The organism is Pseudomonas sp. CFII64, from assembly GCF_000416235.1.
GTDB lineage: Bacteria > Pseudomonadota > Gammaproteobacteria > Pseudomonadales > Pseudomonadaceae > Aquipseudomonas.
In genome coordinates, this window is sequence record NZ_ATLO01000010.1 from 113810 (window position 1) to 169917 (window position 56108).

A 56108-nucleotide genomic window follows, 5' to 3' on the forward strand; every position below is an offset into this window, starting at 1 on the left:
GTTGACCGCAATATCGTAAATATCCGTGATCTGTCCATGCAATCTACCAACGGCGCCAATCAGATCAGTGCGTCGAGCCACGAGCTGTCGCGTCTGGCCGTAGAGTTGAACGCGGTGGTGGCGCGCTTCAAGGTCTGAAGCGATATTCGCCTGTCGAGGTGTAACGGCGGCTGTCCATGTGCTGACAGCTTGCCGCTGGGCATGAGGGCCGGGCATGATTCGCCACGGCCGATCATCCCGGCCATCGAACTATCGACAGAGGCGAAACAGCTTCCATGGACAATAAAAATCACACCTTCAGCAGCTGGCTGCGCGCGCCGGCACACCATGAATGGCTGGCTCGCGAAGGCAATCGCCTGCTGAGTTTCGCCAAGGCTTCGCGCCTGCCCCAAGGGTTCGGCAATCTGGACGCACGCGGCGTACTGCCTGCTGACGCCCGTGCCGAAACCATGAATACCGCCCGCATGACCCACAGTTTCGCCATGGCCCACGTGCGCGGCATACCCGGTTGCGCAGCATTGGTGGATCACGGCATTGCGGCGCTCGCGGGACCGCTGCGCGATGCAGAACATGGCGGCTGGTTCAGCGGGCCGCTTGATGACGGTCTCAAGGCTGACAAACAGGCCTACTTGCACGCCTTTGTGGCGTTGGCGGCCAGCTCCGCTGTGGTGGCGGGGCGAGCAGGCGCGCAAGAACTGTTGTCGGATGCGATCCAGATTATCCAGAGCCGGTTCTGGAATGAAGAAGAAGGTGCCATGCGCGAATCCTTCGCGCGGGACTGGAGCGCCGAAGAGCACTATCGCGGCGCCAACAGCAATATGCACAGCGTCGAAGCCTTTCTGGCCCTGGCCGATGTGACCGGCGACGCGCAGTGGCTGGATCGTGCGCTGCGTATCGTCGAACGGGTGATTCACGGCCACGCCGCCGCCAATGACTTCCAAGTGGTCGAGCACTTCAGCCAGCGCTGGGAGGCGTTGCCCGACTATAACCAGGACAATCCCGCCGACGGCTTTCGCCCGTTCGGCACCACGCCGGGCCATGCGTTCGAATGGGCGCGCCTGGTGTTGCATCTGGAAGCGGCACGGCAACGGGCGCATCTGCCCACGCCGGGCTGGTTGCTGAAAGATGCGCAGCAGCTGTTCGCCAGCGCCTGCCGTAATGCCTGGGCGGTCGATGGCTTGCCGGGGATCGTCTACACCCTGGACTGGCAGAACCGCCCGGTGGTGCGCCATCGTCTGCATTGGGTACATTGCGAGGCCGCCGCCGCTGCAGCAGCCTTATTACAGCGCACCGACGAAAAGCAGTATGAAGACTGGTATCGCCGGTTCTGGGAGTTCAACGAAACCCTGTTCATTGACTACGAGCAGGGCAGCTGGCACCACGAACTCAACCCGCTAAACCAGCCCAGCGCTGAGATCTGGGCTGGCAAACCCGATCTGTATCACGCTTATCAGGCGACGGTCCTGCCGGTGCTGCCGTTGGCGCCGAGTTTGACGACGGGGTTGGCGGCGATGGGGTAGTTTGCCAAACAGGGTTGTTGATCGAGTACATATCCGTTGCTGCGGTAACGGCGGCTTAGGGTTCCGCCCTGACGGCGGGTTACTTGGATAAGCGCCAAGTAACCAAGCGCTTTCGCCCCTGACGTCCGGTGGTTCGCCTGGGCTCACCATACCCTCGCTCCGGTCTTGCTCCGTGGGCCCGCCGCCATCGGCCATCCCTGGCCAAGGGCGGCTAACCCGGCATCCATGCCGGGTTGCCCACTGCGCAAAACCTGCGCTCGGCCTTCCGACGGGGCAGGGCAAGATCAAAAGCCAAAGCCGCTTGAACCTGTGGGAGCGAGCTTGCTCGCGAAAAATGTATGGACACCGGGTATATCCAGCCAGCACGCGTTATCGTTGACGTCCTTCGCGAGCAAGCTCGCTCCCACAACGGGAATGCGTACATATCCATTGCTGCGGTAACGGCGGCTTAGGGTTCCGCCCTGACGGCGGGTTACTTGGATAAGCGCCAAGTAACCAAGCGCTCTCGCCCCTGACGTCCGGTGGTTCGCCTGGGCTCACCATACCCTCGCTCCGGTCTTGCTCCGTGGGCCCGCCGCCATCGGCCATCCCTGGCCAAGGGCGGCTAACCCGGCATCCATGCCGGGTTGCCCACTGCGCAAAACCTGCGCTCGGCCTTCCGACGGGGCAGGTCAAGATCAAAAACCAAAGCCAAAGCCAGATCAACAGCCAGAACAGGTTTTAACCTGTGGGAGCGCGTCCAGTAGCCAATCCCGGCCCCGTTGGAGGCTTGCCCGCGAAGAGCGATGACGCGGTAGTGCTGGATCACCGAGGCGTCTGATTCGCCAACAACTCCGAACGCCGCCCGCGTGCTGCTGCCGGGGATTGTGTTCGATCAATCTCCCATATCCAGCTCAACCCAGGTCGGCGCATGGTCGCTGGCGTGGGGCAGGTCGCGGGGCCAGCGGTCTACGCCGGCATTGGTCAGGCGTGCACTGGTTTCGGCGTTGAGTAACAGGTGGTCGATGCGCAGCCCCGAATTGGTCTTCCAGTGATTGCGAAAATAGTCCCAGAACGTATAAATCCGCTCCTCGGGAAACTGCACGCGCAGGGCGTCGGTCCAGCCTTGGTCGAGCAGGCGCTGAAAGCACTCGCGGCTTTCCGGCTGCAGCAGTGCGTCCTTGAGCCACGAGCGGGTGTTGTAGATATCCTCATCGGTCGGCACCACGTTGTAGTCACCGGCCAGCACCACCGGATGGCCACTGGCGTACAAGGACTCGGCATGGGCGATCAGCTTTTTGAACCAGGCCAGCTTGTAGTCGAACTTCGGTCCCGGTTGCGGGTTACCGTTGGGCAGATATAGACACCCTACGATTACGCCGTGGGCGGCTGCCTCCAGGTAGCGGCTGTGACTGTCTTTTTCATTGCCCGGCAGGCCACGGCGAATTTCCAGGGGTTCCATGCCCTTGGCGAGGATCGCTACGCCGTTCCAGGAGGTTTGCCCGTGCCAGATTGCGCCGTACCCGGCATCGCGAATATCGCCGATGGGGAACGCCAGGTCGGTCGCCTTGAGTTCCTGCAGGCAGACGATATCGGGCGCTTCACGGTCCAGCCATTCCAGCAGGATCGGCAGACGGGCGCGAATGCCGTTGATGTTGAAGGTAGCGATTTTAAGCGGATCCACGGGGGCGTTCCTCTCATGTGCAACAGCCGATAGCTATTTGAGAGGCCCGTGGACAAGAGATTCAATGGGTTTTCAATGGACTTGCGCGCTTTTTGGCGTGGTCAGGCGAATGATCTGCCGAGCGAAGAACGCGCCGGTGAGGATCACGCCGATCAAGCGCAGGGTTTGCATGGCCAGTACGAAACCCACATCGGAATGGGTATCGATGGCGATGATTGCCATGGCATCCAGCCCGCCGGGACTGGTGGCCAGATAGACCGAGAGGAAGTCCTTGTCGAGCAGCGCTGCGATCAGCCAGGCGGAGAGGGCGCACAGCACGATCAGCAGCAGCGAGCCGGCGATCATTGCCGGCAGGCGGCGCCAGACATAGCTGATCGTTGGCCGGTCGAAACGCAAGCCGACATAGCTGCCGATAGCGCCATAAGCCAGGGCGAGCATCCACGACGGCAGGGTGATTTGCAGCAACCCGCTCAACTGCAGCGCACCGCCGATCAACAGCGGCCCCATCAAGGCCCCGGCCGGCATGCGTTTGGCGACAAAGATCCCGAAGACGATCACGCCCAGACTCAGGGCGAAATTCAGCAGGTTCAAGCCTTCCACCGCGATATCTCTGGCATGGGCCTGAGTACCGCCGCCTTCTACACCAATCAGGCGGCTGACCAGCGCGCCGATGGTGACCACGCAGACCACACGCACATATTGCATGGTCGCGACCACACGCGAGTCAGCGCCGTAATCCTCGGACATGGCGACCATTGCCGACGCCGCACCCGGCGAAGTGCCCCAGGCGGCGGTGCTGCCGGCGATGCCCGCGTAGCGAACCAGCGCCAGACCCACCACAGCGCTGAGCAGCACGACGAGCACGGTTGCGAATAGCATCACGTACCAGGACTGCACGACAGTCACCAATACGGCCATGCTCATTGAGTGCGCAACCAACGCACCCACCGTGCCCTGACCCAGCTGAAAGGCAATTTTGGGCATGCGAATGGTGGCCCCGGAAACGCCGAAACCAATGGCGACCAGCATCGGACCGAGAAACAGCGCAGCGGGGATTTGCCAGTACATCAACAGTTGCCCGACCGCTCCGGCGATCAGGATCAAGCCGAACCATTGCAGCGTTGGAGGAAGGGTGTGAAGGGCAAAGTGTGGGGCGCGCAGCAAGGGAGAACTCCCGTAACGGTAGATGCTCATCGAGGCATCCAGTGCCGACAAGTATCGACACTGCAATCGATCAAGTCTATTTTCTAATAGTCATGAATTGATAACTTTGGTTGATGAATTATGGATCTTCGCGATCTCACCTATTTCGAAACGATTGCCGAGCTGGGCCACTTGGGTCGCGCTGCACAGAAGCTCAACCGGAGCCAGCCCGCGCTGACCAAAAGCATTCAGCGTCTGGAGGAATCGTTCGGCACCAAGTTGTTCCAGCGCGACGGCCGACGCATCAAGTTGACGCCGGTCGGTGAACTCTTGCAGGCACGAGGCAAGGTCCTGCAGCAGAGCATCGCCCAGACCCAACGCGAGGTGCGGGATTTTGCCAGCGGTGCGGTGGGTAACATTCGTCTGGGCTGCGCGGCGACCATGGCCGAATACCTGCTGCCGAAGCTGACCTCGGCATTGCTGCAACGGGCGCCGGACATCACCCTGAAAATGGTCATCGGCCAGGACGATCTGTTGCGCGAGTCGCTGCGTTCCGGCCAGCTGGACATGATCATCTGCTCGCTGATCACCGATGACGAACAGTGCGAGAGCCATGCAATCCTCAAGGACGAGGCGGTGGTCATCGCCAGCGAGGATCATCCGATTTTCAAGACCCGTTACACCATGGCGGACCTGGCGAGCTATCGCTGGGTACTGCCGCCGGTGGGGGTTTCCTCACGTAAATGGCTGGACGAAGCGTTTTTAAGGCAAGGTTTGCCGTTGCCGGTGGTGCAGATCGAAGCCAACTCCATTCCGCTGTTGCCCGGCTTGATCGAGCGTACCAGCCTGCTGAGCTTCACCGCCCGGGAAACCCTGGAGTTCGGCAACAATATGCAACGTTTGCGCGAAGTGGCGCTTGAGCACACGACGATGAAGCGCACCATCGGCTGCACGGTGCGCAAAGGTGGCTATTTGTCGCCTGCGGCCCAGGCCATGGTGCAGATGTTGCGCGACAGCAGCGGGGAATTTTTGAGCTGGACGTGATCCGGGTAGCTCCATTTCTGCGCGCACTGAGTTAGCCTGTGGCTTATACGGGGGTGAACGGCACCCTCGATCGAGGAAAACGATCAGGAGCAGGAAACGATGCAGAGCCACCTACATTCGCTGAGCCGTCAGGCATTGATGCCGCTTTTCGCCAGCGGCGACCACCATTTTGGCGGTGATCAGTCGCCCCTCAATGACGCTGATGCCGACGAAGATACTGATCCGGAAGGTTATCTGGATCTGGATGTGCTGGGGCTGGACGAATTCAGCGACTCGGACAAGCTGGACCCGATCTTTGGCAGCGATGTAGGTTCTTCATCGCTCAATTGACGCCAGATGCAGCGACAACGCCTCGACGCCCAGCTCCACGGTTGAGCTGGCTCCGGCCCAGGTACACGCCATCATCAGGTTGCGCGGCAGACCGAAATCTTCCACCACATAGCCTTGTGCATCGCAGCCGTTGTGATCATGGGGTACGAGTTCGCGCAACGACGCCACCGGCTCGAAATACGCCCACACCGGCTTGTTCAGCGCGACCGCCATGCCCACTTCGAAGGCCGTGCCTGAATCCGGCTCGAAGCCGCGAAATACATTGAGATTGGCCAGCACCGCCGAGCAGCGCTGGATCATGGCGATATTCATCGAGCAGATCATGCTGGCCGTTTCCTCAGGCGACAGCTGCGGGGCAACTTCATTGTCGAATGGGTACAGGCCTTCCAGGCCGTGGGCGCTACACAGCGCCTTGAGGTAGTTGCCGTATTCGATGGCGTCCTGACGGAACACGTCAAAGCCTGCCAGATAAATCTGCGGGGCAGTGCGGATGTGCATGGCGTTCTCCAATGAGCCGGTCGCATCGGGGGATTCTATACCCTGGGCGGGGGATGACTCACGGTGATCCGGACGTTGGATCGCCACCATTTATCAGGACGCAGCTGACCAGGCTGAAATCTGTACGGATAACCAGTATCCTTGGGCGATCTTTCCCACGCGTGAACCCGGCCGTGCCTACGTTAGAACTGGAAAACCCTTTCTACTACCTCGATAACTTTCGTCAGGTTCTGGCCTGGATCGTCCAGCGCTATGACGATTTGCTCGATGAGCAGGAACGGCATTTCATCACCACCTTCGACGCGTTGCCGCAACCCGCGCAAGGGTTGCTGGTGCGCATGGTCATGCGCAAGGGCATGTTGTTTCGGGCCAGCAAGCTCAGCTACGACGAGATCGGCGATACCCAACTGGCGGTCATGCCGTTATTGCACACCGGTTGGATCGATCCTCGACCCGCATTGAGCCTCGAACAACTCTTCGCTTTGCTGCGCAAGGCGGAGCTGGGCCAGTGTTTCAAGCATCACGGGGTAAAGGGCGTCGAACGCAAAGCCGAGCTGCTCGCCCGGTTGCAGCCATTGCATGAGTCGGCGCTGGCGTTGGACGAATGGTTTGCCGAGATCGACGACAAGGTTTTCCAGCTGACCGTCATGCCCATCTGCGACCGATTGCGGCTGTTGTACTTCGGCAATCTGTATCAGGAATGGTCCGAGTTCGTGCTGGCTGATCTGGGCATCTATCGCTATGAGACAGTCGAATTTTCCCCGCAGTCCCGAGGCATTGCCGAGCGTGCGGATATCGACACCTGTCTGGCTCTGCATTTGTGTCGTCAGGACCTGGACCAGGCTGCTGATCTGCACGGACTGGCGCTCGCGGCCATCGCGATCACCACCTCGAATCCATGGTTGAGCGTGCGTCGCGGCAAGTTGCTGTTTCAGATCGGACAGCAGGCCGAGCGAGCCCAGGATTGGCCGCTGGCCTTGCGCGTCTATGAGCAAAGCCAGTATCCCGGAGCGCGCTCCCGGCGAATTCGCGTGCTGGAGCGCAGCGCCGAGTATGCACAGGCAATGGCTCTGGTGGAGCAGGCGCAGGCCGCTCCGGAAAACGAGGCGGAAAAACAGCATCTGCTGCGTGTCTTGCCGCGCCTGCAACGCAAGCTTGGCCTGGCCGGCAAGCAACGGCGCGTGGTGCGCGATGTACAACGGCTGGACCTGTGCGTTGCGCCGCGCCCGGATCTGCGCGTCGAGCAATTGATTCAGCTGCATCTGGCCGAGGAGGGCAGCCAGGTGCATTACGTGGAAAATACCCTGATCAATTCACTGTTCGGCCTGCTGTGCTGGCCGGCGATTTTTGCGCCGTTGCCGGGGGCGTTCTTTCATCCGTTCCACAGCGGACCTGCGGATTTGCACAGCCCGGATTTTTATCAGCGTCGCGCCGCATTGTTCGAGGAATGTCTGGCACAGCTGGATTGCGATGCATGGCAGGCCACCATCCGTGCGCATTATCTGAGCAAGTTCGGCCTGCAATCGCCGTTCGTATTCTGGGGCGCGCTGACACCGGAACTGCTGGAACAGGCCTTGCTGTGCTTGCCGGTGGAGCATTTGCGCCACTGGTTTCGCCGACTGCTGCTGGACATCAAGGCCAATCGCACCGGCATGCCCGACCTGATCCAGTTTTTCCCGGAGCAGCGCCGCTACCGCATGATCGAAGTCAAAGGCCCCGGCGACCGCTTGCAGGACAACCAACTGCGCTGGCTGGATTTCTGCGCCGAGCATGGCATGCCGGTGGTGGTGTGTTATGTGCAGTGGGAGGTCGCGCGCGAGTGTGACGCCAGGTTAGCTGCGTGTGCATCCTCCCATTTGTAGGACCGGCTTTAGCCGGGAGGGCGTGCTCCCGGCTAAAGCCGGTCCTACGGTTTTTTATCAAAGAATCGAAATCGGATAATCGACAATCACCCGGAATTCATTCTGGTCGCCCTCGGCCTGATCGGCGTTGCCACGATGCCAGGCCTGACGCAGGCGTACTGAAAGGTCCTTGGCCGGCCCTTGCTGGACAACGTATTTGGCTTCCAGGTTGGTTTCGTGATGTTTGCCGTCTTCGCCATAACCGTATGCGCGATACGGGCTGTCCAGCGCCATCTTGGTGCCGTCGATATCCTTGCCGTTGGCGTAGCGCGCCATGAAACTCAGCCCCGGCACACCGTAGGCGCTCATTGCCAGGTCATAGCGCGCTTGCCAGGATTTCTCGCCGGGGCCGTTGAAGTCCGAGTATTGAATCGAGTTGGCGAGAAAGATGGAGTCCGCGCCCGAGCCTGGTCCGTTATCGCCGAAGCCTGCATAGTCGAACGGTTCATCGCCGTGTACTTGTTGATAGGCGAGCGTAATAGTGTGACCTGCCAGGAATGCATAGGCGCCCGACAGCGACCAGGTCGTGTTACTGATATCGCCAGCCTTGGCCTGGCCTTCGTCGTTAGTGCGATAGATATTGAAGTCGAAGAGCAATGATTGATCGTTGGCCAGCGCCAGTGTGTAGTTGGCATTGGCATAGTATTGACGCCAGATGTCTTCGAACTCCGATCCGTACAGCGAAACGGAGAGGGCATCAGTGATTGCATACTTGCCGCCGACATAATCAACGCTGTTGGCGGTGACCCCGGCGTAAGTCGCGAAAATCTCACCGTCAGAGTCAGTATGTTGCGGGCCGTTGGCGGCGGTGAAGTGGCCAGCCTCAAGATCCAGTCCGGTTATTTCGCTGCTTTGCAGAGCAAGTCCGGTGGCCGTCTGCGGGAACAACCGGGTGCCGCCCGCCGCGAACACCGGCGCAGTTGGCTGCATCTGGCCCCACTTGAGCAGGGTCTTGGAGAAACGCAGTTTGAGTGCGCCACCGGCACTGCTGAAGTTGCTTTCCGGGCTGCCATCGCTGTCTACCGGAATGTTGCCGGTGCCCGATCTTCCGGCGCCGCCATCGAGTTTCAGACCGAACCAGCCGTAGGCATCCACGCCAAAGCCGACCGTGCCTTGGGTAAACCCTGAAGAGAAATTACCCAATACGCCCTGCGACCAATCTCTTCGGTCGCCGATGCCATTTTTACCGTCGCGATTGAAGTAGTAGTTGCGCAACAGCACATTGGCCTTGGCGTCTTCCATGAAACCTTTGGCTTCGTTTTGATCGCTGACCAATGCTTCCGCCGCCGCTGATTGCATAGCCGCCGCCGTAATTGCCACTGCGATCAAACTGATAGTAATTACTTTCATGATGGCTTTACCTTTGGGTATATGAATTGCTGTGCCTGTAATGAAAACGTGGCTGCCAGAGTTCGCCCGCAAGAAGCCAAGCATAATAGCAACCTATCGAATCGCCACTTGAGTGGCTAAATCAAGCGCTTATAGAGGGTTGTTTCTGACGATTGGTAAGTTGTTTTTTAGTTTGTCTCTTATTTCGGAAGTGCGTTGTTTCATTCCTGATACGTTTTATTTCAGGTTTGCAGTGGTGTCGAAACCGGACATCACGGATCGACTAATCAAGTACGTGGCGTTGGGCGTCACGCTTTCTGGAGGATTATTCATGGCTATAAAACAAATGATCAGCCCGTGCCTGTGGTTCGATGATCAGGCGCAGCAGGCCGCCGAGTTCTACACCGGTATTTTCGAAGACTCGCGGATCCTCGGCATCAGCCACTATGGCGAAGCCGGCTTCGAGGTGCATGGTCGGCCAGCGGGATCGGTGATGTCAGTGATGTTCGAATTGCGCGGGGAACTGTTTACGGCCCTTAACGGCGGGCCGGTTTTTACCTTCAATGAAGCGATATCGTTGCAGGTGTACTGTGAAAATCAGCAGCAACTGGACGATTACTGGGATCGGCTGTCGGCAGGCGGCGACCCGAATGCCCAGCAATGTGGCTGGCTCAAGGATAAGTACGGCGTGTCCTGGCAAATTTTGCCCACTCTCTTGATGGAAAAAATGGGCAGCGGCGATGCCGGTCAGAATGACCGCGTAATGACCGCGATCCTGCAGATGAAGAAGCTTGATATCGCAAGGCTGGAACGAGCATTCAGCGGAGAGTGAAGAGGGGCGCAACAAGCCTGTGCAATGCTTTGCAAAGGCTTGTTCGTCAGGCGCTGCACGCGGGGCAGCGGTGGTTCAATGCCTAGCTGCCGCCGCCACTGCCACCGCTTCCACCATTGCCACCCGCGCCGCCGCTACTGCCATCGCCACCGCCGCCGCTGCCGCCCATGCCTTGTTTGTTGCTCATGCCGCCGCCGGTGCTGTTGTCCATGCCTTGGTTGGCGGGTTCCGGGTCCATGCCTTTCACGCCTGGGCTGGTGCCTTTGGCACCTGGATTCGTGCCGTCGGTGTTTTTTTCCAGTGGGACTTTCGGCGCGTTGTCCACGGGATCGGTCGGCCCGGTGGAACCGGCAAATGCCGTTCCCGCAACCGTGACCAGCAAGCCGGACAGGGCGAGGGCGGTCAGTCTTTTGTTGAACATGATGTGAGTCTCCATTGTTATTGGGGCCATACATCTGTTTGGTTGCGTGACTCACGATATAGGTGCCGCTGCGCCCGACCAACGGCAGCGCGTCAGAAACGATAAATCTCGGGAATTTCCCTCTTGATGAAGGCGTGCATGTGCTCAAGAAAGCTGTCCTGCAGGCGCGAAGCTTCGCCGTGCACCGGCAACAGCATGCAGAAATCCATCTCGATGGCCGGCTTGAAGGCTTTGAATACAATGCCTTTTCCTCGATATTCCACGGCGCTGATCGCATCGACCAGCGCGACGCCCAGACCTTGCTCGACGAAGCCGCACATGGGCAGCGACAGTTGGGTTTCCAGGCGCAATTGGCGCTCCACGTTGTGCGTCGCGAAAATCGTATCAATCTGTTGCCGGGAACCGATGGCGTGTGGGTATGAGATGAAGGCTTCACCTTCGAGATCCTGCGGCACGATAAGGGGTTTGTCCTGCAGACGATGCCCTGCGGGAACCGCGCACAGCATTCGCGTGGCGAGCAACTTCTCGCCACGGGGACTTGGATAAGTATTGGGCAGGACAATGATGCCCAGGTCGCAGCGTTGACTGGCCACCAGATCAATCACCTCGCGCGACGAATTCACCACCAAGGATATCTGCACCTGATCATGCTCGGCGATGAACCCGGCGATGGCTCGCGGTAAAAAAGACAAGCCCATGGCTGGCGCGCAGGCGATCTGCAGCGCGCCGCGCTTGAGGTTATGAATGTCCCTTGCCGTGCGGGCAATGCGCTCGACCCCGATCAGCGACCTTTGCACTTCCTGATACAGCGTCATGGCTTCGGCAGTGGGCTGCAAGCGGCCTTTGATGCGGTCGAACAGTGCGAAGCCGATGTCATCTTCCAGGCTGGCGATCAGGCGAGTCGCCGCCGGTTGCGAGATATGCAGCATCTCTGCGGCGCGCGTCACGGTCTGGCCAAGAATCACTGCACGAAAGGCTTCGAGTTGGCGCAGATTCATAATCATCAACCCATAACAAAAAAACATGAGTGAACGAAAATAAAGCATTTTTAAAGCGCGCGTCAGCCTTCTAGGATCATTTTCATCGAATCAAGACGGCCTAATCATTGATAAATCAGGTCGCAATAGATGAAAAACGGGCCTTATGCATAAATCTGATGTGATTGTCGTAGGCGGTGGTCTGGTGGGGATGTCCATTGCTTATGGACTGGCTCTGCTGGGGCGGCAGGTCTGCGTCCTGGATGAGGGCGACGATGCGTTTCGCGCTGCGCGAGGCAACTTCGGATTGCTCTGGGTTCAGAGCAAGGGCTACCACATGAGTCCCTATGCCCGGTGGACTCGTGAGTCGGTGGCGCTGTGGCCGCAACTGGATGCAGCGCTGCGTGCCGATACCGGAGTCGAGATTCACCTGCGCCAGTCTGGCGGTTTTCAGCTGTGCCTGAGCGATGAGGAAATGGCCGAGGAAACCCGCCGTCTGCTGTGGCTGCGCGAGGCTTTCGACGGCGATTATCCCTTCGAGCTGCTGGACCCGGCGCAATTGCGCAGCCGCTTGCCGGGCATCGGTCCTGAGGTGGTCGGTGCGTGCTTTTCGCCAATGGACGGCCACGTCAATCCACTCAAGCTGCTGCGCGCCCTGTACGCGGCCTGCCAGTTGCGCGGAGTGCAGGTGATCAGCGGTCAACGTGTGGATGCCATCGGCCAACATGCCGAAGGTTTCGAAGTCGCGGTTGGCGAGCAACGGTTTCACGGCGAACAGCTGGTGTTGGCTGCCGGACTGGGCAATCGGCCATTGGGCGCCGAGCTTGGGCTGGATGTGCCAGTGCGACCCAATCGCGGGCAGATTCTGGTGACTGAACGCCTCAAGCCGTTTTTGCATTACCCCACTACTTACGTCCGGCAAACCGACGAAGGCACCGTGCAGCTCGGCGATTCCCTGGAGTCGGTGGGCTTCGACGACAGGACCAGCAGCGACGTCATGGGCGATATCGCCAGACGCGGTATCCAGTGTTTTCCACGCCTGGGTCAGGTGCGACTGGTCCGGGCCTGGGGCGCGCTGCGGGTATTGAGCGCCGACGGTTTTCCTATCTATGAGGCACCGACAACTTGCCCAGGCGCCTTCGTGGTCAGTTGCCACAGCGGCGTGACGCTGGCCGCCGCCCACGTGCTGCGGCTTGCTCCGTGGATAGCCGGGCAGGGCGATGAACAACCCATTCAACCATTCAGCCTTGCCCGATTCCGCGGCGTGGTCGAGGTAGGTCATGCTCACTGAAGCGTTGTTTCGCAGTATCGACAGTGAGGCCGGGCGCGTCGATATCCAGTTCGAGGGGCAACCCTTGTCAGTGCCCGCCGAGATGTCCCTGGCAGCTGCGTTACTGGCCAGCGGCGTCCACCAGACTCGGGAAAGTGCCATCAACGGCCGGCCCGGCGCGCCTTATTGCATGATGGGCGTCTGTTTCGAATGTGTGGTGGAGATCGATGGGCTGGCTAACTGTCAGGCCTGTCTCACTGCGGTGCGGCCCGGCATGAGCGTGCGGGTTCAGGCTGGCGCTCGGGATTTGCTGCCCTGGAGCGACGAAGATGAATGATCAGCCCGTGGATTTGCTGATCATCGGCGCCGGCCCCGCCGGGATGAGTGCAGCCATCGAAGCGTCACGCCTGGGGCTGAGGGTCGTCGTGCTGGATGAGCAAGCCAGTCCTGGTGGACAGATTTACCGCAATATTCGCAGTGCAGACGCCCGCAGTTGTGCGGTACTCGGCGCCGACTATGTAGCGGGTGGTGAACTCGCCGAGGCCTTTATGGCCAGTGCCGTGGATTACCGCCCCGGCGCGTCGGTGTGGCAAATCACGCCGGAGCGGCGTGTGCATTTCCTGGTCGATGGTGGTGCCGAAGTCTTGCAGGCGCGCCACCTGTTGATCGCGACAGGGGCGTTCGAACGACCGATGCCGATTCCAGGCTGGACCTTGCCCGGCGTAATGACCGCCGGAGCGGGGCAGATCCTGCTCAAGAGTGCCGCGCTTATTCCGGCCGGACCTGTGGTGCTCGCCGGTTGCGGCCCCTTGTTGTATCTGCTGGCGGTGCAATACCTGCGCGCCGGAATCGCCATTCTGGCGCTGGTCGACACCAGCAGCCACGGCGATGCACTACGCAGTTGGCGGCAACTGCCCGGCGCCTTGCGCGGTTGGCGGGATTTGCTCAAAGGGCTGCGCCTGCTGGCGGAATTGAAACGCGCGGGCGTCCGACATTTTCGCAGCGCGCGCCAGCTTCGTGTCGAGGGCGAGGGTCGCGCGACGGGCTTGAGCTTCAATTGCGCCGGTCGTCCCTGGACGCTGCCAGCATCGTTGATCCTGCTGCATCAGGGCGTGGTGCCCAATACCCAGATTAGCTGGTCCTTGCGGGTCGAGCATGACTGGAATGAGCAACAGGCCTGCTGGGTTGCACGCCGTGATGCCGACGGTCAGACCAGCCTGCCGGGTATCTTCATCGCCGGTGATGGCGGGGCGATTGGCGGCGCCAGTGTTGCGCGGTCACAAGGTCGTCTCGCGGCCCTGACGATGGCCTATCAACAACAACGTATCGACCAGGCACAGTTCAAGCGTCTGGCCAAACCCTGGCGACAGGCCTTGGGTCGCGAGAATGCGGCACGGCCTTTGATCGACGCGCTGTATCGCCCGCAAGCGGAAAACCGCATCCCTGGGGATGACGTCACGGTCTGCCGCTGCGAAGAGGTCAGCGCCGGTGCGATTCGCCAGTACGTCGATCTGGGCTGTCTGGGTCCCAATCAGACCAAGGCATTCGGACGCTGCGGCATGGGGCCTTGCCAGGGGCGCATGTGCGGGTTGACGGTCACCGAAATCATCGCCGAGCGGCGACGGATCAGTCCTGCGCAAGTGGGCTATTACCGAATTCGTTCGCCGCTCAAACCCATCACGCTCAAGCAGTTGGCCGCTGAAAAGCCTTCCACCGAGTGCCAATCTTCAATTAATACCACCCCTTAATAAGGAATTTCCCATGAGTACACCCATCCACCGTATCGAAAGCAACGCGCGATTAAGCAGAAGCGTCGTGCACAACGGCGTGGCCTGGCTGAGTGGCATCGTCGCCGCCGATTGCACCCAGGACATTCGCGGTCAGACCCGTCAGGTGCTGGCGCGTGTCGACGAATTGCTGGCAGCGTCCGGCAGCGACAAGAGTCGTTTGCTCAGCGTGCAGATCTGGATGAAGGACATGAGCGCTGACTTCGCCGGCATGAACGAAACCTGGAGCGCCTGGGTGGATGCCACGCAGACCCCGGCTCGGGCCACCGCGCAAGTGATGTTCGACGACCCGCAGATCCTGCTGGAGCTGATCGTTACCGCTGCCGTCTGACCTTTGCTTGTCATGGAGTAGGGCGCCAACAGAGCGCTCACTCCCGCTGTTCACATTGCTGCTGCCAATAACGGCCACGATCCCTTCCGGGGCGGGACCGATTTGAACAACATCGTCTGGAGCCATGCATGAACCTGAAAAACACCGCCATCAAACTCGGCCTCGCCTCACTTCTGGCGCTGGCCGTCAACGCCCAGGCCGCCGAGCCGCAGCTGCGCATCGGTATCGAAGCCGCTTACCCACCATTTGCGTCCAAGACGCCGGACAACCAGATCGTCGGCTTTGACTACGACATCGGCCAGGCGCTTTGCGCCGAGATGAAAGTCGAATGCGTCTGGAAGGAAAACGAGTTCGACGGCTTGATTCCGGCCCTCAAGGTCAAGAAGGTCGACGCGATCATCTCCTCGATGTCGATGACGCCGGAGCGTATGAAGTCCGTGGACTTCAGCGACCGCTATTATCGAATCCCGGCGCGGCTGGTGGTGCGCAAGGACAGCGGCATCACTGACGTGCCGGCGCAGCTCAAAGGCAAGCGGATCGGCGTGCAGCGGGCCACCAACTTCGAGCGCTACGCCACTGAAAAATTCGTCCCGCAGGGGGCAATCCTCGTGCCGTACAGCTCGCAGAATGAGGTGTTCCTCGACCTGCTGGGTGGCCGACTGGATGCGACCATGGCCAGCTCCGTGGCCATCGACGAAGGTTTGCTGAAGAAACCCGAAGGCAAGGATTACCAGTTCGTTGGCCCGACGTTCACCGAAGAAAAGTACTTCGGAACCGGCATCGGCGTCGCCGTGCGCAAAAACGATCCATTGGCTGGCCGCTTCACTCAGGCGATTGCCGCAATCCGCGCCAATGGCACGTACGAGAAAATTCGTCTGAAGTATTTCGATTTCGATATTTACGGGGAATAACCGATAAATCTGTAGGCGCGAGGCTTGCCCGCAAATGCCTGAGCTGTCGGACCGGATTTATCCCGGAAGATCTTGTAGGACCGGATTCATCCGGGAGGGCGTCGGGGCAGCCAACGAGAGAGTCGGAGCCTATCCCGGCCTCCTCGCGAATGAATTCGCTCCTACGTTTTCGAAATCGGCGCGATTGTTGGACCGGATTCATCCCGGAAGATCTTGTAGGACCGGATTCATCCGGGAGGGCGTCGGTTCAGTCAGCGGGATAACCGGAGCCTATCCCGGCCTCCTCGCGAATGAATTCGCTCCTAAAGTAATGGCTTTAAGCCTTTAGTTTTCCCCTCGCACTAAAAAAGCGCAAACCCCCGTATTCATTGACTGAATCCGGGGGTTTTTGGTTTTTGGCGCGTAAGACATCTCCTACAAAAAATCCCGAAATCGACACAACTCGACTGATTGTCATTAAACCGCAACATTCCGAGGATTAAATCCGCATCGGGCCTTCCCATGGATGGGCCATCAAAATTCTCTTGTTGAGGTATTGCCGTGATACTGCTGACTAAAAAACGCTTGTCGCTTCTGATCGCTTCGCTGTGCCTGAGCGGTATGGCCCATGCGACTGACGTAACGGGCGCTGGTTCGAGTTTCGTTTTTCCGGTTATCTCCAAGTGGTCCCAGGACTACAGCAAAACCGCGGACAACCGCATCAACTATCAGTCCATCGGTTCGGGCGGCGGTATCGCTCAGATCAAGGCGGCCACTGTTGACTTCGGCGCATCCGATGCCCCGATGTCCGCAGACGACCTGAAAGCCGGCGGCCTGGGTCAGTTCCCAAGCGTGATCGGCGGTATCGTGCCGATCGTCAACGTTGAAGGCGTGGAAAGCGGCGAGCTGAAGCTGGATGGCCCAACCATCGCCAAGATCTTCATGGGCGACATCAAGAAGTGGAACGATCCGGCCATCGCTGAATTGAACTCCGGCGTGAAGCTGCCAGATTCCCTGATCACCGTTGTCCACCGTTCGGACGGTTCGGGTACCACTTACAACTTCACTAACTACCTGAGCAAAGTCAGCCCGGAGTGGAACGAGAAGTTGAAGTTTGGTTCGACAGTCGTCTGGCCAGCCGGTGTGGGTGGCAAGGGTAACGAAGGTGTTTCTGCCTACGTGAAGCAGATCAAGGGTTCGATCGGTTACGTCGAATACTCTTACGCTGTGACCAACAAACTGTCTTACACCCAGCTGAAAAACGCTGCCGGCAAGTTCATCAAGCCTGACGCCAAAGCGTTCGCTGCTGCTGCTGACACCGCCGATTGGGCAAGCGCCAAAGACTTCAACCTGATCATGACCAACGCTCCGGGCGAAGGCGCATGGCCAATCACAGCCACTACCTGGATCATCATGTACAAGCAAGCCAAGAACGCAGAGAAAAGCGCTGCGGCCTTTGACTTCTTCAAGTGGTCCCTGGAAAACGGCCAGAAACAAGCCGAGTCGCTGGACTATGTTGCGCTGCCCAAGTCGTTGGTTGACCGCGTAGAAGGCTACTGGAAAGCGGAATTCACCAAGTAAGCGTTCCAGGCCCGTACACCCCTGTCAGCGTGTCGCGATATCGACCCGGTGACAGGGGCTTTTCCTTGCGAGTGGACCCAACATGACTGAAAACACCCAATACCTGTCCGCTAACGTCACGGAAGTTGAATCCGAGGGCGAGAAGCGCGCCAAGCGGGATCACCGCCATGACTTGTGGTTCAAGCGGTCGTTACAGGCAGCTGCGATGCTGGTGCTTGCAATGCTGGGTTGTATTGCCCTGTCGACCCTCTGGGGGGGCAGTCTGGCGTTTCAAACCTTCGGGTTCGAGTTTCTGACCAGTACCGAATGGGACGTGAACGCCGGCAAGTTCGGCGCACTGGTTCCGATCTACGGCACACTGGTGACCTCATTTCTGGCTTTGCTGATCGCCGTTCCGGTGAGCTTCGGCATTGCAATCTTCCTGACCGAAGTAGCACCGCCCTGGTTGCGGATGCCCATCGCCTCGGCCATCGAACTGTTGGCGGGGATTCCTTCGATCATTTATGGCATGTGGGGCCTGTTTGTATTCGGGCCGTTCATGGCTGAACATCTCTCGCCCTGGATCACCGAAAACCTGGGTGCATTGCCGCTGATCGGCCCTATGTTCCAGGGCCCGCCCTTGGGCATCGGCATGCTGACAGCAGGTATTGTGCTGGCGATCATGATTACGCCGTTCATTACCTCCGTCATGCAGGAAGTCTTCCGCACCGTCCCCACCACGTTGAAAGAATCGGCCTACGCATTGGGCGGCACTACGTGGGAAGTGGTCTGGGACATCGTTCTGCCTTACACGCGTTCAGCCGTTGTCGGCGGTGTGTTCCTCGGTCTGGGTCGCGCGCTGGGTGAAACCATGGCGGTGACCTTCGTGCTGGGTAACGCCCACCAATTCTCGGCCTCGCTGATGATGCCGAGCAGTTCTATCGCGTCGGTGATCGCCAACGAGTTCAACGAGGCTTACACCGACTTGCACCGTTCGGCCCTGATCGCCCTTGGCTTCCTGTTGTTTGTCGTCACCTTCATCGTGCTGGCTCTGGCACGTCTGATGTTGTCTCGTCTGTCACGCAAGGAGGGGTTATGAGTAAGGACATGGCAGGCAGCGAGCGCCTTTACCGCTCCCGTAACTTCAAGAACAAAATTGCGATGGTGCTCAGCTGTGGCGCCACGGCGTTTGGTCTGTTGTGGCTGGTCTGGATTCTGTTGACCACCATCATCAAGGGTATCGATGCCCTGAATCTGCAGCTGTTCACCGGCATGACGCCACCGCCTGGCACTGAAGGCGGTCTGGCCAACGCCTTTTACGGCAGTGTGTTGATGTCCGGCATCGGCCTGTTGATCGGTACACCGATTGGTTTGATGGCCGGCATCTGGCTGGCCGAATTTGCCCGTTACACCAAACTCGGCAACGCGGTGCGTTTTATCAACGACATCCTGCTGTCGGCACCGTCCATCGTGCTGGGTCTGTTCGTCTACACCGTGGTCGTGTTACCGCTTAACGCTATCACCAATCACCAGGTTGGTTTCTCGGCGCTCGCCGGTGCCTTGGCGCTGGCGTTGCTGGTGATTCCGGTGGTGGTGCGCACCACGGACGAGATGATGCAACTGCAGCCGTCGACCATGCGCGAAGCCGCGTTGGCACTGGGCGTTCCACAATGGAAGCTGACCTTGCAGATCGTGCTGCGTGCGGCCAAGGCCGGCGTGGTCACCGGTATCCTGCTGGCGCTGGCACGTATCACCGGCGAAACCGCGCCGTTGCTGTTCACCGCTTTCGGCAACCAATTCTGGAGCAGCGATCTGCTCAAACCGATCGCCAGTGTTCCGGTGGTGGTCTTCCAGTACGCCATGAGCCCGTTCGACGACTGGCACTCTCTGGCCTGGGCAGGTGCTCTGGTCATGACCTTGTTCGTGCTGTTCCTCAGTCTTGCTTCCCGCTTAATTCTTTTGCGCAATAGGGCGTCATGATGAATAACCTTTCCCTTGCCAATGAAAAAACCAAGATTCAAGTCCGTGGTCTGGAGTTTTTCTACGGCGGCCAGCAATCCCTGAAATCCATCGACATGGTGATCCCGGAAAAACGCATCACCGCGATCATCGGTCCTTCGGGCTGCGGCAAATCCACCTTGCTGCGCGTGTTCAACCGTATTTATGCGATGTACCCCAAGCAGGAAGCCAAGGGTGAAGTGCTGCTCAATGGCGAGAACATCCTGGCCCCTGGCTATTCGATGAACCGCCTGCGCAGCCATGTCGGCATGGTGTTTCAGAAGCCGGTGCCGTTTCCGATGTCGATCTACGACAACATTTCCTACGCCATCAAGCACCACGAAAAGCTCTCGCGTCGCGAAATGGAAGATCGCGTTGAACAGGCGTTGCGCGGCGCGGCGCTGTGGGATGAAGTCAAGGACAAGCTAAAGCAAAGCGCTACCGGCCTGTCCGGCGGTCAGCAACAGCGGCTGTGCATCGCGCGCACCATTGCGTTACGCCCACAGGTCCTGCTGCTGGACGAACCGACTTCTGCTCTCGACCCGATTTCCACCGGGCGCATCGAACAGCTGATTACCGAACTCAAAGAGCAGTTCACGGTGATCATCGTTACCCACAACATGCAACAAGCGGCGCGCTGCTCGGATTACACCGCGTTCATGTTCATGGGCGAGCTGATCGAGCACGGCGACACCGACACCATCTTCACCAAGCCTTCCAAGACCCAGACTGAAGACTACATCACCGGGCGTTTCGGCTGATTCAAGCCTGATTAACGGAATGGGCGGGCGCTGACTCAGGCTCGCCCATGAAGTCTTCCAGCCGCCGACGCAGCCAGCGCTCGGCCGGATCGGTGTCCATTACGCTGAGCCAGACCATGGACAGATCCAGGGTCGGAGTAATGAATGGCAGCGGTTCATCTTTTACCAATCCCAATGCACTCATCGCGCTTGCCGTGTAGCAAGGCATATTCGACAGCAGGTCAGTTCCGGCCATCAAGGCAGGCAACGTGCTGTATTGCGGAATCGACAACACCACATGTCGCTTGCGACCCAGCGCGCTCAGCCACTCATCGGCGAAGCTGCTGATGTTGGCCACGTGGGACACCACCACATGCGGTCGTGAGCAGTATTCATCCAGGGTCATTGGCGTGGACGACTTGTCGGCGCGTATCACTCGGGGCTGAATAGTGCGCAGCAACTTGCGCTTGGCATTGGCCGGCAGCTCTCTCGTCAGGCAGACACCCACCGTGATTTCCCCGGAAATCAGCAGTTCGGAAATATTCCAGTAATCCACGTGCTTGACCACGATCACCACGCCCGGTGCTTCCTGGCGAATGGCGCGCAGCATGGCCGGGAGCAGACCGAATTCGACGTCGTCGGACATGCCGATACGAAACGTCATGTTGCTGCTGGCCGGATCGAAGTCGTGGCTCAGGCTCAGGGCCGTGGACATGGCGTCCAGCGCCGGTGACAGATGCAGAATGATTTCCTGGGCGCGAGCGGTCGGCTCCATGCGATGCCCGACCCGAATGAACAACGGATCGTTGAACAAGGCGCGCAGTCGATTGAGCGCTGCGCTGATGGTCGGCTGGCCGAGAAACAGCTTTTCGGCGGCACGGGTCACGTTACGCTCTTGCATCAACGTCTCGAACACCACCATCAGGTTGATGTCGGCCTTGCGCAGTTGATTTCGGTTCATGTTGGTAGCAGTCCGCGGGGGTGATGGCCTTGTGCGGGGGAAGCTAACAGTTGCGAGCCCCAAGCGACAAGCGGCACGACCAGTCCCCAATCCGCTTGCGGCTTAAAGCTTGTAGCTTGCAGCTGCTTCCCAATGAACTTCCCGTTCGGCTCGCCGGTCAGCTCTACATGCTTAACATGAGGCTTTGACTTGATGCGAATTTCATTGGACAAGCAGGTTGCATTGGTTACTGGCGGTAGCTCGGGCCTGGGCGCGGGAGCGGCCAAGGCCCTGGCAGCGGCGGGCGCCGCCGTAGTGATCAACTACAATTCCCAGCCTGAACCGGCGGAAAAGCTCGCGGCGGACATCATTGCCGAAGGCGGCCAGGCGGTAGCCATCGGTGCTGACGTTTCGCAGGAAGATCAGGTCGAGCGTCTGTTCGCGCAAACCCTGGAGCACTTCGGTCGTCTGGATATTCTGGTGGCCAATTCCGGCCTGCAAAAAGACGCGTCGATCTTCGACATGAGCCTGGCCGACTGGAACAAGGTGATCGACGTCAACCTGACCGGCCAGTTCCTCTGCGCGCGCAGTGCCTTGCGCCAGTTCGTCGCCCAAGGCATGCATCCAGACGTTTCCAGAGCCATGGGCAAGATCATTCACATGAGTTCCGTGCATCAACTGATTCCCTGGGCCGGTCACGCCAACTATGCGGCGTCCAAAGGCGGAATCGATCTGCTGATGCGCACCATTGCCCAGGAAGTCGGCGAGAAGAAAATTCGCGTCAACAGCATTGCACCGGGCGCGATTCGCACGCCGATCAATCAGGACGCAATGAAGGGCGATGCCGAAGCCAAACTGTTGAAGCTGATTCCTTACGGCCGCGTCGGTGAAGCAGAAGACGTGGCCAATGCAGTGGTCTGGCTCGCCTCCGATCTGTCCGATTACGTGCATGGCACGACCTTGTTCATCGACGGCGGCATGAGCCTCTACCCGGAGTTTCGCGACAATGGCTGAGTTTCTGGAAGAAGCACAAAACCCTATTGAGAACCACGGCATCATTGGCGATATGCGCAGCGCTGCGCTGGTCGCCGACACGGGCAGCATCGACTTTCTCTGTTGGCCGGATTTTGATAGCCCGTCGGTGTTCACCGCACTGCTGGACAGCAACGATGCCGGCATTTTTCAGCTGGCCCCGGATCTGCCTGACGCGCGTCGCCAGCAGATTTACCTGCCGGACACCAATGTCCTGCAGACTCGCTGGATCGCCACGGATGCGGTCGTCGAGGTGACGGATTTGATGCCCATCGGGCGCCACGAGGATGACTTGCCTCGCGTGGTGCGGCGCATCGAGGTGCGTTACGGCACGGCGACCATGCGCATGCGCTGTCGGGTGCGGCTGGATTACAGTCGCGCGGAAATGAGCGTGCGCATGGATGGCGAAGACGTGTGCTTCGAGGCCCAGGGGCAGCCAGGCATGCGGCTTTCGTCCACCGCGCCGCTGCACGTTGATGAGCAGACTGCCGTCGCTGAGTTCGCCATGCAGCAAGGCGAGATTTTCGAGTTCGTGCTCGGCGGGATCGACGACGAGCAGGTCAGCGCCGGGCAATGTCCGCGCTATGTAGACGAGACCCTGGCGTTCTGGCGGCGCTGGAGCAAACAGTCCGAGTACCGTGGCCGCTGGCAGGAAATGGTCAACCGTTCAGCGCTGGCCCTCAAACTGCTGACGTCCCGCAAGCACGGCGGCATTGTGGCTGCCGCGACCTTTGGCCTGCCGGAAACCCTCGGCGGCGAGCGCAATTGGGACTATCGCTACACCTGGATTCGTGACGCATCGTTCACGGTCTATGCGTTCATGCGCCTGGGCTATTCCGATGAAGCCAATGCATTCATGGGCTGGGTTCGCGGCAGAATGGGCGATTGCTGTGATGATTCCAGCACCCTTGGCATCCTCTACGCACTTGATGGCCGCGAAGAGCTGCCCGAGGAAACCCTGCCGCATCTTTCCGGTTACGGCGGCGCGACTCCAGTGCGGATCGGCAACGAGGCTTACCAGCAGACTCAGCTGGATATTTATGGCGAACTGATGGACGCCGTGTATCTGGCCAACAAATATGGCGAAGCGATTTCCTACGAAGGTTGGCAGCACGCGACACGGCTGGTGGATTACGTTTGCGATAACTGGCGCAGTAAAGACGTCGGCATCTGGGAAATGCGCGGTCAGGATCAGCACTTCCTGCATTCGCGCCTGATGTGTTGGGTGGCGCTGGATCGCGCGCTGCGTCTGGCTTTCAAGCGTTCGCTACCCGCGCCCTTTGATCGCTGGGACAAGGAGCGACAGGCGATTCACGACGATATCTGGAAAAACTTCTGGAATGCCGATCTCGGCCACTTCGTGCAATACAAGGGCAGCCGTAACCTGGATGCCTCGATGTTGCTGATGCCGCTGGTGCGCTTTGTCGGCGCCAGCGATCCGCGCTGGATCGCCACCCTGGACGCCATCGAAGGCACTTTGGTGCGCGATGGCCTGGTTTATCGCTACCGCAACGACGACGACCATGACGACGGCCTCGCCGGGGAAGAGGGCGCATTCACCGCCTGTTCATTCTGGTACGTCGAGTGCCTGGCCCGGGCAGGGCGCGTCGAGCAGGCGCATCTGGAGTTCGAACAGTTGCTGCGCTACGCCAATCCATTGGGGCTGTATGCCGAAGAGTTCGATGTTCACGGCCATCATCTGGGCAACACGCCCCAGGCGCTGAGCCATCTGGCGTTGATCAGCGCGGCAAGCTTCCTGGATCGCAAGCTCAATGGCGAGAAGACGATGTGGCAGCCGTAAAGTGGGATTGGTTGGAGGCTTGCCAGCGAAGCCCATCCTATCGTTTTCTATCGGCCCGGTAGGACCGGACTTGTCCGGGAAGATGTCAGTGCGGGCAATCGAGGTGGGGCAGGTGGATCTGCGCTGGCAGGGTCGGCCTCTTCGGGGACAAGTCCCCTCCTACCGGTTTTTGCGCGAATCAGGTAGGACCGGACTTGTCCGGGAAGAACGATAACGCGATGCACCTGGCTCACCGCGGCGACTGATTCGCGGGCAAGCCGCGCTCCAACGAGTTGCGTTTCGACATTCACTTGGCTACGCAGTCATAATGACCGCATTCTCGGTCATTAATCAGTCAACGGAAGCGCAATGACAAACCCCTTGTTAGCGGCATTGGTGCCTCTGGTCGCTGACCTGAGTCGGGAATTGCCTGATGATGAACGCTATCGGCGTTTGCTGCAGGCGCTGCGGCAGTTGTTGCCGTGCGACGCCGTGGCGTTGCTCAGGCTTGAGGACGATGTGCTGATTCCCCTGGCGGTGCAGGGCTTGAGCGCGGACACCCTGGGGCGGCGCTTCAAAGTGGCGGAACACCCGCGTCTCAAGGTGTTGCTGGAAAGCCCCGGCCCTACGCGCTTTTCCACCGACTGTGAATTGCCGGACCCCTACGACGGACTTGTAGAAGGACATCCGGGCCATCTCGAAGTGCATGACTGCCTGGGTTGTCCACTGTATTTCCAGGACAAGCCCTGGGGCCTGATTACCCTGGATTCCCTGGACCCCTCGCGCTTTGGCAGTGTCGATCTGGACAATCTGCAAGCGTTCGCCAGCCTGGCCGCCGCGACCGTCATGGCCAGTGAGCGGATCAAACAGCTGGCGCGCGGCTTTGAAGATCAACGCCAACTGGCTGAAGTCTATAAACGTGCGGCTGGCGGTCGAAGTCCTCGGGAATTGATCGGGCAGAGCGCCGTACACAAGCGGATGCAGCAGGAGATCCAGCTGGTCGGCAACAGCGCCTTGTCGGTGTTGATCACCGGCGAAACCGGGGTCGGCAAGGAACTGGTGGCCGAGGCCATTCATATGAGTTCGCCACGCGCCCAGAAGCCGCTGATCAGCCTTAACTGCGCCGCGCTGCCGGAAATGCTGGTGGAGAGCGAGCTGTTCGGCCATGTCAAAGGCGCATTTTCCGGTGCCGTGAACGGCCGCAGCGGCAAATTCGAACTGGCCGATGGCGGCACCATTTTTCTCGATGAAGTTGGCGAGTTGCCGCTTCCCGTTCAATCCAAGCTGTTGCGGGTATTGCAAAGCGGCCAGTTGCAGCGGGTCGGTTCAGATCAGGAACACCATGTGGATGTGCGAATCATCGCCGCTACCAACCGGGATCTGGCCGAGGAAGTGCGCAGCGGCCGCTTCCGGGCGGATCTGTATCATCGATTGAGTGTTTACCCGCTGTTGGTGCCGCCATTGCGCGAGCGGGGCCGCGACGTCCTGCTGCTCGCGGGCTTCTTCCTTGAAGAGAACCGCGCCCGCATGGGGCTGCGTAGCCTGCGCTTGAATGTCGACGCGCAGAAATTGCTGGTCAGCTACACCTGGCCGGGCAATGTGCGCGAGCTCGAACACTTGATCAGCCGCGCAGTGCTCAAATCCCTTTCGGCCCACAAGGAGCGTCCGCGCATTCTGACCATTGAGGCTGCCGCGCTGGGCCTGAATGATGAAGTCGCCGTCAGCCATTCCTCGGCCCCGGCAGTCCCCGCAACCGTCGTGGCCGGCGGCACGCTCAAGGATTCAGTCGACGCGTTCCAATGCCGGGTGATCGAGGAGGCTTTGGCCCGCCATCAGGGTAAATGGGTCGATGTCGCCCGTGAGATGGGCCTCGACCGCGCCAACCTCAGCCGCCTGGCCAGGCGCCTGGGAATCCGCTAGGGCGCGCCAGCACCGTTGACAGGTATCGTGGAGAACCGCGCTGTGTACTGATTGATCATTTGGTCAAAAAAGACTGAATTTTTCCCTCGGGCCAAAGGTCATCTACTGCTCTAAACAAACAGTATGAGGCACTGCCTGGATGTCCCAGTACAAACATTACCGAATTGATTACCTGTTCAACGGCGCCTTCAAATCGTTCTATATCAGCGCTGAACGCATGGACAATGCCGAAGCCTGGCATCACGCAAGCGTCGATGCCGGCATTGCCCGCATCCCTAAATATCGTCTGGAAAAGGTCGCCCGCGTGTCCAAGCCTTACGCCGAACACTTCGGTGTTACCGACGTCGAGTGGGCACAAAGTTGATGCCCGGTGCCGGCCGCCCTTCGATGGGTGTGGCCGGCGACCATTAGGCTGTCAGGGGCAGGGATCTGCGCTTTCTAATGCTTGTCCCGCCCGGCATGAAAATCGCCTTTTTCCGGCACCAGTTCCGTTCCCGGCTCAAACCCGGCTTCCGGGTCGTCCTCTTCGCTGATCGGGTCTGGAACGGTTTCGGGAAAGGTCACTTCATCGGGATCGACATCTGGATTTTCCGGGCGGGAACCGGCCATGGTGCACCTCATCTGTGGATTGGTCAGGATCGGGTATCGGTTTGGATGGTCAGGCATTCAACCGGTTCACTTCAGTTGATTACCGGCAGCTTGCACCACCCGCCGGTAACCCTCGTCACGCATCAGCGGTGAGCGATATTTTCCAGTGCCAGGTTGCGGGTGCGCGGGCCGAAGGTGCTGATGGTGATGATCACGATCAACATGCTGCTGACGATAAACGCCAACACCCCCGGTGTGCCGAAATGCTCCAGAAAGAAGCCGATCAACAAACTGCTGAACACGGTTGATAAGCGACTGAACGAGTAACAGAAACCCACTGCACGGGCGCGAATGTTGGTCGGGAACAATTCACCCTGATACGAGTGATAACTGAAGCTCAGCCAGGCATTGCAGAAGGTGATCATCACGCCGCAAAACACCAGGCCTACTGCTGAAGTCTGAAACGCAAACAGGGTGCCGAAGATCATCGAGCCCAACGCCGAGCCGACGATCTGCCATTTGTTCTCATAACGATTGGCAAACTTCACGAACAGCAGCGGACCCAGCGGATAGGCGAGGGTGATCACGAAGGCATAACCCAGGCTGTGGGTGAGGCTGACGCCCTGGCCGGTAAGCAATGCTGGCAGCCAGTTGCCAAAGCCGAAGAAGCCGATGGCCTGGAAAATATGGAACACGATCAGCATCAATGCCCGACGACGATAAGGAGGCTTCCAGATATCGGCGAAACGCCCACGACCTTCGACAGCAACCACTTCCGGCTCGGGCACGTCCAGCGGTTTGCCGTGTTCACGCAGACACTTGGCTTCAATGTCATCCATGATGCGTTCGGCTTCGTCGAAGCGCCCATGCTGGGCGAGCCAGCGCGGTGACTCGGGAAGGCGCGAGCGCAACCACCAGATGAACAGCGCGAAAACAGCGCTGGCCAGCACCACCCAGCGCCAGCCGGAAATCCCGAACGGTGCTTGCGGCACCAGCCACCAGGACATCAGGGCAAGGGCCGGCACCGAAAGGAACTGGATAAAAAACGCGAAGGCAAATGCCGAACTGCGGATGCGCTTGGGCACCAGCTCCGACAGGTAAGCGTCAATGGTCACCAACTCGATACCCAAACCGATACCCACCAGAAAGCGCATGCAAATGATGCCCAGCGCGGAACTCTGTACGCCCATGAGCACGGTGGCGACGGTGTACCAGATCAGCGCGAAGGTAAAGATGGCCCGGCGTCCGAAACGGTCGGCAATCGGGCTAAGCAGGCTGGCACCGAGAAACAACCCGAGAAAGGTCGCCGAGGCAAAGGCGGCCTGATCGGAAAAGCCGAATACGCCTTGTGCACCGTTGGCAAAGATACCGTCACGCAGCAGACCCGGACTGATGTAGGCGGTCTGGAATAAATCGTAAAGCTCGAAAAAGCCGCCGATGGACAACAGCGCGATCAGACGCCAGATCGTCGCGACGGCTGGCAAGCGATCAATGCGCGCGCTGATGGACGCTGCACGAACAGGATCAACCCCATCGGATTGGATTTGCGGCGTCACGCTGTCCGCCGGTGATAAAGAGGTCATGGGTCAGATTCCGGAATTGCGGGATCCCACATGATAGAGCTTTTACATTTTGAAATGATTGTTTAGATCGGTTGGTTATAGCGAATCTTGGCTGTTAATTGCGAAAAAGTCGGGAATTTAAGGTTTTTATGCCGAACGGTCGCTCGGAGTTGAGCTCCGCTGCTATACCGATTTTGGGGCTCCGTTGGCCGGATGCTGGGCAACTAAGCTGAACCTCGGCGTTAAACCTGTAGTCAGCCCATTACCTACCACCTGTGAGGAAGCAGCTTCTATGGCGACTATGAAAGCGATAAGGATTCACCAGTTTGGTGATTCGAGTGTGCTGCGACTCGAATTTATTGAAATCCCTCATCCGCAAGTGGGCGAAGTATTGGTAAAAATTGCCGCTGCGAGCGTGAACCCGGTGGACTACAAGATTCGACAAGGCGAATTTCCGCCGGTCGGCGAAGAGAAGTTGCCCATCACCCTGGGTCGGGATTTCTCCGGCGTTGTGGAGCAGGTGGGCAGTGGTGTGGGAAGTTTTGCCAAAGGCGATCGGGTTTTCGGGATGGTCGGCGGTGATGCCAGCTATGCGGAGTACGCCGTGATCAAGGTCGAGCATTTGGCAAAGATTCCGGAAAATTTTGATTTCATTCATGCTGCGGCCGTGCCTTTGGCGGCGCAGACCGCGTGGCAGGCGTTATTCGATCACGGCCATCTTGAGGCGGGGCAGCGGGTGTTGATCCAGGGCGCCAGCGGAGGCGTCGGGCACTTTGCCGTGCAACTCGCAGCGGCCAAGGGCGCGATGGTCTACGCCACCGGTTCGGGAAAAAGCGCGCAGTTGATCAGTACACTGGGCGCGGACCGGGTCATCGATTACACCAAAGAACGTTTCGAGGATGTGTGCGCGGATATGGATCTGGTGGTCAACCTGGTGTCCGGCGAAATGCAGCAGCGGTCCTGGGCGGTATTGCGACCTGGCGGCATTCTGGTTTCTACCTTGAACGAGCCGGTTCGAAATCGACCTGACGCGTATGGCAAGAACAGCTGCTTTTTTCTGGTAGAGCCCAGCGGTAGGCAGCTCGCAGATATCGCGCAGTTGATAAAGGGCGAGCTGGTCAGCGTGAAGGTCAACGTCACTTTCCCGCTGAAAAGCGCAGCGGCGGCTCAGGATTACCTGGAAAAATCCCACATTGAGGGCAAGGTGGTTCTGACTGTCGATGGGTGAGGGTTGACTGCGCTGCCTGTGGAGCACAAAGCAATCCGTAGGATCGGCTTTAGCCGGGAGGAAGCAGGTAGATTCGCTGCAGTTGCATGGTCAGACCCTCCGCCCTCCCGGCTAAAGCCGGTCCTACGGGATGTAGTCAACTTCAAAGGGGGGGTCTGATGGGGATCAAGACGGTCTCTTCACGACGAAGGCAGCGATATTTTGCGTATCAAGATATGTCGCAAAACTTTAACATCGACACCCCGTTCCGCTGCCCGTCTGGTCCCCGTGAAGTTCAAACTGCCCACCACCGCCACTGCACCGTTTTGTCCGTCTGCGGTCACCGACAGCGTCGCCATCCCCGCCAATGCCTCTCTGGCGCGCAAGATGCTGCTGTTTGTCGGCCCCGGCCTGTTGGTTTCCATCGGCTAAATGGACCCCGGCAACTGGGCGACCGCCATCGAGGCTGGCTCGCGCTTCGGTTATTCGCTGCTGTTTGTGGTGGTGCTGGCGAGTCTGTCGGGCATGGTGTTGCAGAACTTGTGCTCGCGGCTGGGCATCGCCACCGGGCGCGACCTTGCGCAGTTGTCCGCGGCGCGTTACAGCCCGCGCGTCGCGAAAGGTCAGTGGTTATTGGCGGAGCTGTCGATTGTCGCCACCGACCTTGCCGAGGTATTGGGCGCGGCGTTGGCCTTTCATCTGTTACTCGGCGTGTCGATCACTGTCGGCGTGGCGCTGACCGCCTTCGATACGCTGATCGTGCTAGCCTTGCAAGGCGCCAACTTCCGACGTCTGGAGGCCATCGTCCTGGGATTGATCGCGACCATCGGCGCCTGTTTTACGGTTGAGCTGATCCTCATCAAGCCATTCTGGCCGGACGTCTTTGCCGGGCTGAAACCCAGTTGGGATGTGCTCAGTGGCCAAGAGCCGCTGTACATCGCCATCGGTATCCTCGGCGCGACCGTCATGCCGCACAACCTCTACCTGCATTCGTCAGTGGTGCAGACCCGTGTCAACGGCAGCGATAACGCCAGCAAGGCCAGCGCAATCAAATTCGCCCGCTTCGACACCATTGCATCCTTGAGCCTGGCCTTGCTGATCAACGCTGCGATCCTGATTCTGGCGGCGGCTGCATTTCATCAGAGCGGGCATACCGAGGTGGTGGAAATTCAGGACGCTTATCACTTGCTTGATCCCTTGGTGGGCGGTGCCGTGGCCAGCGTACTGTTTGGCATTGCCTTGCTGGCGGCTGGGCAAAGCTCGACGTTTACCGGCACCATTGCCGGCCAGGTGGTCCTTGAAGGTTTCTTGCAGGCGAAGATTCCCTGCTGGCAGCGGCGCTTGATCACCCGCGTCCTGGCGTTGATTCCGGCCCTGATCGGCGTGATGTGGCTCGGTGATAGCTCGGTGGGCAAGATGCTGGTGCTCAGTCAGGTGGTGCTCAGCCTGCAACTGCCATTCGCCCTCTGGCCGTTGATTCGCTTCACCAGCGACCGGCATTTGATGGGGCCGTTCGTCAACAGCCGGTTGGTGCAGACTGCCGCCTGGAGCCTGTTCGGCCTGATCTCGGCGGCGAACCTGACGCTGCTGTGGTTCTGGATCAGCTGATTTCGACCTGAACTCCCCGGGCGCCTTTGACTCACAACCCTGTCAGCCAATCAGGCGTCTGCGAGCAGGAGCGAGTTTTTTGAAAGTCGAAAGTGCAAGTATTCCCGGCGCTGAACGGCAAAGGGGCAAGGTTTTCGAGACCGATCTGCCCGCGCGTCTTGATCGTCTTCCCTGGGGTCGTTTCCACACGTTGCTGGTCTTTGCGCTGGGTATTACCTGGCTGCTGGACGGCCTGGAAGTGACGCTGGCCGGTTCGGTTTCGGGCGCGCTCAAGTCCAGCGAACTGTTGCAGATGTCCAACAGCGAAATCGGCCTGGCGGGCGGGGTTTATATCGCCGGCGCTGTGCTGGGTGCCTTGTTTTTTGGCTGGCTGACCGATCGCCTCGGGCGTCGCAAGTTGTTCTTCGTCACCTTGATACTCTACGTCGGCGCCACGGCGGCCACCGCATTTTCCTGGAATGTCGCGAGTTTTCTGCTGTTTCGCTTTCTCACCGGGATGGGCATCGGCGGTGAGTACACGGCGATCAACTCGACCATTCAGGAATTCACCCCGGCGCGCTACCGTGGCTGGGTGGACCTGACCATCAATGGCACCTTCTGGTTGGGCGCGGCATTGGGCGCGGCTGGCTCGATTGTCTTGCTCGATCCGCAATGGGTTGGCGGCGATCTAGGCTGGCGGCTGTGCTTCGGCATTGGCGCGGCACTCGGGCTGATCATCCTGTTCATGCGCCTGTGGCTGCCGGAAAGCCCGCGCTGGTTGTTGATCCACAATCAGGCCGATGAAGCGCGACGCATCGTCGAGCAGATCGAAGCAGGCATGATCAAACAGGGTCGCCGATTGCCCGCCGTCACCAGCAAGCCGTTGCGTTTGCACGCCAGGGATCACACACCGCTGGGGGAAATATTCCAGACCTTGTTCGTCAAATTTCGCCAGCGGGCGTTGGTCGGCATGACGCTGCTGACGGCCCAGGCCTTCTTCTACAACGCGATTTTCTTCACTTACGCGCTGGTGCTGACTGATTTTTACCAGGTTCCCGCTGAGCAGGTCGGCTGGTATGTGTTGCCGCTGGCCTTGGGCAATTTTTGCGGCCCGTTGCTGCTGGGGCGCTTGTTTGATGTGATTGGCCGCCGGGTGATGATCAGCCTGACCTACGGAATCTCCGGCGTGCTGCTGGCCATCTGCGGGTATTTGTTTCAGCAAGGCGTGCTGGATGTGACGCAGCAGGCGATTGCCTGGATGGTGATCTTCTTCTTCGCTTCAGCCGCAGCCAGTTCGGCCTACCTGACAGTCGCCGAAACCTTTCCCCTGGAGATTCGTGCTTTGGCGATTGCCGTGTTCTACGCCTTCGGCACCGGGCTGGGTGGAATTATCGGGCCCAGCCTGTTCGGTTACCTGATCCAGACCCATGACCGCAGCAATGTGCTGATCGGTTATTTGATCGGGGCGGGGCTGATGATTGTGGCTGCAGTTGTTCAGGGGATCTGGGGCGCAGCGGCCGAACGCAAGTCGCTGGAACAGGTGGCCAGGCCGCTGTCGCAAGCTCAGGATTGAGCGCAGGGCGGTTGACGTTGGGCGGTTAGTGCAGGGCGAACAGGGCGCCGCGCTTGGTCAGCAGAATGTGATCGGCGGAGAGGAAGAGCAGACCCAATGGATCACTGAGAACGCCATAGATGAAGTTGCCGGTGATCATGTCCAGCTCAAACAAGTCTCTGAGCCCCAGAAGGTTATCTTCTGCATCCCCGCGCAGGGCCAGTGACGAGCTGTAATCAACAATCGACAGCTGAGCGATCAGTGACTGCAGTAAGACTGAATTGCTCTCGATAGACATGGCGTAACCCTGAATGCATAGCGTACAGATTGCAACGCTATGCAGGTGGGAAGCCTGTTATCGCCGTTGGTTCAGTTGCTTATCACTAAACTGGACCAAAGGTACTGACGCGGGCCTGAATCAAGGCTTGATCCGATCCGCAACGGTTCTCAGATCATCGACCGTATCTTGCAGCTTGATGACCTGCTGGCTCACATCAGCAGCATCCCTGGCGTGGATCGAATGCTGAAGAAAGACCGCATGGCCGGCCAGGTTCAGGGAAATACTTTCCAGATCATTTGCGGTTGTTTGCAGGTCTTTCTGAATGTCTTTCAAGGATCATTGCTCGCAATTACGACTCAAAGCCGAATCGTTTCGGCCATTGAGGTCAGCAGGGTTTCAGGTTTTATTTGCTGCGCGCCTTGGCCTCGGCAGCCAGGCATTCCAGAGCGAACTGCTCGGTGTAGGTCATCTGGATCGGGGTTGTCTCGCCCTTGACGGTACGTTCGCCTTCCAGGATGTAACGCATGCGTTTTTCGGTGACGCCAATGCGCTTGGCGATCCAGGAGGGCGTCTGACCGATGCGGCTGATCAGTTTGTCAGCGTATTCGGTGGCCGGGTTGTAATGTTCAGCGTTGGGGGTCATGTCGCGTCCAGATAAAGTGTTGCGGCGATGGCATCGCATTCCGGCGACATAGTGCTTGAATCAGCAACCCATGTCTCCTGCGGGCGGTCAGCAAATCAGCTGATCACTCGTCTTCCTGTTCAGAGTACGAGTCCAGCAGCGCTGCCAGGGCCAGGGTGCGTTGCAGCCCGGAAGTCGTCGCCATGATTTCGGCGACCGCAGCAATGGCGGCTGCCTTGGCTTCGGCGCGCTCTGCGTCGGTATTGTTAAGCGTGGCGTCCTGCGCGGCTTCGATGATCGATTGCTCAAAGCTGTTCATAGGTGTGCTCGGCAAGGAAAGGTTTTCCGGATAAGGCTCTGAAACGGCTACAGCTGCACATCATTGACAGGCTCCAGGCGCGGCGGGGCGGGTTCGTCGAGCATGTCCAGCACCGAGATTTCGATGTCACGGCACAGTGCGTTCAACGGCAGATCATTGGGTTGGGTGTCGAAAGGGTCGGCGATCTGGTCGCCCAGCGCGTCCAGTCCGAAAAAAGTATAAGCCAATACCAGCACCGCAAACGGCGTAAACCAGCCGATGCTGTCCACCAGGCAAAACGGCAGCAGGAAGCAATAGACATGCACGATGCGGTGCAGCATCAGAATGTAAGGGTAGGGGATTGGCGTATTGCTGATGCGTTCGCAGCCGCCCAACACGTAGGACAAGCGGTTCAGTTGCTGATCCATGTCGGCTTTCAACGGGTCACCGATGCTGCTTTGCCGCGCTTGTTCCATCAGCCGTTGGCCGATCAGGCCCAGCAGCACGCTCGGCGGGTTTTCCTTGTCGAAGGTGGCGCGTTGCAGCGCGGGCTCCAGTAGCCGACAGCTGTCCTCACCGGGCTTTTCGCCACGCAGCCAGTCCTTGAGCAAGTAGCTGAAGGCAATCAGCGAATCGAGGAGGGCGCGTCGTTCGGTGGACGGCAGGTTAGGCATCATGCTCAGGTTTTGCCGGGTCAGGTTGCGGGTCACAATGGACAGCTCGGACCACAACGTGCGCGCTTCCCAGAACCTTTGGTACGCCACGGTATTGCGAAAGCCAAGAAAGATCGCCAGGGTCAGGCCCCACAGGGTGAATGGCGTTGCAGTCAGCACTACTTTGTAATCGAACAGCTTGCCGTGGGTCGCGACCACCACCGAACTGATCAGCATCGTGAACAGAACTTTGGGCCAGATCGCCGGCACGATAGTGCCGCGGATGGCAAATAACAGCGCCCAAAGGGACGGTTTCTGTGGGCGGGTAATCATTGCGCAGCTCTGTCTGGGAAAACAATCCCGGCAATTCTGCCCTATCGGCGCCAGATGATCAGCATTTGCGTTGCCTGGCGGCGGGTTTTTTGCACACGGCTGGGTAATTTTCTTCAATACGCTGCGCATGCTCATCTTTACCCTGATCGACTCATTTTCGGGTTCAGTCAGGGTATTCAGATGAGTGTGTTTCTTTCCATGGCCGCCTTTGCGCTGGCTTCGTCGATCACGCCGGGCCCGGTCAATATTGTTGCCTTGAGTTCGGGAGCGAGATTCGGTCTCGGACCGGCGTTGCAACATGTGACCGGCGCAACGCTGGGCTTCACGTTATTGCTGGTGTTGACCGGTTTCGGCTTGCATGAGGTGTTGATTCAGTGGCCGTTCCTGACTGAAGGGATCAAGTGGGCAGGGGTGGCTTTTCTGTTGTACATGGCGTGGAAACTGGCCCGAGACGACGGCCGCTTAAGCGTCGATCAGGCCGGTGACCGGCCGACCATGCTGTACGGCGCGATCATGCAATGGCTCAATCCCAAGGCCTGGCTAGCGTGTATTGCCGGGATGGGTGCCTTTGCCGCCAGCGGTGAAGCGCGGCTGATCTGGCAGTTTGCCGCGATCTACCTGGTGGTTTGTTATTTGTCTCTGGCGTGCTGGGCGTTTGCCGGGACTTTCCTGCGCCACTATTTAAGCAGCGCGCTGGGCATTCGCGTGTTCAACCGTTGCATGGCCTTGCTGCTGGTGGGCTGCGCCTGGTATCTGCTGGCCGCTTAAAGCTTGTATTGGCCTGGCGTCGCGGCGAGATGCTTTTTGAAAGCCCGTTGAAAATGCGCCTGATCGGCAAAGCCGGTTTCCTGGGCAACATCGGCAATCAAACGACCGCTTTTGAGCTGGGTGCGGGCGTGTTGAATCCGTCGATTGATCAGGTAGGCATGGGGCGTCATGTGGTAGCGCTGCTCGAAGGCGCGAATCAGGTACGACGCCGATATATTTGCAGCGTTGCAGATATCGTCGAGGCTGATCGCGGCCTTGAAGTGATCGTTGATGTACTGCTCAGCCCGTTCTACGCGATTCACCGGTTGATCGACCTGCAGCACGGCACTGCCCAGTGTCTGTTGCATCAGGGTGAAGAAGGTAACCGCAGCACATTGCTTGCCGAGCACATCCGTTTCGGCGTCGATCAAGGTGGCGTACAGCTGATTGATCCCTCGATATAACTCAACGGAGCTGCTGTGCGTCTGGGCAATGGGCTGGAAATCGAGATTGGCGTCCATCCCCAGCTCATGCTGAAGGTTTCGTAGCCACAGGCTGTCGACGTACAGCATCAGGTACGACCAATGCTGGTCGGCAATCGGGTTGCAGGCATGCACATCACCTGGATTCATCAGCACCACAGTGCCGCTTTGCACGCGCTGGCGGGTTTTCTCATGCAGGTAAGTGCTTTGCCCGGCGGTAATTGCGCCGATGGAAAACACCTCATGAGAGTGTTTGGCATAGCAAAGCTTGCGCCCATCGCCCACCGAGCGCGCCTCGATGAAAGGCAAGCGCGCGTCGCGCCAGAAAAACGGTGCGGCCGAGTGATCGGCGTTTTGCTGGTCCATGCCGGGTGAGTCCCAAGGAGTCATGTGGATAAGTGAGATTAGCCTATCTCGCATTCAAGCGGCATTGTGCAACTCGAGCAACCCCTGAAACCAGTCCATGAACACCCGACAGCGTTCCGGCAAGTGACGGCGATGGGCGTACACCAGGGAAATTTTCATCGGGGCGGGACGAAACTCAGGCAGGATTTCAATCAAGTCGCCGCGCAACAGATGTTTACGCATGCCCATGCGCGGCGACTGGACGATGCCCAGATTGCCCAGACAGGCGGCTTCATAAGCCTGAACATTATTGACGGTCACACTGTGGGGCATTGCCACTGTGCAGGTTTTGTCTTGATCCTGGTATTCGAAGTGCGCAGTGCTCGCGCCGAACGCCATCACATAGTTGATCAAACGGTGCTGCTGCAACTCCGCGAGGCTGGTCGGCACGCCATATTGCCGCGCATAACCGGCACCGACGCAATTGACCATCGACAAGTCGCCCAGGTTGCGCGCCACCAGATGCGAGTCCGGCAGCTCGCCGATGCGCAAGACGCAATCGAAGCCTTCGCGCACCAGATCGACCCGCCGATCCGTGCTGCTTATTTCCAGATCGATCCCTGGATGCAGGCTCAGAAATTCACTCAGGCGCGGCAGGAGAATGTTGTGTGCCATGGCGGTGGGCATATCGACTCGCAACCGACCGCTGAGCATTGCATCGTTGCGGAACAAGCCTTCAAGCTCATCCATTTGCGCCAGCATGTCCTTGCTGCGTTCGTACAAAAGCTGTCCATCAGGCGTGACCTGAACCCGGCGCGTGGTGCGCAATAACAAGCGCGTGCCAAGCAGTTCTTCGAGGACCTGGACCTGTTCGGACACGGTCGAGCGCGGCAGGCCCAAGGCTTCGCTGGCCTGGGTGAAGCTCGAAAGCTCGGCAACGCGCACGAAGGTGCGCAACAGTTCGAGTTTGTTCATGGATTGGCAAACCTGTGAGTCGGGCTAATTGTTCGGTTGAGGCGACTAGTTATTTCGATTTTTCACAGTTTATCGCGTGTGTAGCGAACAATAGACTCGTTCCCACTCCCTGACCACTCCCTATGAGGAATGCCCCATGAACAAGAAAATCGCTCTGATCACCGGCGCCAGTCGCGGCCTTGGCAAAAGCACGGCGTTGCATCTTGCGGCTCAAGGTGTGGATGTCATCGGCACTTATTACAGCAAGCAGGCCGAAGCCCAAGCGGTGGTCGCTGAAATTGAGGCGCTTGGTGGTCGTGCACACATGTTGCAGCTGGATGTCAGCGACAGCAGCAGCTTCGATGCTTTCAGCGCGCAACTTGCCCAGACGCTTGGGGACGTTTTCCAGGTCAGTCAGTTTGATTTTCTGGTCAACAATGCGGGCGTCGGCATTTACAACAGCTTCGCTGAAACCAGCGAGGCGCAGTTCGATCAGTTGGTTGATATTCACTTCAAAGGGCCGTTTTTCCTGACCCAGAAACTGCTGCCATTGCTGGCTGACGGCGGGCGCATCGTCAACGTTTCCAGCGGACTTGCGCGTTTCAGCCTGGTTGGCTACGCGGCCTATGCCTCGATGAAAGGTGCCATCGAAGTCTGGACCCGTTACCTGGCCAAGGAACTGGGACCACGCGGCATCAACGTCAACGTGCTGGCGCCTGGCGCGATTGCGACTGACTTTGGCGGCGGAGCAACGCGCGACAATCCTGAGGTCAACCAAATGATCGCCTCCAGCACCGCACTGGGACGTGTCGGCGAAGCCGATGATATCGGTGCAGCGATCAGCATGTTGCTGGGTGACGGCGGGAAATGGATCAACGGGCAGCGGATCGAGGCGTCAGGCGGGATTTTTCTCTAAAACCTGTAGGGGCCAACAAGTTGGCCCCTACAGGCTGTTATTTAGTGACCGGCACGATCTCGGTGATCTGGCCGTTGGTGGTCTGCACCATCACGTACTTGTCATTGATCTTGACCCATTGGGCTTCTTTGGACGGCTCTTTCAAGCCACGCTTGCTCCAGTCCTTCAGCGCGGCGTCGGGGCGCTGGAATTTGGCAGGAGCGCGGTCGCCTTTTTCCAGGTCGCGGATATTCTCTTTGGATTGTTCAACTGTCGGTTCAGACTTTTCCTGAGCCTGGACGGCGACACTGGTGACAGAAACGCAGCCAAGAATAGCCAGACAAGCGATGAGCGATTTACGGTTCATAAGTAGTTCCTGATGTGCTAACGGCTCAGTGCGTAATGCTCTGTTCGTGTAGCTAGGACCACCGCTGTCAAAAAACATTCGGTTTGAAGATGCCGTTCGCCCCAACTGCACACAGGCGAACGGCGCGTGGATCAGTTTTGCAGTTCAGCCGCGACGGTCTGTGCCAGCGGCACGGTCTGGCGACCGATCAGCGAACTGAGCTGATGCCCCTCATCGAACAGCGCGCCCTTGGACGCGCCGGCATCCGAGTCGCTCAACAACGCCGCGACGAAATTCGGCAGACCCGCCTGAATCAACGCGGCTTTGAAGTCAGCTTCAGGCAGGTCGGTATAGCCGATGGCTTGGCCGGTCTGCTTCGACAATTCAGTGGCAAACTCAGCGAGCGTGTAGGAATCGTCTCCGGCCAATTCGTAGCTGCGACCCGCCTGATTGTCCTCGGCCGTCAACACTGCCACCGCCGCAGCGGCGTAATCAGCTCGCGGCGCGGAACTGATCCGGCCATTGCCGGCGCTGCCGAACACCGCGCCATGCGCCAGCGCGCCGGGGATGCCGGCCGTGTAGTTTTCCGTGTACCAGCCGTTACGCAGCAGCACGAAAGGCAGGCCTGATTTGTGCAGCGCCGCCTCGGTCTGACGATGTTCGACGGCCACGCTCAAGGGTGAAGAATCGGCGCGCAGCACACTGGTATAAGCGAGCAGTTGCACGCCGACGCGCTTGGCGGCATCGATCACGGCCTGGTGCTGCGCCGCACGTTGGCCCAGTTCACTGGAGGAGATCAGCAGCAGCTTTTCTGCACCTTTGAATGCGCTGTCCAATGTTTCTGGCCTGGCATAGTCGGCATGCCGGACCTTGACGCCCAGGGCAATCAGGTCGGCGGCTTTTTCCGGGCTGCGCACGGCCGCGACGATCTGCGCGGCCGGGACGACCATGAGCAATTGTTCGATGACCAGGCGGCCGAGTTGGCCGGTTGCACCTGTGACGACGTACATGGCAGATTTCCTTGCTAGGCATTTAAAGAAGCCCAAGCATAAGCATCATGCTAACCTTTCGTAAGTACGTACAAAAAGGTAAGTGTCATGACGCAACGTGAAACGGTTCCCACAGAGTTCTGTTCGACCCTCATGCAAGCCCGTTCCGGGGAGCTGATGGCCACCGATTGCCCATCAAGAATTATCCTCAGCCATGTCTGTAGCCGCTGGGGCGTATTGGTCCTGGTGGTGCTGCGCGGCGGCATGCATCGCTTCAGCGAACTGCGGCGCAAGATCGGCGGTGTCAGCGAGAAAATGCTGTCGCAAACCCTGCAGAATCTGGAACACGATGGCTTTGTCGAGCGCAAGGCGCTGCCCGTGGTGCCACCCCACGTCGAATACCGGTTGACGCCTTTGGGGGAAGAAGTGGCGTTGCAGGTCGATACGTTGGCGAGCTGGATCGAAGGGAATCTGCCAAGAATCATGGAGGCGCGGGGTCTGTAGGATTTTATTCCGAACAAAAAAATGCCCGGCCTCATCACAAGGCCGGGCATTTTTCATTGCGGCGTTTTACTTGGGCTGCAATTGCTCGCGCACAGCCTTGACGTCCGCGCTGGACACGGCCGGTGCCGCGTTGCCCCAGCTGTTGCGCACGTAAGTCAGGACGTTGGCGACGTTGTCGTCGGACAGCGCCCAACCCAGGGATGGCATCGCCGGTGCGGTCGGAGCTGCATCGGTGGCGCCAGCGCGGCTGCCGGCCAGCACAACACGGATCATTGACGATGCATCGGCACCGTTGACCAATGGCGCCATGGCCAGTTTCGGGAACAGGTTTTCTGCGCCTTCACCGTTGCCGACGTGGCACGCCGAGCAGCGATCAGCGTAGATCGCCTTGCCCGCGACCATTGCGCTGTCGGTCGCCGCCAGGGCTTTGGGCGGATTGGCGGGCTTGCTGCCGTCCTTGAGGAACACCGCAACCGCCATCAAGTCTTCGTCTTTCCAGTGCTGGGAAGAGTGCTCGACTTCTTCGGCCATGGGGCCGGAGGCGATGTCGAAGCGGTTGGCACCGGTTTTCAGGTACTTGACGATGTCGTCCTCGGACCAGCTGCCAATGCCGCTGTGAGCGTCGGCGGTGATGTTCGGCGCGACCCAGTTCTGCAGGTTGGCGCCACCGAGGAACTGGTCGTTTTTGTCACCGCCCGTCAGGCTTTTCGGCGTGTGACAGGTGCCGCAGTGACCCAGGCCTTGCACCAGATACGCGCCACGGTTCCACTGCTCGGTCTTCTTCGGATCAGCCTTGAACTCGCCTTCCTGGAAGTTCAACAGGTTCCAGCCCAACAAACTTGTGCGAATGTTGAACGGGAAGGGCAGCTGATTGGTTTCGACCTTGTTGTCCGCAGGCTCGATGGTTTGCAGATAGGCCCAGATCGCCTGATTGTCCTGACGCAGCACCTTGGTGTAAGCGGTGTACGGCATCGCGCCGTACAGACGCTTGCCGTCCAGGCCGTGACCTTTGGACATGGCGTTCTGGAAATCTTCGAAGCTCCAGCGACCAATGCCGTTGACTGGATCAGGGGTGATGTTGGCACCCAACAGTTTGCCGAACGGCGTGTCCAGCACGACGCCACCGGAAAACGCCGGTTTGCCGGGCAGGGTGTGGCAAGCCGTGCAGTCGCCCAATGTCGTCAGGTAGCGGCCTTTTTCCACCAGATTGTAGGAATCGGCACCGGTGGCACCGTGTGCAACGTTGAGGGCCAGGCCCAGCACGCCTGCGCAAACCGAAAGAAGAGTCTTCATACGGTGATCATCTCCCCAGGGCGTTTCAGGTAGCGGGTGCGAATCGCATCGGCGGCCTTGAAGGCCAGCGCCGCAACGGTGCCGGTGGGGTTGTAGCCGGGGTTCTGCGGGAAGGCGGAGGAGCCGACCACGAATAGATTCGGCACGTCCCAGACTTGCAGGTATTTGTTCACCGAGCTGGTCTTCGGATCGGCGCCCATGATGAAGCCGCCAACGATGTGCGAAGACTGATACGGCGCGCTGTTCCAGTGACCGGTTTGCGCGCTCGGGACCATTTGCCGCGGGTTCATGCTCTTGGCGATTTCCTGGACTTTACCGGTGACGTACGCGGCCATCTTGCGATCGTTTTCCGGGAAGTCGAAGGTAATGCGCAACAGCGGCCGACCCAGTGGATCTTTGTAGGTCGGGTCCAGCGACAGGTAGTTGGTGCGTGTCGAATAGCTGCTGGCTTCGCAACCGATGGACATGGTGCTGGCGTAGTTCTTCACGGTCGCCTGTTTCCATGCCGCGCCCCAGGCCGGAGTGCCGGGTGGCAAAGGCCGCGAGTCGATGGGCGCTGCGCCAATCGGTGTGACCCGGGTGCTGCCGCCGCCGACAAAACCAAGTCCCGAATGGTCGAAGTTGTCGTTGTTGAATTCGTCGATGCCCATGCCGATGGCGCCGCCACCGATAAACGGGTTGAAGTTCTTGTCGTCGAAGAACATCCGCACGCTGTTGGCGGTCTGGTACGCGTAGTTGCGGCCCGTGGTGCCGGTATTGGTGACCGGATCGTAAGGCTTGCCCACGCCGGAAAGCAGCATCAGGCGCACGTTTTCGAAGATGAACGCGCTGATCACCACCAGGTCGGCCGGTTGCTCGAACTCGTCACCGTTGGCGTCGACAAAGATGATCCCGGTCGCTCGCTTGCCGGTGCTGTCCATGGTCACGCGCAGCACTTCGCAGTTGGTTTTGGCGGTGAAGTTCGGCTTGCGAATCAGTACTGGCAACACCGTGGTGATCGCGCTGGCCTTGGAGTAGTTGGCGCAACCGTAGTTGGTGCAGAAACCACAGAAGGTACAAGCGCCCATGGTCACGCCAAGGGAGTTGGTGTAGGCACGGGACACCAGCGCTGACGGCACCGGGAACGGCTTGTAACCCAGATTGCGCGCGGCTTCGGCGAACAGCGTTGGCGCGTAGGTCTGCTCGGTGGGCGGGTTCGGGTATTCCTCGGAACGTGCGCCTTCGAAGGTATTGCCGCCTTCCTGGATCACGCCCTTGATGTTGCCAGCCTTGCCGGAAACGCCGGCCAGACGGTCGAACTTGGTGTAGAACGGCTCCATCTCTTCCCAATCGGTGCCCCAGTCTTGCAGGGTCAGTTCCGGGGACAGCTCTTTGCCGTAACGCTCGGTCAGATAGCTGTGCAGACGAAATTCGTGGGGCTGGAAGCGGAAGGTGATGCCCGCCCAGTGATTACCCGCGCCGCCCGTGCCGTTGCCGGGGTGGAAAGAGCCCCAGGTGCGCATCGGCAACGCCGTTTCGGTGACGCTGTTACGCATGGTGGTGGTGTTTTGCTTGGTGCGCAGCATCAGTTCCTGACGGCGCGAATAGCGCAGCTCGTCGGTGGCCGAGGCGATGTTGAAGTCACTTGCGGTGTCTCGCCATGGGCCGCGTTCGAAGCCGATAACGCTCAGGCCTTCATCGGCCAGTTCGTTGGCGATGATGGAACCGGCCCAGCCGAGTCCGACAACCACGACGTCGGTGGAAGGTAGTTTCTTAGCCATGTCCAATTAACCCTTTTTGTTCCAGGCGGAGCTGCCGATGATGGAAATCGGTACGAGGTCGAGCTTCTGGTTATGCAGGCCGATGTAGTCGCGGTAGTCATAACGCGCGCCGGGGAAACCGATCATTTTCCACGACACCATGTCGCGGTTGCCGCCATAGATCGGGTCGGCGAAGAAGCCTTCCATCGTGTTGCCCAGCACCTGCTGGAAGAACAGCTTGGCGTCGATGCCATCAAGGCTGATCGCACCTTTTTCCAGATCCGTCAGGATTTTGTCCTTGTCTTCGGCACTCAGGGCGCTGAAGGCTTTCTGGAATTGCTTCTGGCAATAACCGGCCAGACCGGCCAGCCCCAGGCGATAACGCTGTTGGGGCACCAACGGCGATTGATCACCCTGCATCGGCGTGCCTTTTTCGAACGGACCTTGCATATACAGGCGGTCGAATGTGCCGTATTCGCCGGCCAGCTGGCGGTCGATGAACACCGCGCAACCGGCGTCCTTGCCGCTGACACTGAGGTCGTCGGCGGGAATGAGCCGTTCAACGATGGCTTCGACTTCACGCGCTTCGTCGGCGGTGAAAAACTGCCAGCCGGGCGTGTCGTAGTGCATCGGACCGTTTCGGTCAAAGGGCACCCATTGCGGCAGGCCGGCCAGGGTTGCGGCCTTGGCGCTCGCGGCGGCACCGACGGCAATGGAGGTGGCGGATGAGACCAGAAGTTGGCGCCGGGTCAGGCCTTTGGAGGGTTTTTCAGACATTCAGGACTCCTGCGAAGACCGCTGACGGGCGAACACAAGCAAGCCCCGTCAAGGGCTGGTTCTTCGAGATCAGTGCACGGTTTTACGTCCGCGTCAGGCAACCGACGGGACGAATGAGAGCTAACGCGAGGGTGTGGCATTTAGTCTCTGGTCATGCTGCATGCGAAAGGCGCACGCTGAGCGGGACAACTCCAGAGATCGCAGCCATCTTTTCCACGGGTTTAGCCATCATAGATGTGTTACTAAAAGTTGCACTGCCTTCATTTTGCAATTAACTGTTACGGTAATTGCAATAATACCCTGCTTGATCCTTTCTGATACCGTTTTCAGAAGACAAATCTCTTCATATTCATGCGCGTTGCTATCGTGGGCAGGCATAATCCAGGAAATATTTATTCATACATATTTTCGCGTAACCTTCCAAAGGTTCGTCATTCCACCGAGAAGCTGTAGCAATGCCTGATCCAATACCTTTGAAGGATCACGAAAAAGAGACGCGCCTGGTCAACAAACGGTTGATCGCCTGCGCCTTGTTCGTGGCCATATTGAGTTGCTGTCTGGTGGCCAGGATGTACTTCCTGCAAGTCACCGAATTTGCCTATCACTCGACGATTTCCGAAAACAATCGCGTGCACGTATTGCCGATTACGCCGGAACGCGGCCTGATCTTCGACCGCAACGGTGTGGTGCTGGCCGACAACCGTCCGAGTTTCAACCTGACCCTGACCCGCGAGCGCGCAGGGGATTGGCGTCGGGTCATCGACGAACTCATGGAGTTGCTCAAGCTCCCCGACGAAGACCGGATTCTGTTCGACAAAGACCTCAAGCAGGCGCGTCATCCTTTCGAGCCGGTGACGCTGTTATATGAGCTGACTGAAGAGCAGATCGCCGTGCTGGCGGTCAATCAGTTCCTGTTGCCGGGCATCGAAGTCGAACCGCAGTTCGTCCGCCATTATCCGCTGGGTGCGCATTTTGCCCATTCCATCGGCTATGTCGGGCGCATCAACGAGAAAGAGTCCAAGCAACTGGATTCCGTGGATTACCGAGGCACGCAATCCATCGGCAAGACCGGCATCGAGCGATTCTACGAATCGGAACTCCACGGCCATGTGGGTTATGAGGAAGTCGAGACCAACGCCCAGGGCCGGGTGTTGCGGGTGCTCAAACATACCGATCCGACGGCGGGCAAGAACATCACCCTGAGTCTGGATATCCACCTGCAGGAAGCGGCCGAAGAAGCCTTGGGCGACCGGCGTGGTTCGGTGGTGGCGCTGGACCCGGAAACCGGCGAAGTGCTGGCCATGGTCAGCAAACCGAGCTTTGATCCCAACCTGTTCGTCACCGGTATCAGCTTCAAGGAATACGCTGCGCTGCGTGATTCCATCGATCGGCCACTGTTCAACCGAGTGCTGCGCGGGCTCTACGCGCCGGGCTCGACCATCAAACCGGAGGTCGCGATTGCCGGCCTGGACAGCGGCGTGGTCAACGCGTCGACGCGGGTCTTCGATCCCGGCTATTTCCAGCTACCGGACTTCGACCACAAATACCGCAACTGGAACCACAGCGGCGATGGCTGGGTGGACCTGGACGCGGCGATCATGCGCTCCAACGACACCTACTTTTATACCCTGGCGCACAAGCTGGGCATCGACCGCATGCACGATTACATGACGATGTTCGGCCTTGGCCAGAAAGTCTCGCTGGACATGTTTGAAGAAGCCGCAGGACTGATGCCGTCCCGGGAATGGAAGCGCGCCACCCGGCGGCAGGCGTGGTTCCCCGGCGAAACGGTGATTCTCGGCATAGGCCAGGGCTACATGCAGGTCACGCCTTTGCAGCTGGCGCAGGCGACGTCGTTGATCGCCAACAAAGGCGTGTGGGTTCGGCCGCATCTGGCGATGACCGTCGGCAATGTCGCGCCGGTCGACGAGCATCCGATGCCCAATATCGTGTTGCACGATCCGAGTGAGTGGAATCAGGTCAACGAAGGCATGCAGATGGTGATGCATGATGCCCGTGGCATCGCCCGCGCTGCGGCGCAAGGCGCGCAATACCGAATTGCTGGCAAGAGCGGCACGGCGCAAGTGGTGGCGATCAAGCAGGGCGAGCGCTATAACCGCTTGAAGACCCTCGAACGCAACCGCGATAACGCCTTGTTCGTCGGCTTCGCCCCGGCGGCGCATCCGAAGATCGTGGTGTCGGTGATGATCGAGAACGGCGAAGCGGGTGGCCGGGTTGCCGGTCCGGTGGTGCGGCAGATTCTCGACGCCTGGCTGCTGGACAAGGACGGCAAGCTCAAGGCGCAATACGCCACCCCGACCAAGCCGGAAGTGCCGCATGTTTAGATGCCGAAGCGCTCCAACGGACCTGCGATCTGATCTGATCTGAACTTGTCCCGACCGCAGCGGGTCGATGACTGATGCGTGCCGCAATACCGGCACGATCCAACATCTGTCTCGACAAGGAATCCCGCATGTCCAAGACCATCGCAGATCACCTCGCACAGACCCTCGCCGCAGCCGACGTTACCCGTATCTGGGGCGTCACCGGCGACAGCCTCAACGGCCTGACCGACAGCCTGGAAAAACTCGGCGCCATCCGCTGGATGCACACGCGCCATGAAGAGGTCGCCGCGTTCGCTGCCGGAGCTGAAGCGGCGGCCACAGGCAAGCTGGCGGTGTGTGCGGGCAGTTGCGGGCCGGGCAATCTGCATTTGATCAACGGGTTGTACGACTGCCATCGCAGCCGGGTGCCGGTCCTGGCGATTGCCGCGCATATTCCCTCGTCGGAAATCGGCCTCGGGTATTTCCAGGAAACCCACCCGCAGGAACTGTTCAAGGAGTGCAGCCACTTCGTCGAACTGGTCACCAATCCCGAGCAGTTTCCTCGCGTTCTGGAGCGGGCAATGCGCGCGGCGATCAGTCAGCAAGGCGTTGCGGTGATTGTGTTGCCCGGCGACGTCGCCTTGAGCGATGCGCCGGACGTCCCGGCAAAGTGGGTCAATGTCGCGGCGCCCAGCGTCACGCCGGTCGACGAAGACATTCAGCAACTGGCCGATGTTCTCAATGCTTCCAAGGCCATCACTTTGCTGTGCGGCGCGGGCTGTGCCGACGCTCATGAACAAGTCGTGGCGCTGGCCGACCGGCTCGGCGCTCCCGTCGTGCATGCCTTGCGCGGCAAGCAATACGTTGAATACGACAACCCCTTCGACGTGGGCATGACCGGCCTGATCGGTTTCAGCTCCGGTTACCACGCCATGATGTCCTGCGACACGCTGGTGATCCTCGGCAGCAGTTTCCCTTATCGCAATTTCTATCCGGCCGACGCGAAAATCGTGCAGATTGATCTCGATCCCAGCGCACTCGGGCGGCGTACGCCGATTGCTTTGGGCCTGGTGGGCGGCGTCAGAGAAACCGTTTCGGCATTGCTGCCCAAACTGGATCGCCACGAAGACCGGCGCTTTCTGGACAAGGCGCTCAAGCATTACGCCAAGGCTCGGGAAGGGCTGGATGAATTGGCCACGCCGTCATCCCCCGGCAATCCTATCCATCCGCAATACCTCACCAGGCTGATTGATGAGCAGGCCGATGCCGACGCGATCTTCACCGTCGATGTCGGCACACCCACGATGTGGGCTGCGCGTTACCTGCACATGAACGGCAAGCGCGCGCTCATCGGCTCGTTCAACCATGGCTCGATGGCCAACGCCATGCCGCAAGCGTTGGGCGCCAAGGCGGCATTTTCGGAGCGCCAGGTGATTTCCATGTGCGGCGATGGCGGGCTGTCGATGCTGCTGGGCGACTTGCTCAGCGTGCGCCAGCTCAACCTGCCGATCAAAATGGTGGTGTTCAACAACGGCTCGCTGGGCTTCGTGGACATGGAAATGAAAGCCAGCGGTTACGTTCCCCACGGCACTGATCTGTACGAGACCAACTTCGCGGGCATCGCTCTCGGCGCAGGGATTCTGGGGATTCGTGTGGAAAACGCCGAGGAACTGCCAGCGGCCTTGCGCAAGGCCTTTGACCATCCGGGTCCGGTCTTGCTTGACGTGGTCACCGCCAAGCAGGAACTGGGCATCCCGCCCAAAATCAAACTGGCCCAGGCCAAGGGCTTCAGCCTGTACATGATGCGCGCCGTACTCAGCGGGCGCGGGGATGAAGTGTTTGAGTTGGCGAAAACCAATTTGCGCTAGCGCTCAAGGTAGATCCCGTCCACACAACCCGTAGGACCGGCTTTAGCCGGGAGCAGGCCGGTACATGCGCAGCGGTTGCGTCGTCGGGCGTTGCATTCTCCCGCTGAAGCCGGTCCCAGGAACTACGCGAGCAGGGATTTTCTGCCCATTAAAAGCGCATTTCGATCACCCGCCGCACCGACTTGAATCACCCCAGTCAATCTCCAGAAAATCACGAAAAAAGACGTTGTAATCCCTCGAAATCGAATGTTATGTTGATAACACTTCGAGGTGGCGTGAGTCATTTCTAACATTTCTCGCGCCGAGCAGGATGCTGAAACCAGCATGAATTCCACGCCAACTCCCAGCTTTCTCGACACCCTGGAGCAGCGCTTCACTGAGCTGACGCCGACTGGCAAGCGTATTGCCGGTTACCTGCTGGCCAATCCGCAACAACTGCCGTTCGAGACGGCGGACAGCATCGCCCAACAGACGGGCACCACCGGAATTTCCGTGGGGCGGTTTTTTCGCTCCCTGGGCTATCGCAATATCGATGATGTGAAACAAAGCCTGCGCGGCGCGTCCCCGCACAGTTGGGTGCTGACTGATCGACTGGGCGCCTTCCGTGAAGAGGCTACCCAAGGCGACGCGCTGGAGCGTTCGTTGAATCGCGAACTGGAGGCGATCCAGCACGTCTATGCCCTGGCGCGCAGCGAAGCGTTTGCCAGTATTGTCGAACGCATTCATGCCGCCGATGCGGTATTTATCGTCGGCGTGCAAACCACCCGCGGCATCCTCAATACGTTCTTCAGTCACCTGGAATACATCCGGCCAAAGGTCTACTACGTAGATGGTTTGTCCGGGACCTATGCGGAGTCGTTGAACTCCGATTTTGCAAACCCTTACGCAATCATTGCCGACTTCCGAACCTATTCCAGCATGACCCGCAAGTTCTGTGAGGCTGCAAGCAATCAGCAGTTGCCGTTGGCCTTGATCACCGATTTCCATTGTCCATGGGCGCGTGATTTCCCCCTTGATCTGCTGCAACTGAAGTCCGACGTCGGGCAGTTCTGGGATTCACCGGCACCGCTGGCATGCCTGTTCAATCTGATGGTGTCCGCAGTGGCCGAGCGATATGGCGACAGCCTCGACGAGCGCCTGGCGAAGAATCGGCAGTTGCAGGAAGTGTTCGGCCAGTTTGAATAACAGGTCAGGCCGTCGAGTTGCCCTTTAATGATCCACGTATCTGTCACTGGAGTAATCGCGTGAACAACAGCCCACTTGTCGAAGTCGACGCCAATGCCTTGCAGGTCGAGATCGATCTGATTTATGCCGGTGCCGACAATCTGGCTGGCAAGGTGATTTATCAGGACCCGCGCTGCCTGCTGCATGTGGATGCCGAGCGTTGTCTGCGTCTGGCCAGCCGCCTGGCGCGCCAGGCGGGTTACCGGCTGCGGATTTTCGATGCCTATCGCCCGCCGTATGCACAGCTTCTACTCTGGCAGGCGCTGCCGAATCCGGAATATGTGCGTGACCCCAGCCTGGGTTCGCATCACAGCCGGGGTGTCGCAGTCGACCTGACGCTGCTCGATGCGGACGGCCAGCCGCTGGACATGGGCACCGGTTTCGATGACATGCGTGAACCTTCTCATCAGTTTTATGCCGATCTGCCGCCTGCGGTGCAACGCAATCGGCTGATGCTGCTGGGCATCATGCTGGCTTCGGGTTTCCGGCACATCGACAGCGAATGGTGGCACTACGAATTGCCAGAAGCCGATGACTATCCTTTGATCGAAGAGGAAACCATCCGCACCGCCAGCCACTGACCGCACTGACGTTTTATAGGACCGGGACGACCATGAATCCCGGCTTGAATCCGGCGTGATCTTCCTGAAGAACACGCCGTTATCGGACGCAAGTCCGAGTTTGAACTGCCCGGTATAGCTTCAATAAAAAACCTGACGAACTTCCACACATCGAATGATCAAGGAACCGGCATGAACTCTCTTTGCAACCCGCGCTTGAATCCGCGCAATCTCGTCATGGCACTGCTGTGTACAGCCATGGGGCTGGGTGCCTGGCAGTCCGCCAGTGCTGCAGTGCCCAAGGACGTTTTGATGATTGGCAAACCTGCCGACCCACAGACGCTCGACCCGGCAGTGACCATCGATAACAACGACTGGACGGTGACTTATCCCGCCTATCAGCGACTGGTTTCCTACAAGGTCGAGAACGGCAAAGGCAGCACCGAAGTGCAAGGCGAACTGGCGTCCGGCTGGACCACCTCGGCTGACAGTCTGGTTTGGGAGTTCAAGCTCAAATCGGGTAACAAGTTCGATGACGGTACCGACGTCAATGCCGACGCGGTCAAGTTCTCCTTCGATCGGGTCATGAAGCTCAAGCAGGGCCCGTCCGGGGCATTCCCGGATGACATGGCGGTTTCCGTGGTCGATCCGCTGACAGTGCGCTTCACGTTGAAGACGCCTTACGCGCCATTCCTGTCGACCCTGGCCCACAACGGCGCCGCCATCATCAACCCGGAGGTGGCGAAAAAAGCCGAAGGTGCCGATGCTTATCTGTCGACCCACACGGCGGGCTCCGGGGCGTTCAAGCTGACCGGCTGGCAGAAGGGCCAATCGCTAACCATGGAGCACAACAGCTATTACGCCGGTCCCAAGCCGACGCTGAACAAGGTCGTGGTGAAGATCATCGGCGAAGCCTCGGTACGGCGTCTGCAACTGGAACATGGCGACCTGGACATTATCGAGGACATGCCCGAAGACCAGCTTGAAGCCCTGGGCAAGAAGTCTGGCGTGGTCATTGGCGACTTCCCGTCGTTGCGGGTCACGCTGCTGTACCTGAACAACAAAAAGGCGCCGATGAATAACCCGGATGCACGCCGGGCGATTGTCGACGCCCTGGACTACAACGGCATCATCAACGGCATTCTCAAAGGCAAGGCCAAGCCTATGAATGGTCCGATTCCACAAGGCATGTGGGCGTACGACGAGAAGTTGCCGGTCCCGAAACAGGATCTTGCCAAGGCCAAGGCCGATCTGGCCAAGGTGCCGAGCAAGATCAGTGCCCTCAACTTCATGTATTCCGACAAGGATCCGAACTGGGAGCCTATCGGCCTGACCCTGCAAGCGGGCCTGCAACCATTAGGCATCAACCTGAAAATGGAAAAACTGGCCAACGCCACCCTGCGTGAGCGGCTGGGCAGCGGTGATTTCGACATTGCCATCGGCTCCTGGAGCCCGGACTTTGCCGATCCGTACATGTTCATGAACTTCTGGTTCGACTCCAAGCTGCAAGGCCTGGCCGGTAACCGCTCATTTTACGAAAACCCTGCGGTGGACAAGCTGATTCGTGAGTCAGCGGCCACCAACGACGCTGGCAAGCGGACCGAGCTGTACCAGCAGGCACAGAAGATCGTCCTCAATGACAGCGTCTACGCCTATCTGTACCAGAAGGCCTACACCTTGCCGATGCGCGATAACGTCAAAGGCTACGTGTTCAATCCGATGCTGGAACAAGTGTTCAACGTGGCGACGATCACCAAGTAACGTCACTGGTTCATCCGTTCGACCGTAAACGTTCGGCGCTTCCCTGCTTGAGAAAGAGGGGAGTGCTGCAACGCTGTGCCCAAGGCAATCGTTTTGAATTGCCATTTATAGCGTGACCGAGGTGCCTGATGGCCTTCCTGAATATTCTGCGCAAACGTCTGTTCGGCCTGCTGCTGGTCGTGATTGGCGTTTCCGTGATCACTTTTGCGATTTCTCACCTGATTCCCGGCGACCCGGCCCGGCTGATCGCGGGCGACCGGGCCAGCGATGCCATTGTTGCCAACATCCGTCATCAGTTGGGGCTGGATTTGCCGCTCTATCAGCAATATGGCCGCTACATGCTCGATCTGCTGCAAGGCGATCTGGGTACGTCGATCCGCACCAGCCGCCCGGTCCTTGAGGATTTGCAGGCGTATTTTCCGGCGACTCTGGAACTGGCGCTTGCCGCTCTGTTGTTGTCGATCCTGATCGGCGTGCCGCTGGGCGTGCTGTCGGCGGTGTACCACAACCGCGCCATTGACCAGATTGCCCGCACGCTGGCGGTCACCGGTATTTCCACCCCGGCGTTCTGGCTTGGCCTCGGTTTGATCGTGCTGTTCTACGGCCACTTGAACTGGCTGCCAGGCAGTGGCCGGCTGGATGAAGGCCTGACGCCACCGCGAACCATCACCGGTTTCTATCTGATTGACGCGTTGCTGATGGGCGACTGGGAGTTGTTCAAGAATGCCGCACAGCATTTGCTTCTGCCCGCTGTGACCCTGGGCTTCGTCAATCTTGGGGTGATCGCGCGGCAGATACGCTCGGCAATGCTCGATCAATTGGGCGAGGATTACATTCGCACCGCGCGAGCTTATGGTTTGTCGAAGTGGGCGGTGATTTTGCGCCATGCGCTGCCCAATGCATTGATTCCATCCGTGACGGTGCTGGGCCTGACCTTGGGCGATCTGCTGTATGGCGCAGTGCTGACCGAAACGGTATTCGCCTGGCCAGGCATGGGCGCCTACGTGGTCAAGTCGATCCAGTCGCTGGATTTTCCGGCAGTAATGGGCTTTGCGATCGTGGTTTCCTTCATCTATGTACTGCTCAACATGGCAATCGATCTTGTCTATCGCCTGATCGACCCACGTATCGGCGAGGTCAACTGACATGACGACTCCACTCACGCCCTTGAGCATTCCGGCTGTGGCGCAAACCCCTGCGTGGCGGGAACGGTTTGCCTATTTGCGCTATCAGATCGGCCGCAGCCCGCTGACCATCGCCGGTCTGGTCATCAGCGCCTTTGTACTGTTTTGCATGATTTTCGCGCCGTGGCTGGCGCCTTATGATCCCAATGCGCTGGACCTGATTCACCGCCTCGCGCCGCCATCGGCGCAGCACTGGTTCGGCACGGACGAAGTCGGCCGCGATCTGTTGAGCCGTGTGTTGTACGGCAGCCAGCAATCCGTGGGCGTCGGCCTGTTTGTCGCATTCACTTCCTGCCTGATCGGCGGTTTGCTGGGTTGCATGTCCGGGGTCATTGGCGGTCGTTTCGACAGTCTGATCATGCGCCTGATGGACATCATGCTCTCGGTGCCATCGCTGGTGCTGATCATGGCCCTGACGGCGGCGCTGGGTCCAAGCCTGTTCAACGCCATGTTGGCCATTACCCTGGTGCGAATTCCGTTCTATGTGCGGCTGGCTCGTGGCCAGGCACTGAGCATTCGGCAGATGGGCTACGTCAAAGCGGCGCAGACCTTCGGCGCGGGGCGCTGGCACATCGTGCTCTGGCACGTGGCGCGCAATGCCACGCCGCCGTTGCTGGTGCAACTGAGCCTGGATATCGGTGCGGCGATTCTCATGGCTTCGGCGCTGGGCTTCATCGGCCTGGGTGCGCAACAGCCGACAGCGGAATGGGGCGCGATGGTCGCAACCGGGCGCAACTACATACTTGATCAATGGTGGTATTCGACTTTTCCCGGTCTGGCGATTCTGCTCACCGCCACCGGTTTCAATCTGCTGGGCGACGGCGTGCGCGACTTGCTCGATCCGCGGCAACAGGGGAAATGACCATGCCTACTCATAGCGCTAACATCCCGGCACCGAGCCTCGCGCCGGTATTGACCATTGATAACCTGAGCATTGAATTCCCGGCCTATCGCAGCACGGTCAAGGCACTCAATGGCGTCTCCCTGCATGTCAATCCCGGCGAGATCGTCGGTGTGATTGGCGAGTCAGGCTCTGGCAAATCAGTGACGGCCATGTTGAGCCTGCGTTTGCTGCCGGAGCGCAGTTATCGGGTTGCCGCTGGCAGTCTGCATATCCTCGGCCGGGACATGCTGGCGGCCAGGGAAAAAGAACTGTTGAAGGTGCGCGGGCGCGATGTTGCGATGATTTTTCAGGAACCGATGACCGCCCTGAATCCTACCCGGCGCATCGGCAGGCAAATGACCGATGTCATCATTCATCACCAGCGTTTGAGCAAGGATCAGGCGCGAAGCAAAGCGATTGCATTGCTGCGCGACATGCACATCGCCGACCCGGAGCAGGTGCTGGAAAGCTATCCGTTCGAACTGTCCGGCGGCATGCGCCAACGGGTGATGATCGCCCTGGCGTTTTCCTGTGACCCGCAGTTGTTGATCGCCGACGAGCCGACCACGGCGCTGGATGTCACCGTGCAACGTCAGGTGCTGTTGTTACTGCGCGAAAAAGCCCGTGAGCGGGGCACGGCGATTTTGCTGATTACTCACGACATGGCGCTGGTTTCGCAGTTCTGCGACCGGGTTTACGTGATGTACACCGGCGCGGTGGTGGAGCAGGGCGATACTGCCCAGGTCATGGCCGATCCGCGTCATCCTTATACAAAGGGCCTGTTGAGCGGACTGCCCGAGCAAGTCCGGCCCGGTGAAGCCCTGATGACGATTCCCGGTCAGGTGCCGAACCTGTCCGCCTTGCCCGACGGCTGCACGTTTCGCGATCGTTGCGCGTTCGCCATGCCCAAGTGCCTGGAGCGTCCGCCGCTGCTGGCCATTGATGCAGCAGGCGTGCGCAAGAGCGCCTGCTGGCTGAACGTTCAGGAGCAAGCTTCATGATCAATAACGCACGTAAACGCCTGCCGGAAGATAACTCGGCGATCCTTGCCCTCAACGATGTCCGGGTGCATTTTCCGGTGGGCAGCGACTGGCTCGGGCGGCCGAAAGGCGTCGCTCACGCCCTGAACGGTCTCGACCTGCAAGTGCGCGCCGGAGAAACACTGGGTGTGGTGGGCGAATCCGGCTGTGGCAAGAGCACCCTGGCCCAGTTGCTGATGGGTTTGATCAAGCCCACCCTGGGCAGCGTCGACTGGATCTACAACGATGCGCGAGAGCGCAGCAGCAATGTGCAGATCGTTTTTCAGGATCCGCAGTCGTCGCTGGATCCGCGCTTGCCGGTCTGGAAGATCATCACCGAGCCGCTGTACGTGCAACGCACGGTCCCGCGTCGGGAAATGCGTGAGATCGCGGCAAGAGTTGCGTCGCAGGTGGGCATCCGTCCCGAGTACCTGGATCGTTTCGCCCATCAGTTTTCCGGCGGTCAGCGGCAGCGGATTGCCATCGCACGGGCCTTGTCGTCTGACCCGGACATTATCGTCCTCGACGAACCGACCTCGGCACTGGATATCTCGGTGCAGGCGCAAATTCTGAATCTGCTGGCCGAACTGCAACGCAGCCGCGACCTGACTTATATCCTGATCTCCCACAACGTGTCGGTGGTGCGGCACATGGCGGACCGGGTTGCGGTGATGTACCTGGGCCAAATCGTCGAACTGGGCAGCGCTGCCGAGGTGCTGGAACAGCCGCGCCATCCTTACACGCAACTGCTGCTCGATGCGGTGCCGCGCCTGGGTGCGCCACTGGACAATTCTCAGGTCGCCGCGCCGACTGAACTACCCGGCAATCGCCGACTTCCGACCGGCTGTTTCTTCCGTGACCGCTGCCCGAAAGCGACAGTCGGCTGTGACAAGCCGCAACTATTGGCAACCGCCAGCGGTGGAGAAGCCCAGGTGCGCTGCCATTTGCAGTCGGTTGTGCGCAGCTAGCTTGATCTGCATCGGCAGGGCCGCATCGTCTGGATCCGGCCCTTTCAATGTCATCCGTCTGATAGTGGCAATCTGCAAGATATATTCAAAAGAAGCGACTTTCCTTTTATTAAGAAGACCAGTACAACGCCGCACGGCATTCTCTGTTATCTCAGAATACGCCGCTCCCGTTGTTGTTCTTTTGTAGTGGAAATGTCCGTAATGATGAAAAGTCTGGGTTTCAGCAGGAAGATCCTGCTCGCCGCCGCATTGGTTGTGGTTGTCGCGTTTACTTGTTTTATTGTCGTGAACGACTATCGACAACGCGAAACACTGAAAACCAATGTATTTGCCGAGTTGCAACAGCTTGGCAGTTTGACGACGCAGAATATCCAGACCTGGCTCGACAGTCGCACGCAATTGCTGCAATCCATGTCTCAACGTATCGCCGCCGACGGCAAGGGCCTGCCGGAGCTGCAGCGCGCCATCGGCGTGCCGGCCTACAGCGATAACTTCCAGCTCAGTTATTTCGGCAGTATCGACGGCGTGATGTTTTCCGTACCCGCCGGCAATCGCGCGGCTGATTACGATCCGCGTGCGCGGGGCTGGTATAAAGCCGCGCAAAACGCTTCCGGCACTGTCGTGACCGAACCCTACATCGCCGCCTCTTCCGGGAAAC

The 56108-nt window shown here is 59.1% G+C and carries 56 protein-coding genes and 1 pseudogene (2 of these 57 running past the window's edge); 36 read left to right on the forward strand and 21 right to left on the reverse strand.

The window, feature by feature from the left end:
• Positions 1-138: the 3' end of a methyl-accepting chemotaxis protein gene (locus CFII64_RS30460; protein ID WP_371106422.1), read on the forward strand. It extends 702 nt beyond the left edge of the window; 138 of the gene's 840 nt are visible here — the last part of the coding sequence; the start codon falls outside the window, past its left edge; the stop codon is at positions 136-138.
• A 137-nt stretch (positions 139-275) separates the two neighbouring features.
• Positions 276-1520 carry an AGE family epimerase/isomerase gene (locus tag CFII64_RS05440; RefSeq protein ID WP_020289768.1) on the forward strand — a complete coding sequence of 415 codons (1245 nt, stop codon included), beginning with the start codon at positions 276-278 and terminating at the stop codon, positions 1518-1520.
• Positions 1521-2394: 874 nt separating this feature from the next.
• On the opposite strand, the gene CFII64_RS05445 is transcribed toward CFII64_RS05440, so the two are convergent.
• On the reverse strand, positions 2395-3183 hold the full coding sequence (locus CFII64_RS05445) for an exodeoxyribonuclease III (protein ID WP_020289769.1): 789 nt from the start codon (positions 3181-3183) through the stop codon (positions 2395-2397).
• 72 nt (positions 3184-3255) lie between these two features.
• Positions 3256-4377, reverse strand: coding sequence for an AbrB family transcriptional regulator (locus tag CFII64_RS05450; protein ID WP_020289770.1), 1122 nt, complete (start codon positions 4375-4377; stop codon positions 3256-3258).
• A 90-nt stretch (positions 4378-4467) separates the two neighbouring features.
• On the opposite strand from CFII64_RS05450, the gene CFII64_RS05455 reads away from it, so the two are divergent.
• Together CFII64_RS05455 and CFII64_RS05460 are read left to right on the forward strand one after the other, a co-directional pair.
• Entirely contained in the window at positions 4468-5370 is a 903-nt protein-coding gene (locus tag CFII64_RS05455) for a LysR family transcriptional regulator (protein ID WP_020289771.1), read from the forward strand.
• A 99-nt stretch (positions 5371-5469) separates the two neighbouring features.
• Positions 5470-5700, forward strand: a complete 231-nt coding sequence (locus tag CFII64_RS05460) for a hypothetical protein (protein WP_020289772.1) — start codon at positions 5470-5472, stop codon at positions 5698-5700.
• Here the strand turns inward: CFII64_RS05460 and CFII64_RS05465 are convergent.
• On the reverse strand, positions 5686-6198 hold the full coding sequence (locus CFII64_RS05465; protein ID WP_020289773.1) for a nucleoside 2-deoxyribosyltransferase: 513 nt from the start codon (positions 6196-6198) through the stop codon (positions 5686-5688). The genes CFII64_RS05460 and CFII64_RS05465 overlap by 15 nt on opposite strands.
• A gap of 173 nt (positions 6199-6371) precedes the next feature.
• Between CFII64_RS05465 and CFII64_RS05470 the strand changes: the two genes are divergently transcribed.
• A complete protein-coding gene (locus CFII64_RS05470; RefSeq protein WP_020289774.1) occupies positions 6372-8060 on the forward strand; it encodes a VRR-NUC domain-containing protein in 1689 nt (562 codons plus the stop codon).
• 57 nt (positions 8061-8117) lie between these two features.
• Here CFII64_RS05470 and CFII64_RS05475 read toward each other — a convergent pair whose 3' ends face one another.
• Positions 8118-9449, reverse strand: a complete 1332-nt coding sequence (locus CFII64_RS05475) for an OprD family porin (RefSeq protein ID WP_020289775.1) — start codon at positions 9447-9449, stop codon at positions 8118-8120.
• A gap of 310 nt (positions 9450-9759) precedes the next feature.
• On the opposite strand from CFII64_RS05475, the gene CFII64_RS05480 reads away from it, so the two are divergent.
• Positions 9760-10260, forward strand: a complete 501-nt coding sequence (locus CFII64_RS05480; RefSeq protein ID WP_020289776.1) for a VOC family protein — start codon at positions 9760-9762, stop codon at positions 10258-10260.
• Between the two features lie 82 nt (positions 10261-10342).
• On the opposite strand, the gene CFII64_RS30200 is transcribed toward CFII64_RS05480, so the two are convergent.
• A complete protein-coding gene (locus CFII64_RS30200) occupies positions 10343-10681 on the reverse strand; it encodes a hypothetical protein (RefSeq protein WP_020289777.1) in 339 nt (112 codons plus the stop codon).
• Positions 10682-10773: 92 nt separating this feature from the next.
• The gene (locus CFII64_RS05490; RefSeq protein WP_044901204.1) at positions 10774-11679 is read right to left on the reverse strand and encodes a LysR substrate-binding domain-containing protein; all 906 of its coding nucleotides are present in this window, start codon (positions 11677-11679) and stop codon (positions 10774-10776) included.
• A 145-nt stretch (positions 11680-11824) separates the two neighbouring features.
• Here CFII64_RS05490 and CFII64_RS05495 point away from each other — a divergent pair, with 145 nt between their 5' ends.
• The 9 genes from CFII64_RS05495 (at position 11825) to pstB (ending at position 20255) form a co-directional block, all read left to right on the forward strand.
• Positions 11825-12949 (forward strand): FAD-binding oxidoreductase, encoded by a 1125-nt coding sequence (locus CFII64_RS05495; RefSeq protein ID WP_020289779.1) that lies wholly within the window; start codon positions 11825-11827, stop codon positions 12947-12949.
• Positions 12939-13265, forward strand: a complete 327-nt coding sequence (locus CFII64_RS05500; RefSeq protein ID WP_020289780.1) for a (2Fe-2S)-binding protein — start codon at positions 12939-12941, stop codon at positions 13263-13265. Before CFII64_RS05495 ends, CFII64_RS05500 begins: the two co-directional genes overlap by 11 nt.
• The gene (locus CFII64_RS05505; RefSeq protein ID WP_020289781.1) at positions 13258-14676 is read left to right on the forward strand and encodes an FAD/NAD(P)-binding oxidoreductase; all 1419 of its coding nucleotides are present in this window, start codon (positions 13258-13260) and stop codon (positions 14674-14676) included. The genes CFII64_RS05500 and CFII64_RS05505 overlap by 8 nt, the downstream gene beginning before the upstream one ends.
• Before the next feature lie 13 nt (positions 14677-14689).
• Positions 14690-15046: a RidA family protein gene (locus CFII64_RS05510; RefSeq protein ID WP_020289782.1), complete on the forward strand. Its 357-nt coding sequence runs from the start codon at positions 14690-14692 to the stop codon at positions 15044-15046.
• Between the two features lie 128 nt (positions 15047-15174).
• Complete coding sequence (locus CFII64_RS05515) at positions 15175-15957, forward strand: ABC transporter substrate-binding protein (protein ID WP_020289783.1); 783 nt, start codon at positions 15175-15177, stop codon at positions 15955-15957.
• A 540-nt stretch (positions 15958-16497) separates the two neighbouring features.
• Positions 16498-17517 (forward strand): phosphate ABC transporter substrate-binding protein PstS, encoded by a 1020-nt coding sequence (gene pstS, locus CFII64_RS05520; RefSeq protein ID WP_020289784.1) that lies wholly within the window; start codon positions 16498-16500, stop codon positions 17515-17517.
• A gap of 82 nt (positions 17518-17599) precedes the next feature.
• On the forward strand, positions 17600-18595 hold the full coding sequence (gene pstC / locus CFII64_RS05525; RefSeq protein WP_020289785.1) for a phosphate ABC transporter permease subunit PstC: 996 nt from the start codon (positions 17600-17602) through the stop codon (positions 18593-18595).
• Entirely contained in the window at positions 18592-19476 is an 885-nt protein-coding gene (gene pstA, locus CFII64_RS05530) for a phosphate ABC transporter permease PstA (protein WP_020289786.1), read from the forward strand. The genes pstC and pstA overlap by 4 nt, the downstream gene beginning before the upstream one ends.
• On the forward strand, positions 19476-20255 hold the full coding sequence (gene pstB / locus CFII64_RS05535; protein ID WP_020289787.1) for a phosphate ABC transporter ATP-binding protein PstB: 780 nt from the start codon (positions 19476-19478) through the stop codon (positions 20253-20255). The genes pstA and pstB overlap by 1 nt, the downstream gene beginning before the upstream one ends.
• Position 20256: 1 nt before the next feature.
• Here pstB and CFII64_RS05540 read toward each other — a convergent pair whose 3' ends face one another.
• Entirely contained in the window at positions 20257-21195 is a 939-nt protein-coding gene (locus tag CFII64_RS05540) for a LysR family transcriptional regulator (RefSeq protein WP_020289788.1), read from the reverse strand.
• Between the two features lie 192 nt (positions 21196-21387).
• On the opposite strand from CFII64_RS05540, the gene CFII64_RS05545 reads away from it, so the two are divergent.
• The 4 genes from CFII64_RS05545 to CFII64_RS05560 all read left to right on the forward strand — a co-directional run bounded on the left by CFII64_RS05545 (position 21388) and on the right by CFII64_RS05560 (position 26270).
• Positions 21388-22188, forward strand: a complete 801-nt coding sequence (locus CFII64_RS05545) for a glucose 1-dehydrogenase (RefSeq protein WP_020289789.1) — start codon at positions 21388-21390, stop codon at positions 22186-22188.
• The gene (locus CFII64_RS05550) at positions 22181-24007 is read left to right on the forward strand and encodes a glycoside hydrolase family 15 protein (RefSeq protein ID WP_020289790.1); all 1827 of its coding nucleotides are present in this window, start codon (positions 22181-22183) and stop codon (positions 24005-24007) included. Before CFII64_RS05545 ends, CFII64_RS05550 begins: the two co-directional genes overlap by 8 nt.
• A gap of 348 nt (positions 24008-24355) precedes the next feature.
• On the forward strand, positions 24356-25906 hold the full coding sequence (gene norR, locus CFII64_RS05555; protein ID WP_020289791.1) for a nitric oxide reductase transcriptional regulator NorR: 1551 nt from the start codon (positions 24356-24358) through the stop codon (positions 25904-25906).
• Positions 25907-26045: 139 nt separating this feature from the next.
• Entirely contained in the window at positions 26046-26270 is a 225-nt protein-coding gene (locus CFII64_RS05560; RefSeq protein ID WP_020289792.1) for a DUF6555 family protein, read from the forward strand.
• 74 nt (positions 26271-26344) lie between these two features.
• Here CFII64_RS05560 and CFII64_RS29710 read toward each other — a convergent pair whose 3' ends face one another.
• A complete protein-coding gene (locus CFII64_RS29710) occupies positions 26345-26515 on the reverse strand; it encodes a hypothetical protein (RefSeq protein WP_020289793.1) in 171 nt (56 codons plus the stop codon).
• Between the two features lie 122 nt (positions 26516-26637).
• Positions 26638-28077 (reverse strand): MFS transporter, encoded by a 1440-nt coding sequence (locus CFII64_RS05565; protein ID WP_020289794.1) that lies wholly within the window; start codon positions 28075-28077, stop codon positions 26638-26640.
• A gap of 271 nt (positions 28078-28348) precedes the next feature.
• Here CFII64_RS05565 and CFII64_RS05570 point away from each other — a divergent pair, with 271 nt between their 5' ends.
• From CFII64_RS05570 to CFII64_RS05580, 4 genes are all read left to right on the forward strand, one after another.
• Positions 28349-29284 (forward strand): NADP-dependent oxidoreductase, encoded by a 936-nt coding sequence (locus CFII64_RS05570; RefSeq protein WP_020289795.1) that lies wholly within the window; start codon positions 28349-28351, stop codon positions 29282-29284.
• A 267-nt stretch (positions 29285-29551) separates the two neighbouring features.
• Positions 29552-29695: a manganese transport protein MntH gene (locus CFII64_RS30205; RefSeq protein WP_020289796.1), complete on the forward strand. Its 144-nt coding sequence runs from the start codon at positions 29552-29554 to the stop codon at positions 29693-29695.
• On the forward strand, positions 29696-30871 hold the full coding sequence (locus tag CFII64_RS05575; RefSeq protein WP_020289797.1) for an Nramp family divalent metal transporter: 1176 nt from the start codon (positions 29696-29698) through the stop codon (positions 30869-30871).
• Positions 30872-30950: 79 nt separating this feature from the next.
• Entirely contained in the window at positions 30951-32423 is a 1473-nt protein-coding gene (locus CFII64_RS05580; protein WP_020289798.1) for an MFS transporter, read from the forward strand.
• Positions 32424-32448: 25 nt separating this feature from the next.
• Here CFII64_RS05580 and CFII64_RS05585 read toward each other — a convergent pair whose 3' ends face one another.
• From CFII64_RS05585 to CFII64_RS05605, 5 genes are all read right to left on the reverse strand, one after another.
• Positions 32449-32700, reverse strand: coding sequence for a hypothetical protein (locus CFII64_RS05585; protein WP_020289799.1), 252 nt, complete (start codon positions 32698-32700; stop codon positions 32449-32451).
• Positions 32701-32820: 120 nt separating this feature from the next.
• On the reverse strand, positions 32821-33015 hold the full coding sequence (locus CFII64_RS05590) for a hypothetical protein (RefSeq protein ID WP_020289800.1): 195 nt from the start codon (positions 33013-33015) through the stop codon (positions 32821-32823).
• A gap of 70 nt (positions 33016-33085) precedes the next feature.
• The gene (locus CFII64_RS05595) at positions 33086-33325 is read right to left on the reverse strand and encodes a hypothetical protein (RefSeq protein ID WP_020289801.1); all 240 of its coding nucleotides are present in this window, start codon (positions 33323-33325) and stop codon (positions 33086-33088) included.
• A 103-nt stretch (positions 33326-33428) separates the two neighbouring features.
• Positions 33429-33623 carry a hypothetical protein gene (locus CFII64_RS05600; RefSeq protein WP_020289802.1) on the reverse strand — a complete coding sequence of 65 codons (195 nt, stop codon included), beginning with the start codon at positions 33621-33623 and terminating at the stop codon, positions 33429-33431.
• A 47-nt stretch (positions 33624-33670) separates the two neighbouring features.
• Positions 33671-34588 (reverse strand): bestrophin family protein, encoded by a 918-nt coding sequence (locus CFII64_RS05605; RefSeq protein WP_020289803.1) that lies wholly within the window; start codon positions 34586-34588, stop codon positions 33671-33673.
• Between the two features lie 180 nt (positions 34589-34768).
• Here CFII64_RS05605 and CFII64_RS05610 point away from each other — a divergent pair, with 180 nt between their 5' ends.
• On the forward strand, positions 34769-35356 hold the full coding sequence (locus tag CFII64_RS05610) for a LysE family translocator (RefSeq protein ID WP_020289804.1): 588 nt from the start codon (positions 34769-34771) through the stop codon (positions 35354-35356).
• Here CFII64_RS05610 and CFII64_RS05615 read toward each other — a convergent pair.
• On the reverse strand, positions 35353-36183 hold the full coding sequence (locus CFII64_RS05615; protein ID WP_020289805.1) for an AraC family transcriptional regulator: 831 nt from the start codon (positions 36181-36183) through the stop codon (positions 35353-35355). The two genes, CFII64_RS05610 and CFII64_RS05615, sit on opposite strands and share 4 nt — an antisense overlap.
• 54 nt (positions 36184-36237) lie before the next feature.
• A complete protein-coding gene (locus tag CFII64_RS05620) occupies positions 36238-37137 on the reverse strand; it encodes a LysR substrate-binding domain-containing protein (protein WP_020289806.1) in 900 nt (299 codons plus the stop codon).
• 136 nt (positions 37138-37273) lie between these two features.
• Between CFII64_RS05620 and CFII64_RS05625 the strand changes: the two genes are divergently transcribed.
• Entirely contained in the window at positions 37274-38032 is a 759-nt protein-coding gene (locus tag CFII64_RS05625; protein ID WP_020289807.1) for an SDR family NAD(P)-dependent oxidoreductase, read from the forward strand.
• A gap of 37 nt (positions 38033-38069) precedes the next feature.
• Here the strand turns inward: CFII64_RS05625 and CFII64_RS05630 are convergent, their stop codons facing one another.
• Together CFII64_RS05630 and CFII64_RS05635 are read right to left on the reverse strand one after the other, a co-directional pair.
• Positions 38070-38378 (reverse strand): RcnB family protein, encoded by a 309-nt coding sequence (locus CFII64_RS05630; RefSeq protein WP_020289808.1) that lies wholly within the window; start codon positions 38376-38378, stop codon positions 38070-38072.
• A gap of 131 nt (positions 38379-38509) precedes the next feature.
• Complete coding sequence (locus CFII64_RS05635; RefSeq protein WP_020289809.1) at positions 38510-39367, reverse strand: SDR family oxidoreductase; 858 nt, start codon at positions 39365-39367, stop codon at positions 38510-38512.
• Between the two features lie 87 nt (positions 39368-39454).
• Here CFII64_RS05635 and CFII64_RS05640 point away from each other — a divergent pair, with 87 nt between their 5' ends.
• A complete protein-coding gene (locus tag CFII64_RS05640; RefSeq protein WP_020289810.1) occupies positions 39455-39850 on the forward strand; it encodes a helix-turn-helix domain-containing protein in 396 nt (131 codons plus the stop codon).
• A gap of 66 nt (positions 39851-39916) precedes the next feature.
• On the opposite strand, the gene CFII64_RS05645 is transcribed toward CFII64_RS05640, so the two are convergent.
• Genes CFII64_RS05645 through CFII64_RS05655 form a run of 3 tightly spaced genes read right to left on the reverse strand, consistent with a single transcriptional unit; the run spans position 39917 to position 43659 of the window.
• Positions 39917-41143 carry a cytochrome c gene (locus tag CFII64_RS05645; protein WP_020289811.1) on the reverse strand — a complete coding sequence of 409 codons (1227 nt, stop codon included), beginning with the start codon at positions 41141-41143 and terminating at the stop codon, positions 39917-39919.
• Positions 41140-42903 carry a GMC family oxidoreductase gene (locus CFII64_RS05650; RefSeq protein ID WP_020289812.1) on the reverse strand — a complete coding sequence of 588 codons (1764 nt, stop codon included), beginning with the start codon at positions 42901-42903 and terminating at the stop codon, positions 41140-41142. Before CFII64_RS05650 ends, CFII64_RS05645 begins: the two co-directional genes overlap by 4 nt.
• Positions 42904-42909: 6 nt before the next feature.
• Positions 42910-43659: a gluconate 2-dehydrogenase subunit 3 family protein gene (locus tag CFII64_RS05655; RefSeq protein WP_020289813.1), complete on the reverse strand. Its 750-nt coding sequence runs from the start codon at positions 43657-43659 to the stop codon at positions 42910-42912.
• Between the two features lie 455 nt (positions 43660-44114).
• Here CFII64_RS05655 and mrdA point away from each other — a divergent pair, with 455 nt between their 5' ends.
• The 10 genes and pseudogenes from mrdA to CFII64_RS30465 form a co-directional block, all read left to right on the forward strand.
• Positions 44115-46004, forward strand: a complete 1890-nt coding sequence (gene mrdA / locus CFII64_RS05660; RefSeq protein ID WP_020289814.1) for a penicillin-binding protein 2 — start codon at positions 44115-44117, stop codon at positions 46002-46004.
• 128 nt (positions 46005-46132) lie between these two features.
• The gene (gene poxB, locus CFII64_RS05665) at positions 46133-47851 is read left to right on the forward strand and encodes a ubiquinone-dependent pyruvate dehydrogenase (RefSeq protein ID WP_020289815.1); all 1719 of its coding nucleotides are present in this window, start codon (positions 46133-46135) and stop codon (positions 47849-47851) included.
• A 324-nt stretch (positions 47852-48175) separates the two neighbouring features.
• Complete coding sequence (locus tag CFII64_RS05670; protein WP_020289816.1) at positions 48176-49036, forward strand: MurR/RpiR family transcriptional regulator; 861 nt, start codon at positions 48176-48178, stop codon at positions 49034-49036.
• A 59-nt stretch (positions 49037-49095) separates the two neighbouring features.
• The gene (gene ddpX, locus CFII64_RS05675) at positions 49096-49656 is read left to right on the forward strand and encodes a D-alanyl-D-alanine dipeptidase (protein WP_020289817.1); all 561 of its coding nucleotides are present in this window, start codon (positions 49096-49098) and stop codon (positions 49654-49656) included.
• Positions 49657-49827: 171 nt separating this feature from the next.
• The gene (locus CFII64_RS05680; protein WP_020289818.1) at positions 49828-51396 is read left to right on the forward strand and encodes an ABC transporter substrate-binding protein; all 1569 of its coding nucleotides are present in this window, start codon (positions 49828-49830) and stop codon (positions 51394-51396) included.
• Between the two features lie 128 nt (positions 51397-51524).
• Complete coding sequence (locus CFII64_RS05685) at positions 51525-52541, forward strand: ABC transporter permease (RefSeq protein ID WP_020289819.1); 1017 nt, start codon at positions 51525-51527, stop codon at positions 52539-52541.
• Position 52542: 1 nt separating this feature from the next.
• On the forward strand, positions 52543-53442 hold the full coding sequence (ddpC, locus tag CFII64_RS05690; RefSeq protein WP_052026577.1) for a D,D-dipeptide ABC transporter permease: 900 nt from the start codon (positions 52543-52545) through the stop codon (positions 53440-53442).
• Between the two features lie 2 nt (positions 53443-53444).
• On the forward strand, positions 53445-54464 hold the full coding sequence (locus CFII64_RS05695) for an ABC transporter ATP-binding protein (protein WP_020289821.1): 1020 nt from the start codon (positions 53445-53447) through the stop codon (positions 54462-54464).
• Complete coding sequence (locus CFII64_RS05700; protein ID WP_020289822.1) at positions 54461-55450, forward strand: oligopeptide/dipeptide ABC transporter ATP-binding protein; 990 nt, start codon at positions 54461-54463, stop codon at positions 55448-55450. The genes CFII64_RS05695 and CFII64_RS05700 overlap by 4 nt, the downstream gene beginning before the upstream one ends.
• Positions 55451-55654: 204 nt before the next feature.
• Positions 55655-56108: pseudogene (locus CFII64_RS30465) on the forward strand (cache domain-containing protein); its annotated part runs 578 nt beyond the window's last position; the annotation flags it as partial.

Excerpts from the sequence above, each read along its gene's own strand:
- CFII64_RS05495 (WP_020289779.1), top strand. The coding sequence starts at position 11,825 with ATGCATAAATCTGATGTGATTGTCGTAGGCGGTGGTCTGGTGGGGATG.
- CFII64_RS05570 (WP_020289795.1), top strand. The coding sequence starts at position 28,349 with ATGGCGACTATGAAAGCGATAAGGATTCACCAGTTTGGTGATTCGAGT.
- CFII64_RS05635 (WP_020289809.1), bottom strand. The coding sequence starts at position 39,367 with ATGTACGTCGTCACAGGTGCAACCGGCCAACTCGGCCGCCTGGTCATC.
- CFII64_RS05670 (WP_020289816.1), top strand. The coding sequence starts at position 48,176 with ATGAATTCCACGCCAACTCCCAGCTTTCTCGACACCCTGGAGCAGCGC.
- CFII64_RS05685 (WP_020289819.1), top strand. The coding sequence starts at position 51,525 with ATGGCCTTCCTGAATATTCTGCGCAAACGTCTGTTCGGCCTGCTGCTG.
- CFII64_RS05650 (WP_020289812.1), bottom strand. The coding sequence starts at position 42,903 with ATGGCTAAGAAACTACCTTCCACCGACGTCGTGGTTGTCGGACTCGGC.
- CFII64_RS05460 (WP_020289772.1), top strand. The coding sequence starts at position 5,470 with ATGCAGAGCCACCTACATTCGCTGAGCCGTCAGGCATTGATGCCGCTT.
- CFII64_RS05630 (WP_020289808.1), bottom strand. The coding sequence starts at position 38,378 with ATGAACCGTAAATCGCTCATCGCTTGTCTGGCTATTCTTGGCTGCGTT.
- CFII64_RS05440 (WP_020289768.1), top strand. The coding sequence starts at position 276 with ATGGACAATAAAAATCACACCTTCAGCAGCTGGCTGCGCGCGCCGGCA.
- CFII64_RS29710 (WP_020289793.1), bottom strand. The coding sequence starts at position 26,515 with ATGGCCGGTTCCCGCCCGGAAAATCCAGATGTCGATCCCGATGAAGTG.
- CFII64_RS05585 (WP_020289799.1), bottom strand. The coding sequence starts at position 32,700 with ATGTCTATCGAGAGCAATTCAGTCTTACTGCAGTCACTGATCGCTCAG.
- CFII64_RS05480 (WP_020289776.1), top strand. The coding sequence starts at position 9,760 with ATGGCTATAAAACAAATGATCAGCCCGTGCCTGTGGTTCGATGATCAG.
- CFII64_RS05500 (WP_020289780.1), top strand. The coding sequence starts at position 12,939 with ATGCTCACTGAAGCGTTGTTTCGCAGTATCGACAGTGAGGCCGGGCGC.
- CFII64_RS30200 (WP_020289777.1), bottom strand. The coding sequence starts at position 10,681 with ATGTTCAACAAAAGACTGACCGCCCTCGCCCTGTCCGGCTTGCTGGTC.
- CFII64_RS05565 (WP_020289794.1), bottom strand. The coding sequence starts at position 28,077 with ATGACCTCTTTATCACCGGCGGACAGCGTGACGCCGCAAATCCAATCC.
- pstB (WP_020289787.1), top strand. The coding sequence starts at position 19,476 with ATGAATAACCTTTCCCTTGCCAATGAAAAAACCAAGATTCAAGTCCGT.
- CFII64_RS05465 (WP_020289773.1), bottom strand. The coding sequence starts at position 6,198 with ATGCACATCCGCACTGCCCCGCAGATTTATCTGGCAGGCTTTGACGTG.
- norR (WP_020289791.1), top strand. The coding sequence starts at position 24,356 with ATGACAAACCCCTTGTTAGCGGCATTGGTGCCTCTGGTCGCTGACCTG.
- CFII64_RS05640 (WP_020289810.1), top strand. The coding sequence starts at position 39,455 with ATGACGCAACGTGAAACGGTTCCCACAGAGTTCTGTTCGACCCTCATG.
- CFII64_RS05505 (WP_020289781.1), top strand. The coding sequence starts at position 13,258 with ATGAATGATCAGCCCGTGGATTTGCTGATCATCGGCGCCGGCCCCGCC.
- CFII64_RS05545 (WP_020289789.1), top strand. The coding sequence starts at position 21,388 with ATGCGAATTTCATTGGACAAGCAGGTTGCATTGGTTACTGGCGGTAGC.
- CFII64_RS05600 (WP_020289802.1), bottom strand. The coding sequence starts at position 33,623 with ATGAACAGCTTTGAGCAATCGATCATCGAAGCCGCGCAGGACGCCACG.
- CFII64_RS05700 (WP_020289822.1), top strand. The coding sequence starts at position 54,461 with ATGATCAATAACGCACGTAAACGCCTGCCGGAAGATAACTCGGCGATC.
- CFII64_RS05550 (WP_020289790.1), top strand. The coding sequence starts at position 22,181 with ATGGCTGAGTTTCTGGAAGAAGCACAAAACCCTATTGAGAACCACGGC.
- CFII64_RS05620 (WP_020289806.1), bottom strand. The coding sequence starts at position 37,137 with ATGAACAAACTCGAACTGTTGCGCACCTTCGTGCGCGTTGCCGAGCTT.
- CFII64_RS05475 (WP_020289775.1), bottom strand. The coding sequence starts at position 9,449 with ATGAAAGTAATTACTATCAGTTTGATCGCAGTGGCAATTACGGCGGCG.
- CFII64_RS05655 (WP_020289813.1), bottom strand. The coding sequence starts at position 43,659 with ATGTCTGAAAAACCCTCCAAAGGCCTGACCCGGCGCCAACTTCTGGTC.
- mrdA (WP_020289814.1), top strand. The coding sequence starts at position 44,115 with ATGCCTGATCCAATACCTTTGAAGGATCACGAAAAAGAGACGCGCCTG.
- CFII64_RS05450 (WP_020289770.1), bottom strand. The coding sequence starts at position 4,377 with ATGAGCATCTACCGTTACGGGAGTTCTCCCTTGCTGCGCGCCCCACAC.
- pstA (WP_020289786.1), top strand. The coding sequence starts at position 18,592 with ATGAGTAAGGACATGGCAGGCAGCGAGCGCCTTTACCGCTCCCGTAAC.
- CFII64_RS05695 (WP_020289821.1), top strand. The coding sequence starts at position 53,445 with ATGCCTACTCATAGCGCTAACATCCCGGCACCGAGCCTCGCGCCGGTA.
- CFII64_RS05540 (WP_020289788.1), bottom strand. The coding sequence starts at position 21,195 with ATGAACCGAAATCAACTGCGCAAGGCCGACATCAACCTGATGGTGGTG.
- CFII64_RS05615 (WP_020289805.1), bottom strand. The coding sequence starts at position 36,183 with ATGGACCAGCAAAACGCCGATCACTCGGCCGCACCGTTTTTCTGGCGC.
- CFII64_RS05605 (WP_020289803.1), bottom strand. The coding sequence starts at position 34,588 with ATGATTACCCGCCCACAGAAACCGTCCCTTTGGGCGCTGTTATTTGCC.
- CFII64_RS05610 (WP_020289804.1), top strand. The coding sequence starts at position 34,769 with ATGAGTGTGTTTCTTTCCATGGCCGCCTTTGCGCTGGCTTCGTCGATC.
- ddpC (WP_052026577.1), top strand. The coding sequence starts at position 52,543 with ATGACGACTCCACTCACGCCCTTGAGCATTCCGGCTGTGGCGCAAACC.
- CFII64_RS05645 (WP_020289811.1), bottom strand. The coding sequence starts at position 41,143 with ATGAAGACTCTTCTTTCGGTTTGCGCAGGCGTGCTGGGCCTGGCCCTC.
- CFII64_RS05575 (WP_020289797.1), top strand. The coding sequence starts at position 29,696 with ATGGACCCCGGCAACTGGGCGACCGCCATCGAGGCTGGCTCGCGCTTC.
- poxB (WP_020289815.1), top strand. The coding sequence starts at position 46,133 with ATGTCCAAGACCATCGCAGATCACCTCGCACAGACCCTCGCCGCAGCC.
- CFII64_RS05625 (WP_020289807.1), top strand. The coding sequence starts at position 37,274 with ATGAACAAGAAAATCGCTCTGATCACCGGCGCCAGTCGCGGCCTTGGC.
- CFII64_RS05455 (WP_020289771.1), top strand. The coding sequence starts at position 4,468 with ATGGATCTTCGCGATCTCACCTATTTCGAAACGATTGCCGAGCTGGGC.
- CFII64_RS05560 (WP_020289792.1), top strand. The coding sequence starts at position 26,046 with ATGTCCCAGTACAAACATTACCGAATTGATTACCTGTTCAACGGCGCC.
- CFII64_RS05595 (WP_020289801.1), bottom strand. The coding sequence starts at position 33,325 with ATGACCCCCAACGCTGAACATTACAACCCGGCCACCGAATACGCTGAC.
- CFII64_RS05515 (WP_020289783.1), top strand. The coding sequence starts at position 15,175 with ATGAACCTGAAAAACACCGCCATCAAACTCGGCCTCGCCTCACTTCTG.
- CFII64_RS05490 (WP_044901204.1), bottom strand. The coding sequence starts at position 11,679 with ATGAATCTGCGCCAACTCGAAGCCTTTCGTGCAGTGATTCTTGGCCAG.
- CFII64_RS05680 (WP_020289818.1), top strand. The coding sequence starts at position 49,828 with ATGAACTCTCTTTGCAACCCGCGCTTGAATCCGCGCAATCTCGTCATG.
- CFII64_RS05510 (WP_020289782.1), top strand. The coding sequence starts at position 14,690 with ATGAGTACACCCATCCACCGTATCGAAAGCAACGCGCGATTAAGCAGA.
- pstC (WP_020289785.1), top strand. The coding sequence starts at position 17,600 with ATGACTGAAAACACCCAATACCTGTCCGCTAACGTCACGGAAGTTGAA.